The 55,168-nt window shown below is 43.9% G+C and carries 65 protein-coding genes and 2 riboswitches (1 of these 67 cut by a window edge); of the genes, 48 read left to right on the top strand and 17 right to left on the bottom strand.

Going from position 1 to position 55,168, the window contains the following annotated elements:
- The 3 genes from fumC to Q1J64_RS02320 form a co-directional block, all read left to right on the top strand.
- A protein-coding gene (gene fumC, locus Q1J64_RS02330; protein ID WP_301107487.1) for a class II fumarate hydratase crosses the window boundary here: on the top strand, positions 1-429 show its end. Its footprint begins 957 nt before the window's first position; the window shows 429 of its 1,386 coding nt (coding positions 958-1,386); its start codon lies beyond the left edge, outside the window; its stop codon occupies positions 427-429.
- An 84-nt stretch (positions 430-513) separates the two neighbouring features.
- On the top strand, positions 514-1,038 hold the full coding sequence (locus tag Q1J64_RS02325; protein WP_301107486.1) for a PCYCGC motif-containing (lipo)protein: 525 nt from the start codon (positions 514-516) through the stop codon (positions 1,036-1,038).
- Between the two features lie 76 nt (positions 1,039-1,114).
- Positions 1,115-1,543, top strand: coding sequence for a hypothetical protein (locus Q1J64_RS02320; RefSeq protein WP_301107485.1), 429 nt, complete (start codon positions 1,115-1,117; stop codon positions 1,541-1,543).
- Between the two features lie 65 nt (positions 1,544-1,608).
- Here Q1J64_RS02320 and queC read toward each other — a convergent pair whose 3' ends face one another.
- Entirely contained in the window at positions 1,609-2,262 is a 654-nt protein-coding gene (gene queC, locus Q1J64_RS02315) for a 7-cyano-7-deazaguanine synthase QueC (RefSeq protein WP_301107484.1), read from the bottom strand.
- 6 nt (positions 2,263-2,268) lie between these two features.
- Positions 2,269-2,313, bottom strand: a riboswitch (PreQ1 riboswitch).
- Positions 2,314-2,421: 108 nt separating this feature from the next.
- Between queC and Q1J64_RS02310 the strand changes: the two genes are divergently transcribed.
- Both Q1J64_RS02310 and Q1J64_RS02305 read left to right on the top strand, forming a co-directional pair.
- Complete coding sequence (locus Q1J64_RS02310; RefSeq protein WP_301107483.1) at positions 2,422-3,414, top strand: GNAT family N-acetyltransferase; 993 nt, start codon at positions 2,422-2,424, stop codon at positions 3,412-3,414.
- Positions 3,411-4,085, top strand: a complete 675-nt coding sequence (locus tag Q1J64_RS02305; RefSeq protein WP_301107482.1) for a Dph6-related ATP pyrophosphatase — start codon at positions 3,411-3,413, stop codon at positions 4,083-4,085. Before Q1J64_RS02310 ends, Q1J64_RS02305 begins: the two co-directional genes overlap by 4 nt.
- Before the next feature lie 20 nt (positions 4,086-4,105).
- On the opposite strand, the gene Q1J64_RS02300 is transcribed toward Q1J64_RS02305, so the two are convergent.
- The 3 genes from Q1J64_RS02300 to Q1J64_RS02290 all read right to left on the bottom strand — a co-directional run bounded on the left by Q1J64_RS02300 (position 4,106) and on the right by Q1J64_RS02290 (position 6,822).
- Positions 4,106-5,287, bottom strand: a complete 1,182-nt coding sequence (locus Q1J64_RS02300; protein ID WP_301107481.1) for a YhgE/Pip domain-containing protein — start codon at positions 5,285-5,287, stop codon at positions 4,106-4,108.
- A gap of 56 nt (positions 5,288-5,343) precedes the next feature.
- Entirely contained in the window at positions 5,344-5,925 is a 582-nt protein-coding gene (locus Q1J64_RS02295) for a TetR/AcrR family transcriptional regulator (RefSeq protein ID WP_301107480.1), read from the bottom strand.
- A 123-nt stretch (positions 5,926-6,048) separates the two neighbouring features.
- Complete coding sequence (locus Q1J64_RS02290) at positions 6,049-6,822, bottom strand: arylamine N-acetyltransferase family protein (protein WP_301107479.1); 774 nt, start codon at positions 6,820-6,822, stop codon at positions 6,049-6,051.
- Positions 6,823-6,986: 164 nt separating this feature from the next.
- Here Q1J64_RS02290 and Q1J64_RS02285 point away from each other — a divergent pair, with 164 nt between their 5' ends.
- The 10 genes from Q1J64_RS02285 (at position 6,987) to deoC (ending at position 18,050) form a co-directional block, all read left to right on the top strand.
- Entirely contained in the window at positions 6,987-7,898 is a 912-nt protein-coding gene (locus tag Q1J64_RS02285; protein ID WP_301107478.1) for an ABC transporter ATP-binding protein, read from the top strand.
- Positions 7,898-9,472 carry an ABC transporter permease gene (locus tag Q1J64_RS02280; RefSeq protein ID WP_301107477.1) on the top strand — a complete coding sequence of 525 codons (1,575 nt, stop codon included), beginning with the start codon at positions 7,898-7,900 and terminating at the stop codon, positions 9,470-9,472. The genes Q1J64_RS02285 and Q1J64_RS02280 overlap by 1 nt, the downstream gene beginning before the upstream one ends.
- A 312-nt stretch (positions 9,473-9,784) precedes the next feature.
- A complete protein-coding gene (locus Q1J64_RS02275; protein ID WP_301107476.1) occupies positions 9,785-11,023 on the top strand; it encodes an S-layer homology domain-containing protein in 1,239 nt (412 codons plus the stop codon).
- 490 nt (positions 11,024-11,513) lie between these two features.
- A complete protein-coding gene (locus tag Q1J64_RS02270; RefSeq protein ID WP_301107475.1) occupies positions 11,514-12,539 on the top strand; it encodes a LacI family DNA-binding transcriptional regulator in 1,026 nt (341 codons plus the stop codon).
- A gap of 22 nt (positions 12,540-12,561) precedes the next feature.
- Positions 12,562-12,960: a D-ribose pyranase gene (gene rbsD, locus Q1J64_RS02265; protein WP_301107474.1), complete on the top strand. Its 399-nt coding sequence runs from the start codon at positions 12,562-12,564 to the stop codon at positions 12,958-12,960.
- A 20-nt stretch (positions 12,961-12,980) separates the two neighbouring features.
- Entirely contained in the window at positions 12,981-14,477 is a 1,497-nt protein-coding gene (locus Q1J64_RS02260; RefSeq protein ID WP_301107473.1) for a sugar ABC transporter ATP-binding protein, read from the top strand.
- Positions 14,470-15,462 (top strand): ABC transporter permease, encoded by a 993-nt coding sequence (locus tag Q1J64_RS02255; protein WP_301107472.1) that lies wholly within the window; start codon positions 14,470-14,472, stop codon positions 15,460-15,462. The genes Q1J64_RS02260 and Q1J64_RS02255 overlap by 8 nt, the downstream gene beginning before the upstream one ends.
- A gap of 12 nt (positions 15,463-15,474) precedes the next feature.
- On the top strand, positions 15,475-16,434 hold the full coding sequence (locus Q1J64_RS02250; protein WP_301107471.1) for a substrate-binding domain-containing protein: 960 nt from the start codon (positions 15,475-15,477) through the stop codon (positions 16,432-16,434).
- Positions 16,435-16,444: 10 nt separating this feature from the next.
- On the top strand, positions 16,445-17,374 hold the full coding sequence (gene rbsK, locus Q1J64_RS02245; RefSeq protein ID WP_301107470.1) for a ribokinase: 930 nt from the start codon (positions 16,445-16,447) through the stop codon (positions 17,372-17,374).
- A 1-nt stretch (position 17,375) separates the two neighbouring features.
- Complete coding sequence (gene deoC, locus Q1J64_RS02240) at positions 17,376-18,050, top strand: deoxyribose-phosphate aldolase (RefSeq protein ID WP_301107469.1); 675 nt, start codon at positions 17,376-17,378, stop codon at positions 18,048-18,050.
- Between the two features lie 80 nt (positions 18,051-18,130).
- On the opposite strand, the gene Q1J64_RS02235 is transcribed toward deoC, so the two are convergent.
- Entirely contained in the window at positions 18,131-18,544 is a 414-nt protein-coding gene (locus Q1J64_RS02235) for a DUF1284 domain-containing protein (protein ID WP_301107468.1), read from the bottom strand.
- Between the two features lie 116 nt (positions 18,545-18,660).
- A complete protein-coding gene (locus tag Q1J64_RS02230; RefSeq protein WP_301107467.1) occupies positions 18,661-19,305 on the bottom strand; it encodes a GntR family transcriptional regulator in 645 nt (214 codons plus the stop codon).
- A gap of 137 nt (positions 19,306-19,442) precedes the next feature.
- Here Q1J64_RS02230 and Q1J64_RS02225 point away from each other — a divergent pair, with 137 nt between their 5' ends.
- The 6 genes from Q1J64_RS02225 to Q1J64_RS02200 all read left to right on the top strand — a co-directional run bounded on the left by Q1J64_RS02225 (position 19,443) and on the right by Q1J64_RS02200 (position 24,288).
- Positions 19,443-20,621 carry a CaiB/BaiF CoA transferase family protein gene (locus Q1J64_RS02225; protein ID WP_301107466.1) on the top strand — a complete coding sequence of 393 codons (1,179 nt, stop codon included), beginning with the start codon at positions 19,443-19,445 and terminating at the stop codon, positions 20,619-20,621.
- Between the two features lie 12 nt (positions 20,622-20,633).
- Positions 20,634-21,497 (top strand): HpcH/HpaI aldolase/citrate lyase family protein, encoded by an 864-nt coding sequence (locus Q1J64_RS02220; protein ID WP_301107465.1) that lies wholly within the window; start codon positions 20,634-20,636, stop codon positions 21,495-21,497.
- The gene (locus tag Q1J64_RS02215) at positions 21,497-22,807 is read left to right on the top strand and encodes a 2-hydroxycarboxylate transporter family protein (RefSeq protein WP_301107464.1); all 1,311 of its coding nucleotides are present in this window, start codon (positions 21,497-21,499) and stop codon (positions 22,805-22,807) included. The genes Q1J64_RS02220 and Q1J64_RS02215 overlap by 1 nt, the downstream gene beginning before the upstream one ends.
- A 62-nt stretch (positions 22,808-22,869) precedes the next feature.
- Positions 22,870-23,136 (top strand): hypothetical protein, encoded by a 267-nt coding sequence (locus Q1J64_RS02210; protein WP_301107463.1) that lies wholly within the window; start codon positions 22,870-22,872, stop codon positions 23,134-23,136.
- A gap of 107 nt (positions 23,137-23,243) precedes the next feature.
- Positions 23,244-23,531 (top strand): TIGR04104 family putative zinc finger protein, encoded by a 288-nt coding sequence (locus tag Q1J64_RS02205; protein ID WP_301107462.1) that lies wholly within the window; start codon positions 23,244-23,246, stop codon positions 23,529-23,531.
- 22 nt (positions 23,532-23,553) lie between these two features.
- Positions 23,554-24,288, top strand: coding sequence for a hypothetical protein (locus tag Q1J64_RS02200; RefSeq protein WP_301107461.1), 735 nt, complete (start codon positions 23,554-23,556; stop codon positions 24,286-24,288).
- Here the strand turns inward: Q1J64_RS02200 and Q1J64_RS02195 are convergent.
- Positions 24,263-25,177, bottom strand: a complete 915-nt coding sequence (locus Q1J64_RS02195) for an MBL fold metallo-hydrolase (RefSeq protein ID WP_301107589.1) — start codon at positions 25,175-25,177, stop codon at positions 24,263-24,265. The two genes, Q1J64_RS02200 and Q1J64_RS02195, sit on opposite strands and share 26 nt — an antisense overlap.
- Positions 25,178-25,502: 325 nt before the next feature.
- Here Q1J64_RS02195 and Q1J64_RS02190 point away from each other — a divergent pair, with 325 nt between their 5' ends.
- The 13 genes from Q1J64_RS02190 to Q1J64_RS02130 all read left to right on the top strand — a co-directional run bounded on the left by Q1J64_RS02190 (position 25,503) and on the right by Q1J64_RS02130 (position 32,824).
- Positions 25,503-25,877 (top strand): hypothetical protein, encoded by a 375-nt coding sequence (locus tag Q1J64_RS02190; RefSeq protein ID WP_301107460.1) that lies wholly within the window; start codon positions 25,503-25,505, stop codon positions 25,875-25,877.
- Positions 25,878-26,366: 489 nt separating this feature from the next.
- Positions 26,367-26,864 (top strand): DUF4871 domain-containing protein, encoded by a 498-nt coding sequence (locus tag Q1J64_RS02185; RefSeq protein ID WP_367183378.1) that lies wholly within the window; start codon positions 26,367-26,369, stop codon positions 26,862-26,864.
- 115 nt (positions 26,865-26,979) lie between these two features.
- Positions 26,980-27,774, top strand: a complete 795-nt coding sequence (locus Q1J64_RS02180) for an alpha/beta fold hydrolase (RefSeq protein WP_301107459.1) — start codon at positions 26,980-26,982, stop codon at positions 27,772-27,774.
- Between the two features lie 92 nt (positions 27,775-27,866).
- Positions 27,867-28,430, top strand: a complete 564-nt coding sequence (locus Q1J64_RS02175; RefSeq protein WP_301107458.1) for a DUF6434 domain-containing protein — start codon at positions 27,867-27,869, stop codon at positions 28,428-28,430.
- A gap of 84 nt (positions 28,431-28,514) precedes the next feature.
- Positions 28,515-28,916 carry a DUF4362 domain-containing protein gene (locus Q1J64_RS02170; RefSeq protein WP_301107457.1) on the top strand — a complete coding sequence of 134 codons (402 nt, stop codon included), beginning with the start codon at positions 28,515-28,517 and terminating at the stop codon, positions 28,914-28,916.
- Between the two features lie 144 nt (positions 28,917-29,060).
- Positions 29,061-29,537, top strand: a complete 477-nt coding sequence (locus Q1J64_RS02165) for a hypothetical protein (protein ID WP_301107456.1) — start codon at positions 29,061-29,063, stop codon at positions 29,535-29,537.
- Positions 29,538-29,661: 124 nt separating this feature from the next.
- Entirely contained in the window at positions 29,662-30,012 is a 351-nt protein-coding gene (locus Q1J64_RS02160; RefSeq protein ID WP_301107455.1) for a DUF2200 domain-containing protein, read from the top strand.
- 90 nt (positions 30,013-30,102) lie between these two features.
- On the top strand, positions 30,103-30,312 hold the full coding sequence (locus Q1J64_RS02155) for a hypothetical protein (RefSeq protein WP_301107454.1): 210 nt from the start codon (positions 30,103-30,105) through the stop codon (positions 30,310-30,312).
- A gap of 82 nt (positions 30,313-30,394) precedes the next feature.
- The gene (locus Q1J64_RS02150) at positions 30,395-30,589 is read left to right on the top strand and encodes a hypothetical protein (protein ID WP_301107453.1); all 195 of its coding nucleotides are present in this window, start codon (positions 30,395-30,397) and stop codon (positions 30,587-30,589) included.
- Positions 30,590-30,648: 59 nt separating this feature from the next.
- Positions 30,649-31,095: a hypothetical protein gene (locus Q1J64_RS02145; RefSeq protein ID WP_301107452.1), complete on the top strand. Its 447-nt coding sequence runs from the start codon at positions 30,649-30,651 to the stop codon at positions 31,093-31,095.
- Between the two features lie 23 nt (positions 31,096-31,118).
- Entirely contained in the window at positions 31,119-31,328 is a 210-nt protein-coding gene (locus tag Q1J64_RS02140; protein WP_301107451.1) for a hypothetical protein, read from the top strand.
- A 96-nt stretch (positions 31,329-31,424) separates the two neighbouring features.
- Positions 31,425-32,270, top strand: coding sequence for a GNAT family N-acetyltransferase (locus tag Q1J64_RS02135; protein ID WP_301107450.1), 846 nt, complete (start codon positions 31,425-31,427; stop codon positions 32,268-32,270).
- Positions 32,271-32,386: 116 nt separating this feature from the next.
- Positions 32,387-32,824 carry a PH domain-containing protein gene (locus tag Q1J64_RS02130; RefSeq protein WP_301107449.1) on the top strand — a complete coding sequence of 146 codons (438 nt, stop codon included), beginning with the start codon at positions 32,387-32,389 and terminating at the stop codon, positions 32,822-32,824.
- Positions 32,825-32,893: 69 nt separating this feature from the next.
- Here the strand turns inward: Q1J64_RS02130 and Q1J64_RS02125 are convergent, their stop codons facing one another.
- Positions 32,894-33,910 carry an aromatic acid exporter family protein gene (locus Q1J64_RS02125; protein WP_301107448.1) on the bottom strand — a complete coding sequence of 339 codons (1,017 nt, stop codon included), beginning with the start codon at positions 33,908-33,910 and terminating at the stop codon, positions 32,894-32,896.
- Positions 33,911-34,581: 671 nt separating this feature from the next.
- Between Q1J64_RS02125 and Q1J64_RS02120 the strand changes: the two genes are divergently transcribed.
- The 4 genes from Q1J64_RS02120 (at position 34,582) to Q1J64_RS02105 (ending at position 37,365) form a co-directional block, all read left to right on the top strand.
- A complete protein-coding gene (locus tag Q1J64_RS02120) occupies positions 34,582-35,568 on the top strand; it encodes an Rpn family recombination-promoting nuclease/putative transposase (RefSeq protein WP_301107447.1) in 987 nt (328 codons plus the stop codon).
- Between the two features lie 21 nt (positions 35,569-35,589).
- Positions 35,590-35,808, top strand: coding sequence for a protein YxiS (gene yxiS / locus Q1J64_RS02115; protein WP_498051613.1), 219 nt, complete (start codon positions 35,590-35,592; stop codon positions 35,806-35,808).
- A 54-nt stretch (positions 35,809-35,862) separates the two neighbouring features.
- On the top strand, positions 35,863-36,375 hold the full coding sequence (locus Q1J64_RS02110; RefSeq protein WP_301107445.1) for a hypothetical protein: 513 nt from the start codon (positions 35,863-35,865) through the stop codon (positions 36,373-36,375).
- 120 nt (positions 36,376-36,495) lie between these two features.
- Entirely contained in the window at positions 36,496-37,365 is an 870-nt protein-coding gene (locus Q1J64_RS02105; RefSeq protein ID WP_301107444.1) for a hypothetical protein, read from the top strand.
- 90 nt (positions 37,366-37,455) lie between these two features.
- Here the strand turns inward: Q1J64_RS02105 and Q1J64_RS02100 are convergent, their stop codons facing one another.
- Both Q1J64_RS02100 and Q1J64_RS02095 read right to left on the bottom strand, forming a co-directional pair.
- Positions 37,456-38,409, bottom strand: a complete 954-nt coding sequence (locus Q1J64_RS02100; RefSeq protein ID WP_301107443.1) for a calcium/sodium antiporter — start codon at positions 38,407-38,409, stop codon at positions 37,456-37,458.
- A gap of 447 nt (positions 38,410-38,856) precedes the next feature.
- The gene (locus Q1J64_RS02095) at positions 38,857-39,336 is read right to left on the bottom strand and encodes a hypothetical protein (protein ID WP_301107442.1); all 480 of its coding nucleotides are present in this window, start codon (positions 39,334-39,336) and stop codon (positions 38,857-38,859) included.
- 138 nt (positions 39,337-39,474) lie between these two features.
- Here Q1J64_RS02095 and Q1J64_RS02090 point away from each other — a divergent pair, with 138 nt between their 5' ends.
- The 4 genes from Q1J64_RS02090 to Q1J64_RS02075 all read left to right on the top strand — a co-directional run bounded on the left by Q1J64_RS02090 (position 39,475) and on the right by Q1J64_RS02075 (position 42,840).
- Positions 39,475-39,780: a histidine phosphatase family protein gene (locus tag Q1J64_RS02090; protein WP_483315939.1), complete on the top strand. Its 306-nt coding sequence runs from the start codon at positions 39,475-39,477 to the stop codon at positions 39,778-39,780.
- The gene (locus Q1J64_RS02085; RefSeq protein ID WP_301107441.1) at positions 39,777-40,229 is read left to right on the top strand and encodes a GNAT family N-acetyltransferase; all 453 of its coding nucleotides are present in this window, start codon (positions 39,777-39,779) and stop codon (positions 40,227-40,229) included. The genes Q1J64_RS02090 and Q1J64_RS02085 overlap by 4 nt, the downstream gene beginning before the upstream one ends.
- A gap of 227 nt (positions 40,230-40,456) precedes the next feature.
- Positions 40,457-41,362, top strand: coding sequence for a D-alanyl-D-alanine carboxypeptidase family protein (locus tag Q1J64_RS02080; RefSeq protein ID WP_301107440.1), 906 nt, complete (start codon positions 40,457-40,459; stop codon positions 41,360-41,362).
- A gap of 482 nt (positions 41,363-41,844) precedes the next feature.
- The gene (locus tag Q1J64_RS02075; RefSeq protein WP_301107439.1) at positions 41,845-42,840 is read left to right on the top strand and encodes a DUF3592 domain-containing protein; all 996 of its coding nucleotides are present in this window, start codon (positions 41,845-41,847) and stop codon (positions 42,838-42,840) included.
- 61 nt (positions 42,841-42,901) lie between these two features.
- Here Q1J64_RS02075 and Q1J64_RS02070 read toward each other — a convergent pair whose 3' ends face one another.
- Complete coding sequence (locus tag Q1J64_RS02070; protein WP_301107438.1) at positions 42,902-44,647, bottom strand: PDDEXK-like family protein; 1,746 nt, start codon at positions 44,645-44,647, stop codon at positions 42,902-42,904.
- Positions 44,648-44,907: 260 nt separating this feature from the next.
- On the opposite strand from Q1J64_RS02070, the gene Q1J64_RS02065 reads away from it, so the two are divergent.
- Genes Q1J64_RS02065 through Q1J64_RS02045 form a run of 5 tightly spaced genes read left to right on the top strand, consistent with a single transcriptional unit; the run spans position 44,908 to position 49,486 of the window.
- Positions 44,908-46,029, top strand: coding sequence for a betaine/proline/choline family ABC transporter ATP-binding protein (locus Q1J64_RS02065; RefSeq protein WP_301107437.1), 1,122 nt, complete (start codon positions 44,908-44,910; stop codon positions 46,027-46,029).
- Positions 46,030-46,686 carry an ABC transporter permease gene (locus Q1J64_RS02060; protein WP_301107436.1) on the top strand — a complete coding sequence of 219 codons (657 nt, stop codon included), beginning with the start codon at positions 46,030-46,032 and terminating at the stop codon, positions 46,684-46,686.
- Entirely contained in the window at positions 46,686-47,603 is a 918-nt protein-coding gene (locus Q1J64_RS02055) for an ABC transporter substrate-binding protein (RefSeq protein WP_301107435.1), read from the top strand. The genes Q1J64_RS02060 and Q1J64_RS02055 overlap by 1 nt, the downstream gene beginning before the upstream one ends.
- 11 nt (positions 47,604-47,614) lie before the next feature.
- Positions 47,615-48,256: an ABC transporter permease gene (locus Q1J64_RS02050; RefSeq protein WP_301107434.1), complete on the top strand. Its 642-nt coding sequence runs from the start codon at positions 47,615-47,617 to the stop codon at positions 48,254-48,256.
- 15 nt (positions 48,257-48,271) lie between these two features.
- A complete protein-coding gene (locus tag Q1J64_RS02045) occupies positions 48,272-49,486 on the top strand; it encodes a M20 family metallopeptidase (RefSeq protein ID WP_301107433.1) in 1,215 nt (404 codons plus the stop codon).
- A gap of 232 nt (positions 49,487-49,718) precedes the next feature.
- Here Q1J64_RS02045 and Q1J64_RS02040 read toward each other — a convergent pair whose 3' ends face one another.
- From Q1J64_RS02040 to thiO, 6 genes are all read right to left on the bottom strand, one after another.
- Positions 49,719-50,333, bottom strand: coding sequence for a CPBP family intramembrane glutamic endopeptidase (locus Q1J64_RS02040; RefSeq protein WP_301107432.1), 615 nt, complete (start codon positions 50,331-50,333; stop codon positions 49,719-49,721).
- 18 nt (positions 50,334-50,351) lie between these two features.
- Positions 50,352-50,723 carry a hypothetical protein gene (locus Q1J64_RS02035; protein WP_301107431.1) on the bottom strand — a complete coding sequence of 124 codons (372 nt, stop codon included), beginning with the start codon at positions 50,721-50,723 and terminating at the stop codon, positions 50,352-50,354.
- Positions 50,716-51,117, bottom strand: a complete 402-nt coding sequence (locus tag Q1J64_RS02030; RefSeq protein ID WP_301107430.1) for a VOC family protein — start codon at positions 51,115-51,117, stop codon at positions 50,716-50,718. Before Q1J64_RS02030 ends, Q1J64_RS02035 begins: the two co-directional genes overlap by 8 nt.
- Positions 51,118-51,313: 196 nt before the next feature.
- Positions 51,314-52,066 (bottom strand): cytochrome c oxidase assembly protein, encoded by a 753-nt coding sequence (locus Q1J64_RS02025; RefSeq protein WP_301107429.1) that lies wholly within the window; start codon positions 52,064-52,066, stop codon positions 51,314-51,316.
- 36 nt (positions 52,067-52,102) lie between these two features.
- Positions 52,103-52,630 carry a DUF2243 domain-containing protein gene (locus Q1J64_RS02020; RefSeq protein WP_301107428.1) on the bottom strand — a complete coding sequence of 176 codons (528 nt, stop codon included), beginning with the start codon at positions 52,628-52,630 and terminating at the stop codon, positions 52,103-52,105.
- Between the two features lie 141 nt (positions 52,631-52,771).
- Positions 52,772-53,920 carry a glycine oxidase ThiO gene (thiO, locus tag Q1J64_RS02015; RefSeq protein WP_301107427.1) on the bottom strand — a complete coding sequence of 383 codons (1,149 nt, stop codon included), beginning with the start codon at positions 53,918-53,920 and terminating at the stop codon, positions 52,772-52,774.
- Positions 53,921-54,048: 128 nt separating this feature from the next.
- A riboswitch (TPP riboswitch) is annotated at positions 54,049-54,159 on the bottom strand.
- 251 nt (positions 54,160-54,410) lie between these two features.
- Between thiO and Q1J64_RS02010 the strand changes: the two genes are divergently transcribed.
- The gene (locus Q1J64_RS02010; protein ID WP_301107426.1) at positions 54,411-55,052 is read left to right on the top strand and encodes a metal-dependent hydrolase; all 642 of its coding nucleotides are present in this window, start codon (positions 54,411-54,413) and stop codon (positions 55,050-55,052) included.
- Positions 55,053-55,168: the final 116 nt, after the last annotated feature.

The raw sequence follows: 55,168 nt of genomic DNA, 5'->3' as shown, positions 1-55,168 counted from the left end.
CCGGGTAAAGTGAACCCTACGCAGAGTGAAGCATTGACGATGGTCGTTGCGCAAGTCATGGGTAACGACACGACAATCGGCTTCGCAGCAAGCCAGGGGAACTTTGAGTTGAACGTCTTCAAGCCGGTTATCATCTATAACTTCTTGCAATCTGCGAAATTGCTTGCAGACGGCATGATCAGCTTCAATGATAATTGTGCAGTCGGAATTGAACCGAACCGTGAAGAAATCGACAACAAGGTGAAAAATTCCTTGATGCTCGTAACAGCTTTGAACCCGTATATCGGCTATGAAAACGCGGCTAAAATCGCGAAGAAAGCACATAAAGAAGGCACTACGCTGAAAGAAGCAGCACTTTCTACCGGTTTATTGACAGAAGAGCAGTTTGACGAATATGTCGATCCAAGCAAGATGACAGGCAATAACTAATTGTCACGAAATTGTACGCTCGTTTCCCGTGCCGACCTTGTATACTGAAGACATTACGTCTATACAAAAGGAGCTAGAATATACATGAAAAAGAAATACCTTGCAGGACTGGCTGCGCTGACATTGGCGCTTGCAGCATGCGGAAACGGCGCAATAGAGAAGCCGGCTGAATCGGATCAGTCAGATGTTCGGGCTGAAACCGAGCATGGACACATCGAGCATTTGGCAAACGGTGACTTGCAGGAAATCACTGCGTCTGCTGATGTTTTGCCATCTTTCTTAGATGATAAGCCGGAAGATATGCGTCTGGTCTATCAGGTGGCGGGCAAGGCGACGGAAGTTCTTCAGTACATGCCATGCTATTGCGGCTGCGGCGAAAGTGCGGGCCACGAGAGCAACATGAACTGCTTCCTTGATGAAGTGCGCGAAGACGGCTCAGTTGTCTGGGACGACCACGGCACACGTTGCCAAGTTTGTCTAGAGATTGCTGTGAAATCCGTGCAAATGAAGCAGGATGGCAAGTCTATGAAGGAAATCCGTGATGCAATTGATACGGAGTACGGCCAGGGCGGCTATGCGAAGCCGACAGATACACCAATGCCTGCTTAATAGAAGAAATATATACTGCAGATCTGCTCAAGTGAGTGGGTCTGCAGTTTTAAATTAGGAATGGAGCTGACTTCCAATGAAACACGTACTGAAAGATTGTTCTCATGAATTCAGCGAAACAGCTGTTGTTCATGAAGTCTTTGCACTTGGTGAACCTGAAGGAACTTTGTTTGAAATTGAATTTAGATTGACGTTTTCGTATGGGTTTCTAGAATATGGCCACAACTTTGTCTGGTTGAATGAGGATATCGAGACATTACTTGTGCAGCTGAATGAAATTGGCGAAGAAGCATCAGGAAATCTCAGTGCGCTGTCACCTGGTGTCTCATTCTCTTATGAACGATATGAACATGAACCAGATACCTACTTTTTCAGTGTCTTCATGGACGCAGGATATATTAATTCTTATATGGGAACGGATTCAGGTCTGGGGATTACCTTAAGGACAACCTTAGAAGAAATCAAGGAGTGGTTTGAAAATTTCATCCAAAAAAAGGAGGGATGAACGATATCGCTCCCTTTTTTAAATGGCGCCCGAGAAGTTTCTCGAGCGCCAATCCATCAAGCATCTTATACCATTCGTCTCTTCAAATACTCTTCTAATCCCTGACTCCTTAGCTTACAAGCTGGACATACCCCGCAACCTTCAGCCTGGATACCGTTATAGCAAGTCAGTGTGCGCTGCTGAATGAAATCAAACGCATCGAGTTGGTCGGACAATTCCCAGACGCCTGCTTTATCCAGCCACATCAATGGGGTATGGGTGACAAATTCTGCGTCCATCGCTAAATTCAATGTCACATTTAATGATTTGACAAATGTATCACGGCAATCGGGGTACCCACTGAAATCCGTTTCGCTGACACCTGTTACTAGATGGCGTGCTCCAATTGCCTGCGCGTAGACGGCCGCGAATGAAAAGAACAGATGATTGCGTCCTGGAACGAATGTAGACGGCATGCCGCCAGCTTCTTCTGTAATTTCTATATTGTCCCGCGTTAACGCATTTGCGGATAGTTGATTGATCAACGTCATGTCCAAAACTTTGAATGAAACACCCAGTTCTTCTGCAATCTGGCGTGCGCATTCGATTTCTGCATGATGACGTTGGCCGTAATCAAATGTCACGGTTGCGACTTCCTTAAATTGTTTCAATGCCCAAAATAGGCAAGTGGTGCTGTCTTGGCCACCGCTGAAAACGACGACTGCTTTTTCTTGTTTCATACGTATTCACTCCTAGTTTTTTTTGAGAGGGATTTTTCGAACCTCTTTCTTCCGCAACCATCATACCATAGGAGCAATAACGAGAAGGTCCGTTCGTTTCATTGGAAATAAAGAGGGGTATGATATAATTTACTTACAATGAAGCAGGAGGGGATTCGGTTGATTCGTTTTGTTCAATTTGAAGATCAATACATACCGCAGATGGCGTCGCTGCTTGCGGCGAGACACCAGGATGAACGTCAGCGTTTTCCGTTTTTGCAGGAACGGTTTGAAGAGCAGGATCAAGCAGAAGAACATTTGCGGGAGGAGATGGCCAAGCCTTATGCAAGCGGACTTGTGACGCTTCGTGACGATGAGGTCATCGGGTATCTGCTGTATGAATATCGTGAAGACGCGACGCGGGGCCGTACGGTGTATATTGGCTATCCGTCGTTCGTTATTCATGAGGACGAGCATCCGCGGTTGGCGCGTCTGATGTATACCGAGGCAGGAGCGGAATGGGTCCGCAACGGATATTTCGAGCATGTGGTGGATGTTCCGGTCGGCCATGATGAATTAATATTTGAGCTTCTCGAGCAGTCGTTTCATTTCGAGAAGCGTTTTGCGGCACTTTCATTGGAAAGTTATCGGGCGCAGCCGGGTGAGAACAGTCTTGTGACGATGAAGGAATTGGCGGCTGAAGAGCAGTCGATGCTTGATCATATGGCGTCATGGAACAGCATGCATCAGGCAAAAGCACCTGCGTGGAGGCCGATTACACAGGAAGCGCTGAATCATGAGCGTTCTGTGATGAAGTCATACCAAGGCAAAGAAGGAACGAAAAGCTGGGTGGCAGAGCAGGACGGCGTGCCTGTTGCGTTTCATCTGTATACGCCTGCAGATGACAGACATGCGATGACGACGCCGGGTAAAGCAGCGGCGCTCATCCAGGCAGCAACGAATATCGACATGCGCGGACAGGGAATCGGGAAATCGATTGCCAATCACAGCTTCACGCAAATGAAAAAAGCGGGCTATGAATACATCATGACAGACTGGTATACAGCTAACCATCTGGCATCTTATTTCTGGCCGAAGCTCGGATTCCGCTGCTATATGATTCGTATGGCGCGCACGGTAGATGCCCGAATCGCATGGGCGGACGGACAATGAGCGGGGGAAAGTTCGTCTCATCCTGGAGCGGTGGAAAAGATTCTGCGCTTGCTGCTTACAGAGCGATAAAAGCCGGCAATACGCCGGCTATGTTGTGGACGATGTTCGAGAAAGACCAGAGTCATTCCAAATCACATGCGCTGCCGCTAGAAATTGTTCAGGCGCAGGCCCAGGAAATCGGCGTCCCGTTAATGATCCGAAAAGCAGACTGGGCGGGTTATGAGACACAGTTCATAGATGCCATGCGTGTGTGCAAAGCACATGGAATTCCGCAGGCTGTTTTCGGAGATATCGATCTAGAAGACCATTTGCTTTGGGTGCAGTCGATGTGTGCGAAAGTCGGTATAGAGGCAGTGCATCCTTTATGGGAAGAGCCTCGGCGCAAGCTGTTGGAGGAGTTCATTGCGGAAGGCTTCGAAGCGTATATTGTCGTAGTCAACACAAAGATGATGCCGGCTGAATTTATTGGACGGCGCTTTACGGTCGAATTAATGGATGAACTCGAAGCGCTTCATATCGACAGCTGTGGGGAATCGGGCGAGTTCCATACGGTCGTTGTGGATGGGCCGATTTTTAAGGAACGGATTCCTGTCGTGATGGGCGAGACAATTGAAAAAGATGGGTATGTATTTTTAAGATGTGCATTGGGAAAAGACACGGCTGCGGAATAAACGCGGCCGTGTTTTTTGCTTTATAGTTTTTCCGTAATCGAATGATTCTTTTTAAAAGCCACCGCAACTACAGCCAGGCTGAATGCTGTCAGAGTGATGATCAGCAGCGGCCATAAGTTTTCTGCTACAGCTTCTTCAGTACCTCCGAATACGATGGCGAAATAACCGTCTGCGCCGTATGTGGCGGGCAGGAAAACAGCCATCTTTCGGTAGCCTTCTGCTAATAATTCACGGGAAACGAGTACCCCTGAAGTCACGAGCTGCAGCGACAGAGCAAGAATATTGAAGACCATCCCCAGATCGCCGAATAAAAAAACGAAAACTTGCGCGAATGTCAGGAAACTGAGAAACAGCATGCTTTGAAACAGATAGATCATTCCGAATGATTCCTGTCCGTCGATGCCGAATAGTTTCATCAGGCTGATGGTCAGCAGGGGCAGCAGCAGTGCTACCGCCAGATTAATGATCTGCCTGCCGAAGAACAAGCTCCATTTCGGGCAGCCTGACTGAATGGAAGCAGCTGCTTCATTTATTTGCATAATCATGACCATTGCGCCGGCGAATGAGCTGATGATGACCATTAACGGTATAAGATTTGCGGAGAATTCCTTCACATCATTTGTTTTATGAACCACTGTTTCCATTGGTTCGGAATGAAGGAAGCCGACAGCAGCTGTGATCTCCTCTTCAATCAATGCGGCAAAGGGGGGATCAAGCGGAAGCCGTCTTGCAGCTTGTGTAATCCCGTCAGTTACCGCTGTTTTCTGCAGAGAGAAAAGTTGGTGATTCAGCTCCCTGCTTACTTCCTGTGCGACTTGCTGCATCATGGTTTTGGTGGAAGAGGCGTTTGCTTGGTTGATCCAATACGCTGCAGAAGGTGTTTCTCCTGATTGGAGAGAGGCGGAAAAATCTGCAGGAATGTGAATGATCATATGGACGGTGCGCTTGTTCAGATCTTCGGCAGCCTGTTCGAATCCGCTATATTCCTTAATTGGAAAAGGCACTGATTCAGTCAGTTGTGATGTTAGTTTTGTTGCCTGTATATCTTCATTCACCAAAGCGATGGACAGGTTTTCTGTACGCTCTTCTACGCCATGATAGGCCGTCAGCCAGACAGAGAAGAAAATTACTTGGAATAAAATAGCGGCGGAAATCCCCAAATACGTTTGTTTCACCTGTAAAAGTTTTTTTAAAGCATTCATTTTTTTAACCTCCTTTAGTATGTAAGTACTTACTTGCATAATAGGTAAATTTTTTTCTAGGGAGTTAAGCCCCTAGAAAAAATGGAGACGCTGGTGGTCAATATACTGTGAATATCTGCATTTGACACGTTTGTTCCCAGCCGGACATGGGAAATGAAGTGACCGAAATTCAAGGCAATGAATGAAAGTGCCACTTCCTCTTCGTTCAAGCCGGTCGTTTTTCCTCTGTTTTTCATTTCAATAAAATATTGAACCAGATGCTCTTTGAGTGAGCGGGGTACCCGGGCCAGTTCTTCGTCAATTTCAGGGAATGTACCTGCTTCTTTAAAGGCGATGAGTACTAACTCTTTGATGGGTAGCATGGACTCGAAGTATTTCATCGAAAAATGAAGCAGGTCTTTCTCCAGTTCGTAGTGCAGATCAAACTTCAGAACATCCTGGAAAACAGGTATGTAGGAAAACTGGTCAACAATCGCTTTCAGAATGCCTCGTTTGTTTCCGAAATGCCGAAAAACAGTGACTTCATTGACCTCGGCAAGTTCAGCTATCGAGCGTGTCGTGGCGGAAGCATATCCTTTTTCACTAATTAAGCGGACTGCCGCATCCAAAATACGTTCGGATGTATTACGTGTTGTCATGATCAGACACCTCCCTATGCATGTAAGTGGTTACTTGCATGATAACATGGGAAATTAAAAAAGACAACAGAGGTTTATAGGCGGCGTTTACGTGCCATAAACCTCCAGCATCAAATATGTGAGTCACAGATAGATAGTCTTGGCAGCCTCATAAACAGCAGGTGCGGCATGAAGCCGTATATGCTCCAGCATTTCTGCAGTTTCCGAAAATCGTACCGTCTCAATTCTGCCATCAGTCCATTTGCGGTTGAAGCGCTCTTCGTTGATGGAGAATGTGCCGTCTTCCAGGGTTTTCGCGACCAGCAGCGTTTTGTTGAATGGGGAATCCGGATGTGTATGAATCAGTTTTTTAATACGGTTCAAATCATCCCATCCGACTGTGTCTGGCTCGAACGCATAACGCAGCGCCCATCCGTCCTCGGTTTTACGTTCACAGACGATTGAGCCACGGTCGGTTTTCTCTGTCCGCAGCCGGTAACTGTCGGCAGGGGAACTGACCACTTCACCATCCAGTGCGATCGGGGCCATCGACAGATTGTTGCCGGAACCGCTGTCCAATAAATGGAGCGTTCCTTTATAGTCGAAAAAATTCACCGTATGCGTGCGGTCCAGAATCCATCCATTTGCGTCTGCTACGGTGGCAGCGGCAAATGAAACGTCAAATCCTAATTCCCTCAACACAATATGCAGCAGGCCGTTGAGTTCATAGCACACGCCGCCGCGTCCCCGTTTCACCATTTTATCCAGCAAAAATTCTTCCGTAATCGGCTCTTCATTGTTCAGCAGGACATCCAGATTTTCGAACTCGAATAGCCGCGCGAACAGTGTCTGTACTTGACTGATCTTCTCAAGAGGGGAGCCTGTGAGATCCAGCTGATCAATAATCCGTTGAGGCATGAATCATTCATCCTTTCTTCCAATATGTTTCCTTTCATCATAGCAGATGTATTTGAGGAAACGCGCGAAAGTTGAGATTCGTTTGGACATACGCTGCTGTTCTCGCAATATGCTAAACTGAAGTTAACAAATAACTCAGACTTAAAGTGAAGGAGGGAATGCGGGTGAATGTGATCGAGATAAAGGGACTGACAAAAGTCTTCGGTAGGCATCATGCATTGGATGGACTGAATCTGGAGGTGAAACCCGGGGAAGTGTTTGGTTTCATTGGTCCGAACGGGGCGGGTAAGTCGACGGCGATCCGGGTGCTGCTCGGGATGCTGCGTGCGACTAACGGCAACGCGACCATTTTCGGTAAAGATGTATGGAGGGATGCGGTGGAGATCCATCGCCGGATTGCTTATGTGCCGGGGGATGTGAATCTGTGGCCGCAGCTGACGGGCGGTGAAGTGCTCGATTTATTTGCGGGTCTTCAGGGGCAGGCCAATAAACAGCGCCGTGATGAATTGCTTGTACGTTTTCAGCTGGATCCGACGAAGAAGTGCCGGACCTATTCAAAAGGAAACCGGCAGAAAGTGGCGCTGGTGGCGGCATTTGCATCAGATGCAGAGCTGTTTTTGCTGGATGAACCGACTTCCGGTCTGGATCCGCTGATGGAGCAGGTCTTTCAACAGTGCGTGGCGGAAGTGAAGGCGCAGGGCAAGAGTGTCCTGTTGTCGAGTCATATTTTATCAGAAGTCGAGAAGTTGTGTGATCGTGTCGGCATTATTCGGCAGGGCCGTTTGATTGAATGCGGCACATTAAGTGAGCTTCGGCATTTGACCCGCACACACTTGAATGTTGAGACAAGAGAGCCGTTAGTTTCGCTTGCAACTTGGGAAGGTGTGCATGACGCAGAGCAGACGGACAACGGCTGGACTTTTCATTTGGATTCGGAGGAACTGGATCCGACAATGCGGAAGTTAAGTGAGTACGGCATTTTGAAGTTGGAGAGTGCGCCGCCGACGTTGGAAGACTTATTTATGCGGCATTACGACACGCAGAATGAAGTTTCCGCGGAAAGTGGGGAACGCTGATGGCGGTAAAAGGCAGCCTGCGCTTATCCCGCTTCATTTTGAGGCAGGACCGGATGCGTTTTTTGTGGTGGCTTTTAGGGATAACGGTGATGACACTGCTTGTACCGGTTTCATTTGCTGAATTGTATCCGACGCAGCAAGGTCGTGACGTGATGGCAGAAACGATGCGAAATCCCGCCATGACGGCGCTCGTCGGACCGGGAAATCTGGATGATTATACACTCGGCGCGATGGTGTCGCATCAGATGCTGCTGTTTACAGGTGTTGCTGTTGCGGTGATGAATATTTTATTGATGGTCCGTCATACACGTGCGGAAGAAGAGGAAGGACAGACGGAATTGCTGCGCGCTTTGCCTGTTGACCGTGGATCTCAATTGATGGCCGCAATGATGGTGCTGTTCGGAATGAATGTACTGCTGGCAGTGCTCGTTAGTACAGGACTTTCAAGTCTTTCATTAGAAAGTATGGATGTATGGGGATCAATTTGGTACGGTACCGCGCTTGGAGCTGTGGGGTTATTTTTTGCAGGAGTTACGGCGGTTTGTGCGCAGTTGTCCGAGAGTGGGCGGGGAGCGGCGGGGCTTTCATTTGCAGTGATGATTGCCGCTTATTTGCTGCAGGCAATGGGTCTGGCATGGTTTACTCCGTTCGGATGGCTGACGTCTGTTCAACCATACAGCGACAATGACGGCTGGGCGGTGCTGTTGCTCGTGATTGGAAGTCTGCTGCTCGCAGGAACTGCTTTTATACTGCATGACAAACGGGATTTGGGTTCGGGCTTTTTGCCGTCACGAAAAGGGCGTGCGCATGCCTCCGTTTTCCTGCAGAACCCGTTCGGACTGGCGTGGAGATTGCAGCGGACTGTGTTTATTTCCTGGGCGGTGGGCATGCTGGTTCTAGGCTTGTCATATGGTTCGATTCTTGGGGATCTGGAATCGTTTTTTGAAGGAAATGAACTGCTTTCGAATATGCTCATTAGCGACTCTGACAGCTCATTGGCTGCTCAATTTCTGCCGATGCTGATGGCGGTGCTTGCTTTCATCAGTACGATACCGGCACTGCTTGCGATGCATAAACTCGCTGCGGAAGAACGGAAGTCCCGTTTGGATTTATTGCTGGGAAGAGCAGTTTCACGAATCAAGCTGATGGCTTCATTTGCAGTGCTGGCAGCGGTCAACGCATTCGTCATGCTGACGCTTGCTGCGGTCGGTCTTTGGGGGGGAAGTGCGGCTGTTATGGAAAAACCGTTCACTTTTGACACCGTAATCACGGCTAGCTTGGTTCATTTTCCGGCAGTTGCGGTCATGATTGCCATCAGTGTATGTCTAATCGGCATCTCTCAAAAAGCAACCGGCTTTGTCTGGATATATCTGCTTTACAGCTTTATAACGCTTTATTTAGGCGGTCTGTTTCAGCTGCCTGACTGGATGGAAAAACTGTCTCCCTTCGGCTATGTTTCTAAACTTCCGATTGAGGAAATGAATTGGCTGGCTTCAGGCGGATTGTTTGTCACAGCTGCAGTCTTATTACTATTAGGTTTGCATCAATATCGCAAGCGGGATGTGGAAGGATAGTGACATCCGCTGTTTCAATTGATGGTAGAAGATTCTGAACTCACCTATTGACCTATATACATTTGTTCCATAAATTGCTAAAATAGTGGCAACTAGTGTAAGTTGAATTAAACTTTTTATATAAAAAGGGGTACTATGTCAGACCTACTCAGTTGATTGGAGTGCAAGGCGGCGACTCTGGGATCAGCCCGCCGCGGGCCCTCCTGAACGCGTCCGCCTGGAACGGAAATCAACGGTACTAGATAACCTCCGAAATGTAGGTTTTAAAATTCAATTTATATAGTATAGCCAAACATTATGAGGAGGGAAAATATGAAGAAAACTGTACAGATCGCAGTATGGACAGCCTTGTTATTGCTATTATCCTTCGTTACTGCAGAGTCCAATCAAGTGTCTGCCAAAGAATTCAAAGATGTACGGAAGAGTCATCCGAACTATGAAGCTATCCAGTCGATGCAAAAGGCAGGCTATATCAACGGCTATCCAGACGGGACATTCCGCCCGAATGAAAAGATCAGCCGCAAGCACGTGGCGAAACTATTGAATGAAGCACTGAAGCTGAAAAATCCGGCTTCCAAAGCAGTTTATTCGGATGTGCCGAAAAATCATCCGTATTACACACCGATCATGAAGTTATCGCAGGCGGGGATTGTGAGCGGATCAAACGGCAAGTTTAATCCGGATGCGCCAATTACACGGATTCAGATGGCGAAAGTACTGGATCTGGCGTTTGAATTTAACATGACGACTCAGCGTGCATTTGAAGATGTATACAGCAGTCACTGGGGATATACACATGCGAATGCGCTGTATTCAAGCGGTGTAGCAAAAGGGGACAAGGGGAAGTATCTGCCTAATGCACCAGTAACGCGTGCACATTATGCAGAGTTTTTGAATCGCTCAATCAAGTCGGTTCAATCACGTCCGAACACAACAGCGGTAACGAAAGATAAAGCATGGGACCTGTCTAACCGTCTTCCGCACCAGATTGAAATGGCTCTAGTTGAAGGAAAGAGTAAAAAACAATCGTTTAATAAGATCCGTCCCAAATTGCTTTCATTCGCGACAAAGGAATTCACAGATGATCTTCTGAAAGAATATTATCCAAACGTCTGCACAGAGTGTGATTCATTCCTGTTCCCGACGCTTTATTTTGAACCGAATATCCGTTTCGATTTCAAGCAGCCAACACCTGAAACACTGCATGTCCAGACGATAGAGCTTTGGGACGGTTTGGCACAAGGTGGATTTGTTGATTATACTTTTAAGAAAAAGTCAGGCAAGTGGAAGCTCGACGGCTATACGTATAAAACGGTCGGAACTAAGAATTTCCAATTGACGTCCGAGGAAGCCAAAAAAATTCTAACAGAGTCTTATATGAGCTATGGTGCCCGTTACGTCAATGTCTCATATGTATCTCAACAGTCAGCAAAAGGTACGGATTATTTCACAAAAAAACCGTACACATACACCGTCTATAAATTTACGGTAGAAACAGATAAAGGCCGTGAGAGTGCGGCAGTCCATTCTGCTAATGGGATGGTTGAATAAATAAAACGAAAATGCAGGCTGGTTATATACAGCCTGTTTTTTCTTTTTCTGAATGAAAAAAGGTACTTCTTAGCTTGGCGGAAGTACCCAGAATTATATGGTAGATAATTCTGAATCATGAAATTCTATAACTTTGTCTTCAGGTATCTGACAGCTTCTTCATATAACTCTTCTATATAGGGGGACCGGCGATACCTGATCATCTGTAGGAAAATGTGCTATATCGACTTTTACTTTAAAAAAGCCAATAAAAATAAAGTATAAAGTGTTTCTAGTACATATAGAGTAGACGAGTAGAGACTAAGTAGGGTTAAGAGAAAAAGTATTGTGAATATTTAAATATGGTGTTAAGATAAGTGGAAATAAATCTAAACGTTTACATTTAGGTATTTAAAAGGTTGATTTGGCTACTATATAGTACATAATTTTTGAAAATATTCTTAATAAGAATCTAAACGTTTACATTTGAGTGTAGTGGGAGCTGTATTATATGAAAAGTGATTCAAAACCAACTATTCAAGACGTGGCAAAGCATGCGGATGTTTCAATAGCCACTGTCTCTAGAGTAATCAATAATCAAAGTGGTGTTCGGGAAGTTACAGAGAAACGAATTTTGAATGCGATTAAGGAATTAGGATATGTTCGAAGTGCTGTTGCAAGAAGCATGAAGAAAAAAGAAACAAAAATGATTGGGATCATCATACCTGATATCAGCAACCCGTTTTTCCCAAAGGTGGTCTCTGGAATTGAACAGCAGGCTAGAAAAAAAGGTTATTACACCATGTTAAGTAATACGAGTGAATCTCCTATTGTGGAAAAAGAAATTATAAACATGTTAGTAGAAAGAGGAGTGGACGGTATAGTCATTACGACTGCAGATGAAAACGGAGAGCAGTTTCAAATATTACAGGACCAAGGGATTCCTGTTGTTGCGCTAGATCGAAGTATCAACCAATTTGAGTTTGACACGGTTTTAATCGATAACATTGATGGGGCCTATCAGGCAGTCAAACGTTTAATTTTACAAGGGCATAGAGAGATTGCGATTATTTGCGGGCCGTTAAATACAACACCTGGAAGAGATCGTTATGCAGGTTATATGAAAGCACTTGCAGACTATGATATTCCGCTTAATGAGGAGTTTGTTGTTCAAGGCAGTTTCTCGGAAGAGGGCGGTTACGCTGCGACACTTTCATTGAGTCAGCTTGATGCAAAACCAACTGCTGTATTTTCATCAAATAACTTAATGTCTATTGGATGTATGAAAGCACTGCAGGATTCGGAATGGGAACTAGGAGAAGAACTAGCATTCATAGGCTTTGATGATATTGAGATTGCAACATTCACAAAACCAAAACTATCCGTTGTTTCAAGACCGATGAATACTTTAGGTGAATTGGCATTTCAATTATTGCATGAACGGATTCAAAGCAATGAAACCTTCTCACCGAGGAATTACTTATTAACTCCAGAGTTAATAATTAGAGAATCCTGCCGTGTGGCTAAAGATGACTAAATAATAGAAGGGGTTGTTTAGAATGAGAAAAGGGGTTATTTTACATCCGATTATTAATCAATTACTTACTGAAACAGGGCATACGGATACCATCGTAGTGACGGATGCAGGATTGCCGATTCCCATAGGGCTGCCACATCGAATTGACCTTGCCTTAAAAGAAGGCTTTCCAAGATTCCTTGATGTTCTGGACACGGTGTCAGCTGATCTAATCGTAGAGAAAATTATCTTGGCGGAAGAAGTCAAAGCTGTTAGTTCCGCAATGCATGATGAAATCATTAGACGGTTTCCTGACACTCTAGTTGAATATGTGCCTCACGCGCAATTTAAGGAGCAAACGAAAAATGCCCGTGGTGCAATACGATCTGGAGAATTCACACCTTACGCCAACGTAATCCTAGTGGCCGGTGTCGCTTACTGATAACGATAGGAGGTGTAAGTATGGGATCGAAAGCTTTAGAAATGATAGGTATAACAAAGGAGTTTCCCGGTGTTAAGGCACTTGACGATGTATCCATTCATGTGAATCGCTCAGAAATCTTAGCACTACTGGGTGAAAATGGAGCCGGTAAATCCACTTTGATGAAAGTCTTGGCGGGAGTTCATCAACCTAGTGAGGGGAAAATCAAAATTAATGGTCAAGAGGTATCAATTAATGGGCCGAAACATTCACAAGAATTAGGGATCAGTATTATCTATCAAGAATTTAATTTAGTGCCTCATATGAGTGTTGCGGAAAATATATTTTTAGGCAGAGAACCAAGGTTTACGACAGGTGTTATTGACCGTAAGCGTTTAAGAAGTGATACGGAGCAGTGGTTGGAAAAGGTTGGACTTTATTCCTTATCACCAAATGCGTTACTCTCTAGCTTATCCATTGCAGAGCAACAATTGGTGGAAATTGCGAAAGCGCTCTCATTTGAATCCAATATTATTATTATGGATGAGCCCACGGCAACTTTGAATGAAGAAGAGACTGAGAAGCTGCTACATATAATAAGAGGTTTAAGAAGCCAAGGTTTTGGTGTTATTTTCATTACACATCGTCTTGAAGAGGTGGAAAAAGTAGCGGATCGAATATCTGTTTTACGTGATGGAAAGTACGTAGGTAGCGAATTGCTACAAGATATAGATCGACATCAAATGGTTACTATGATGGTGGGGAGAGAGTTAACAGACTTATTTCCTGTGCCAAACAAGTCACAAGATGAATTGGCGTTAGTTGTAGAAAACTTATCCGTGAAGGATCGCTTAGTTGATATAAATTTCTCTGTGAAAAAGGGGGAAATCCTGGGAGTCGCTGGATTAATGGGCTCTGGTAAAACGCCTCTTTCAAAGGCATTATTTGGACTTTATCCAGATATGCAGGGAACAGTAAAGGTGGGAGGAAAAAAAGTAACTCAACCCCGCGAAGCGATTGACGCAGGTTTAGCGTTAGTCACGGACGACCGAAAAGATGAAGGACTAGTTTTAGGGATGTCTGTTTATGAAAATTTATTGCTCCCATCGTACAGAAAAATATCCTCGTTTGGTGTGTTGCAAAAAAGAAAGAAAGAGAAAATTGTGGATCGGTGGATAAAGGATCTAAAGATTAAAGTTCACCATTCCTCAGTTGAAGTTGGAACGCTAAGCGGGGGAAACCAACAAAAAGTAGTTCTAGGAAAGTGGCTTCAAATGGAACCAGATGTTTTGATTTTAAATGAACCGACAAGAGGAATTGATATCGGTGCAAAAGCTGAGATTTATCAAATTATGTGTAGTCTTGCAGAGCAAGGGATTGCAGTTATTCTTATTTCTTCTGATATGCCTGAGTTATTAGGTCTTAGTCATCGCATGTTGGTCATGAACGAAGGCGCTATTGCAGCCGAATTGGAAAAAGAAGACTTTAACCAAGAGAAAATATTCCAGTATGCAGCAGGAGGGGAAATACATGTCTAAGGTTGTATCCGTTAGTAAACAAGAACCTGAAAAAGTAAAGAACAAGATAGATTGGATAAACTTTTTAGAGAAATATCGGGTGGTATTAATCTTTCTCGTTCTATGCATTTTTGCCGGATTCTTATCAGATGCATTTTTCACAACAAGCAATATTATGAACGTACTGAGACAAGTTTCGATTATTGCAATTATCGCTACCGGCATGACGTTGGTTATTTTAATTGCAGGAATCGATTTATCAGTAGGGGCTGTCATGGCTTTTTCAGGTGCGATTTTAGCAGGTGTGTTGACGGCCGGATTGCCTTTATGGGTAGCCCTCGTTGCTTCTACTGCAGTGGGTTTATTATTTGGATTAATTAATGGTGTCATTGTTTCGAATTTCGGCGTTCCCTCCTTTATCGCTACTCTCGCTATTATGGTTATAGCTAGGGGCATGACGTTAGTTTATACAAAAGGATATCCGCTTGTAGTTAATAATGAAGCGTACCGTTTTATTGGAGGCGGAAAGATATTTGGCATCCCAGTCCCAATCATCATCATGTTTGTCGTTATAGGCGTGATGTTTTGGGTACTGAAATATACAAGCTTTGGCAGATATATTTACGCAATTGGTGGTAATGAAGAAGCTGCTAGACTTGCAGGGATTCAAGTACGCAGCATTAAAGTAGCTGTCTTCGGTATTGCAGGTTATCTATCAGCAGTGTCAGCAATGATTTATACATCAAGACTAATGTCGGCACAGCCAACAGCAGGTACGGGTATTGAATTGGATGCGATTGCTGCAGTAATTATTGGTGGTACAAGTTTAGCGGGAGGAAAAGGAGGCGTCATTGGTACATTAATTGGTGCTCTAATAATGGGAGTGCTTGATAATTTATTAAACTTAATGAACGTTTCACCGTTTTATCAGAACATAGCAAAAGGACTTGTTATTTTGATTGCTGTTTTAATCGACAGCAGATTCTCTAAACTAAAACGCTCATAAGGGGAGAAGACCATGAAAAAGATAGTAAGTTTACTGACCGTTGTAGTAATGATGGTACTATTAGTTGGTTGCAGTATGGATGATGACTCGTCGAGTACAGGGGGAAAAGAAAAAGCGCCTAATGATAAGTTAAAAGTAGGGCTGGCCATGAACACGCTAAATAATCCATTCTTTGTAGCCGTGAAAGAAGGAGCAGAAACACAAGCGAAAGAACAGGATGTTGACTTGATTGTAACAGATGCTCAAAATGATCCAGGTAAACAATTATCTGATATTGAAAACTTACTTCAACAAAATATTGATATTTTAGTTATTGACCCAGCTGACAGTGATGCTATTGCTCAAGCGGTGAAAAAAGCAAATGAAACTGGAATTCCTGTATTTACAGTGGATCGTCAATCCAATGGCGGAGAAGTAGTGACGCACATCGGATTTGATGCTATTAAATCAGGTAATCTAGCAGGGGATTTCTTGAAGGAAACACTAGAGGGAAAGGGTAATATAGTGGAAATACAAGGGATACTTGGAACAAATGTCGGGCAGCTCCGAAGTGAAGGCTTCAATGAAATTGTGGATGGAACACCAGAATTTCACGTCATTGCACGTCAATCAGCGAACTTTGATAGAGGTGACGCAATGAAAGTAATGGAAGATATTCTTCAGGCTAATAAAGAGATTGATGGAGTATATGCTGCAAATGATGAAATGGCGTTAGGAGCTTTAGCAGCAATTGAGGCAGCGGGACGAGTGGATGAGATTGTGTTGATTGGTTGTGATGCAATTGATCCATCCTTAGACGCTATCAGAGCCGGTAAAATGAATGCTACGATTGCTGAACCTCCATTCTTCTTAGGAAAAGAAGCAATTGATACAGCTATTAAAATCGCAGCTGGAGAACAAGTAGAAAAGGAAGTGATCTTGGACTCTAACTTGGTTACACCCGACAATGTGGATACAATCAAAACAAAGTAAAGGTGAGAATATGACAAATGTACTTGTGATTGGTAGTTATGTAACAGACTTAATGACTCTTACACCTAATTTACCGAAACCAGGAGAGACGGTTCTTGGTGGACCTTTTAAGATGGGGCCGGGCGGAAAAGGTGCAAATCAAGCTACTGCTGCCGCGCGTAGCGGTTCAAATGTAACGTACATGACAAAGTTAGGGACAGATTTGTTTGCGGAGCAAGCGTTGAAACATTTTAAGAACGAAGGCATGAATATTGATTACATTACACAAGATCCAGACGAAATTACTGGGACAGCACAAATCATTGTGGACCAGTTTAGTGAAAATTGTATTGCGGTTGCGCTTGGAGCTTGCGGGAAAATCACAAAAGATGATGTTTATTCAATGGAAGAAAAGTTTGAAAGTGCAGATATTGCCTTGGTTCAATATGAAACTAGTATGGAAGCAATTCAAACTGTTATCGAGCTGGCAACTAAGCATGATGTACCGTTAATTTTAAATCCGGCTCCTTACCGTGAATTTCCTTTTGAATTGCTGAAGCAAGTAACGTATATCACTCCCAATGAAATTGAAGCCTCGGAGCTGAGCGGTATTACTGTTATAGACGAGGAGTCAGCTGAAAAGGCAGCCAAGAAAATAGCTGAATTAGGCATTCCGACTGTAATCATCACAATGGGGAAGCAAGGAGTGTACTACTACGCAGGGGAGGGAACGGGAGCGTTCGTTCCATCTTTCAGTGTTGAGGCAGTGGATACTACTGGTGCAGGAGATGCATTTAGTGGTGGGCTAGCACATAGTTTAGCCGCAGGTATTTCGCTGAAGGACTCAATTCGTTATGCCAGTGCAGTAGCGGCTCTTTGTGTAACTAAATGGGGAACCGCACCTGCAATGCCGACCAAAGAGGAAGTAGAACAATTTTTAAATCAGAACGGAGTCGACTAAAATGACAGTAGTAAATGAATATATCGACCATACATTATTAAAGGCTGAGGCGACCAAAGAACAGGTTGAGAAACTATGTCGAGAAGCTACTGAGTATCATTTTGCGGCTGTTTGTGTCAATCCAGTATATGTAACACTCTGTACGGAACAATTAAAAGAGACAGAAGTGAATGTCTGTACAGTGATTGGCTTTCCTTTAGGAGCCAATAGAGTAGACGTGAAGAAATTCGAAGCAGAACGAGCGATAGCGGATGGAGCCCAAGAAATAGACTACGTCTTAAACATTAGTGCTGTGAAAAATCAGGATTTTGATTTAGTGGAAGATGAAATGAACGAGATGGCAGCTCTGAAAAGGAAATATCCTAATATAGTTTTAAAGTGTATATTTGAAATATGTTATTTAACTTCTGATGAGATCATAAAGCTTTCTACAATGGCCAAAGATACAGAGTTGGATTTCATAAAAACATCCACAGGCTTTGGTTCAGGCGGCGCTACGGAGGAAGCTGTGCAGATCATGGACAAGTACTCTGGCGATAAAATCAAGGTTAAGGCTTCGGGAGGTGTACGGACGTTAAAGCAATTTGAAACATATAAGAAGCTAGGTGTTTCAAGAATAGGTACGAGTAATGGTGTGGCTATTATGAATAACACATCAGGTTCACAAAACTATTGAATTGATATGAAATAGCAGTCCGGGCCAGCCAAGGTCTGTACTGCTATTTTTTCTTGGGGTGAATATCATAAGAAATCTGTTCAAACTTCCCTCAAACCCTTCAACTCCCTAACCAGCCCAATGCCCTCTTCACAAACTCCATAATCCCGCCAGGAACAAGTTTTACACACAACCGCAATATCCTCCGGCACAACGTGCGTCCGGATCCGTCGCTCCACTTCGCGCCATGGCAGCACATCGCTGTAAGTCAGGCCAAGCTTCTTCAATATTTCTGAATCACGTACGTAGATCCCTTTGTCTTCGCAGTGATAAGGCTGGTCGTCAGGGAATTTGGCGCACAGATCGTCGGTCCCCTGGATGACTTGGATCATCGTGTCGGGCTGTTCGCGCAAAATCGTGTGGACCTTCGTCATATTCTCCACGTATTCTTCCGAGTAGCCCATTCCGCGATAGCCAAGTAAGCAGAATATATGATGGCCGCGCAATTTAATCATCTGAAACCGCCTCTCTTTTGTGGTGCCTGTGTACGAAACAACTTAGAAATTATTCTGAATTCTTTTGGAATTGTGTGGCGCACAGGCACCACTCAGGGCACCACTCAAGGAACCATTCAATAGTTTTCCAGGAAGTCTCTCATGCTCCGTCGGATATGATTTTCTGTTGCTTCTCTTGCTTTGTCTGCATTGCCGGAAAGTATTGCGTCGACAATTAGTTTGTGCTCCTGCATGGATTTATTCATCTGTTCCCCGAGCATCTCGGCGAGGTGAGGGGGCAGGCCGTTCCACATTTGGTCAAGGAAGGACTGTAGGCGTTCGCTGTCGGAAGCTTTCCAGATGATGCGGTGGAAATGCTCGTTGGCGATGATATAATCTTTTGTTTGACCTTCAGCTACAGCTGTTTCAATATCCTGCTGTACTTCGCGGAGCTCGTCCTTGTCGAAGTCTTTTTGGCTTGCTCTTGCCGATGCTTCGCCTTCGAGCATGGCGCGGATGTCGTAGTGATCTTCGATATCTTTATGGGTAATTCCTTTAACAGTGACCCGACGTTTTTGATTAGTCGTCAGGAGACCTTCGCGCTCGAGAGCGTAGAAGGCTTCGCGGACGGGCATTCTAGAGACATTTAGTTTAGTAGCGATATCTTCCTGAATTAATTCTTCCCCGTCTTTTAAGTCACCGTTAAAGATCGCTTTCCGCAAAGTCGCGATGACTTGATCCCTCGTGGATAGTTTGGCAATCGGTTTCATTTGGACATGCACTCCATTCGTCTATTCTCTCCATTATATCGATTCTTTAAGGAAATTCTACAACAAAGAAAAATAGATTGACAACTTAAAAAAGTCACTATAATATTGATACAGTATTCTGTATCCAGAATCCAAAGGAGGAAGAATCCATGTTACCACTTGAGGGAATTACAGTTGTTTCATTGGAACAGGCTGTTGCAGCTCCGTTTGCTACTAGACAGCTGGCAGATCTCGGTGCCAGAGTCATTAAAATAGAACGCCCAGTCAGCGGCGATTTTGCACGACACTACGATACGACAGTTGACGGCATGTCCAGTCACTTTGTCTGGATCAATAGATCAAAAGAATCTTTGACACTGAACTTGAAGAGTGATGAAGGAAAAGAAATCCTACACAAGCTTTTATCAGAAGCAGATGTTTTCATACAGAATTTAGCGCCGGGTGCAGTTGATCGTTTAGGTTTCAGCCCGCAGTTGTTGAAAGAGAAATACGAAAAACTGGTTGTTTGCGGCATTTCAGGCTATGGTTCTTACGGGCCGTATGTCGATAAGAAAGCGTACGATCTGCTGATTCAATGTGAAGCAGGACTTGTGTCAATCACGGGAACAGAAGATACACCATCGAAAGCCGGCATGTCTGTAGCGGATATTGCGGCTGGAATGTATGCGTATACAGGAATTTTGACAGCAATCATTCAGCGCAGCCGGACAGGCAAAGGTTCTGTATTTGAAGTGTCTATGCTTGAAGCACTTGGGGAGTGGATGGGCTATCCGCTTTACTATTCACATTACGGAGGCACAGAACCGGCCAGATCGGGAGCAAGTCACGCAACAATCTTCCCGTACGGACCATTCCCTGCGAACGACGAAAAGTTTGTCTTCTTCTCCATACAGAATGACCGCGAATGGGCTTCATTCTCAGAAACAGTTATGAAGCGCCCGGATCTGATTACGGATGAAAAGTATAAGACCAATTCAGCCCGTGTGGAAAATAAAGAAGAACTGAAGCAAATCATTGAAGAAGGTTTCGCTGCCTACACTGCAGATGAATTAATCGAGCTGCTGGAAAAAACAAAGATTGCCAATGCGCGATTAAATTCGGTTGAAGAATTCGTTCAGCATCCGCAGTTGAAGGCCCGTAACCGCTGGCGTGACGTGGCAACGCCGAACGGCATGATTCAAGCATTGCTGCCACCTGCGACATTTGAAGATTTTGAACCTGTGATGGAAGCGATTCCGTCGGTCGGGGAACATACAGACAGCATCTTGCGCGAATTTGATTTTGATGAAGAATTCATTCAAAAATGTAAGGACACGAACACAATCTGAGGAGGGCTGACGATGTTAGTACGATCATTTCTATTTGTTCCAGGAAATAATGAAAAAGTGATTGCCAAAGCAGAGCAGTTGCCTGCCGATGTCATCATTTATGATTTGGAGGACGCCGTGGCACCCGATCAGAAAGCGGACGCACGGGAGAGAGTATGCAACGCTCTCTCAGCGACTGCAAAGTCTGTGATTGTGCGCGTCAATTCCATGGAAACACCATACTTTTTAGAAGATATCCACGCTATAGCAAATCTGAAAGCGGATACACTTACAGCAATCATGCTGCCCAAGACGAATCGTAATACAGATGTTGTAGCGCTGGACTTATTACTGAATTCATTGGGGGTACCGGCGAATGTTGGGATTCTGCCTTTGCTTGAAACAGCACTTGGTGTGCAGAATGCCTTTGAAATAGGAAGTTCTTCTGATCGTGTGAAGCGTCTGGCGTTCGGTTCTGTAGATTTCGGTTTAGATATCGGAGCCACGCTGACGGCGGAAGGAACGGAATTATTGTATGCACGTTCCAGAATTGTCCTGGCTTCCCGTGCTGCTGAACTGGAGAAACCGATTGATACGGTTTTCGTTGATTTCAGAGATACGGAAGGACTTGAAAAAGAGGCTTTGATGGTGAAGGGACTTGGTTTCGGCGGTAAGCTGGCCATTCATCCGATGCAAGTCGACTGCATCAACGCAATCTTTCAGCCGACCCAGGCTGAGAAGGATCAAGCTGCAGAAATCATGGCATATGTAGAAGAACACGGCGCTGCGGTGTTCCAATTAAACGGCAAGATGGTCGATGAGCCGATCATCAAGCGGGCAAGACAGATTTGCGAACTAGCAGAGATGCTGGATTCGAAACAACAGGGGGAAAACTGATGGCGATTGATGAGAATAAAACAACCATGGATTATAATGACAATCCATTATTGTCACGCAAGATCACGATTTTTAATTTACCGATCGGCTGGTTCTTAGGCTTTTCGGCCATTGCGATCGTAAGTATGTATATGGGCGTTCTGCCGCCGGGATTGATCGGTGCTTTGCTGATCATGATTGTACTCGGTGAGCTGCTCGGCTTTATCGGCGATCATACGCCAATTATTAAGACGTTCCTTGGAGGAGGCGCAATTGTCGCGATTTTCGGTTCGTCTTATCTGGTCTACTCGGGCTTAATGCCTGCCGGTACCGTTGAAAGCATTACAGAGTTTATGAAAGCTGGCGACTTCCTGAATTTTTATATTGCTGCATTGATTACAGGCAGTATTTTAGGAATGAATTCAAAAGTGCTTCTGCAGGCGGGTCTGCGCTATGCGTTTCCGTTGCTTGCGGGAATTGTGGGAGCTATTGTCTTGGCGGCTATTGTCGGGAAAATTGTCGGATTTTCTATCCAGGATTCAGTACTCGTTATGACACTGCCAATTATGGGTGGAGGTCTCGGAGCGGGAGCTGTGCCTATGGCGGAAGTGTATTCTGAGCTGCTTGGGAAAGATACCAGTTATTACATGTCATTGTTAATCCCTGCTCTTGCACTTGGTAACGTGTTCGCGATTATTTTAGCAGCAGGCTTGAATGTCTTGGGCAAAAAGTTTCCAAGTCTTACAGGCAACGGGCAACTGATTAAAGGATTCACTTATGAACAACCGGTGTTGAAAGCGGATTTCGGCAAGATGGGTGTTGGACTGCTCGTAGCGGCTTCCTTCTATATGGTTGGTACTATTCTTGGTCAGTTCATACCGATTCATCCATATGCTATTATGATTCTGACTGTAGCGATCGTGAAAGCAACCAATCTATTGCCTGCTTTCATTGAAGAAAGTGCAAGTCAGTGGTATCAATTTGTTGCAAAGAACTTTACGCTTGCTCTATTGATTGGGGTTGGGGTAGTTTACACAGACTTAGGTGCAATTCTTTCTGCTCTGAGTATCCAATATGTAGTGATCGTAATGGGTGTAGTTCTAGGTGCCATTATCGGTGCGGGTCTGGTCGGCAAACTTGTCGGTTTCTACCCGATTGAAGCAGCGATCACAGCAGGTCTTTGTATGGCCAATATGGGTGGAACAGGTGACGTAGCTGTTCTTTCTGCAGCCAAACGCATGGAGCTTATGCCGTTTGCCCAGATTTCATCCAGACTCGGCGGTGCCTTGATTATCCTGCTCGCTAGTTTACTGGTCAATATCTTCGTATAATAGACGAACAGACAGCAGTATGAACCTTTAGTGGTTGATGCTGCTGTTTTTTATGTCTGGAGGTGGCGGAGCTTTATACGTCGAACTCTGAGGACAGAGGTTCAAAACGTGAATGGATCGGTGAGTATGAGCTGTTTATCCAGAACACCGTCCCGCAGCAGACATCCAGCATTTGCGGGAAAGGCGGCAGCTTGTCTGCTGCAGACCGCAAATCGATCATGGACGAATTCGAGCTGCTCAAACTGCCACAGCAGGCGGGACTTGGAAATTTTGATTATGATTATGCCACGAAAGAAGAAATGGACAACATCAGATACCAGCTGTCCTAATTGAAAATCATCTTATCGTAGCAAAGTACTTCATTTTAGCTTATCATAGAGGAAAAGATTTCCTGTTCCTCAAGTGGAAGTATACAACAATGTGAGGTGGCTTTATTTTGAAAAAGTGTGAGAACTGCGGTAAGCAGTTTGACTGGAAGACGACTTTCACTTCTCTGTGGCGAAATTATACGCCGATAGCATGCAGTGAGTGCGGGACATTGCATAAAATCACCCCGCTTGGCCGGTTGACTTTTGTTTCAATGACCATGTTTCCGGCGGTGCTTTTTGGGAGTTCATTCTCAGATAATCCACAATATGCGTTGATACTGGCGGGTGCATGTTTTATTGTACTTATCGGTTCCATGTTGGCGCCGTTTGCTGTCAGGTATAGAAAAGCTTTGTAATTAGAATAAAGGGGAGTTACGGATGACAATGAAAAGAATAGCAGGCTGGTTTTTCTCACTAGTATTTGTAAGCAGTTTAGTAGTCGGCTGCTCAACCGACCCATCAGATCTTGTTAAAGTGAAAGGCGACGGCGTGACATTCAGCGAGTATTTTAAACCCTTCGACCATCTGGATGAAAGAGAGCACGTCAAATTCTATAAACCGATTCCGATTATTGAATCCGATCCGTCACTATCCGAAAAAATGAAAACCGCTGTAAAAACGATTGACCCGACTAAGCTGCCATTCCGAGCTGATGTGCAGAAAGTCTATCTGGTCACGTCCAAAGATCAGAATGGTAAAGTGAGAAATCAAGTGCAGGTAAGCTACTTTAGTGAAGATGAGTATGGACAGTCCGATGACTTTTTTATTATTTCTGTAACAGAAGCCGATAAAAACCCGCTTGAATCGTATGATATTACGGACAAAGTGGACTCTGTTGGCAACGTAATTAAAAAGGAACAGTTAACGGAAGATCTGTCTATCTACCAGCAAATCCTCACGACCGACAGTGCGTTATTGTATCGGTATTATGAAGAAACGGATAAAGGCATAGAGGTTGTAGGGACCGCTGCCAATGAATTCTACGCTTATTATGAAGGACATATTTATCACATAGGATACTCGATTGACAGAGAACAGAATGACGAGCAAATGCAGGAAAAGATGCTGCAGACGGTCCGTGAGTACATCACAGCCAGTACGTCTCCCCAATAAGCATTTTCTTTAATTGGGATGGATCCAGCTGTCGTCTGTTCCACTCTATATCCAGTCGTTCAATCGCTTCCGGGCCGGTGTCGTCAGCCAAATGATAGGCACCGTAATGCATCGGAATAAATGTCTTTCCACTTAGTTCAAGGAAAGCTTTCACAGCATCTTCCGGATTAATATGGTCCACTTTCATGAACCAATCGGGTTCGTAAGCTCCAATGGGCATCAGCACAGTTTGGATAGTGAATTTCGCAGCAATCTCTTGAAATCCGCGGAAGTAACCTGTGTCACCGACAAAATAGACGGAATGTTCCTTGCTTTCGATGATCCAGCCGCCCCAATGCGAAGTGTTCGTATCTGTCAGCGTCCGCTTCGTCCAGTGCTGTGCGGGTACGAAGGTGAATGTCAGATCATCAAGCAGGAAGGAATCGTACCATTCAGCTTCCACTACTTTTTTATAGCCGCGTCTTTTGAAAGCATTTTTCAAACCAGCGGGAACGAAATAGGTTGGCTTGCCTTTCAAGCGTCTTAGCGTGGGGAAATCCAAGTGATCATAATGACCATGCGAAATAAACACGATATCAATTTCCGGCAGTTCGTTTAGTTTGATGCCAGGTTCGGTTAAACGTTTCATAATCGGCATGCGGGACGCCCACACTGGATCGGTAATCATATTGATCCCGTTCATTTGAATCAAAAACGTCGAGTGTCCGATCCATGTGATGGAAGCTTCGGTTCTATTGGCGATTAGCCGGTTACTTTCTTTGTGAGGTGCCTGTTCTATTAACATACTGAGATCTTTTTGATTTTTTCTGCGTTCATTTTGCCAGCGTAGGAGATCAGGCAGGGAGTTGCCGCTGCTTACATGATCCAGGTTGGCGTAGCGCTTTTTCAGTGACATGAATGATCTTCCTTTCGCATTTCTTTGGAGGTGCCTGTGGAGGTGCCTGTGTGCCACACAAATCCAAAACTATTCTGAATAGTTTTCAAGTTGTTTTGCGCACAGGCACATCAGTCCATAGTAGTTTAATGGAAAATAAGCGTGAATTTCAAATAATGGAGACTTGCATTGAAAATACTTGAATATGAACCTGACGATTTTTGGTTTAAATTTGGCTTGCTATCTATTTATTCTACTAGGAGCTGAGGGTGCTGTTTGCGGAGGACTGTGGATGTCATAGTACTTTATTGCAATATAATTTCGGAAACGGGGTACTGGTATGATGCTGATTCAGGTTGTATATGTAGTGTTGATATGGGTTGTACCCATTCTTCTCGCTTGGCGTGCCGTTAGAAAAATGGATGAAGAGAAACGGCATGAAGTGATAAAAGAAATTAAAAGTCCTCTATTCTTTTTAGGAATTGCGCCTCTGTTTTTTGGGTTGCTGCTATTTCTAACTGGTTCAGTTTCAGCTACTGGAATAAAATTTTTGCAACATGTGGGAATGGGTCTATTTTTCTTTGGCTGGTGTGTTGTGTGGGTGGAGGAACTGTTGGATAAAAATAAAAGTACGGCAAAAGGTATTGGTATGATTGCGGTGGGGATAGTTGGTGTCGCCACTTATATTTATCTCTATAACTGTGATTGCGTTTAAGAATGACCAGTGCATTACTGTTTTTGTAACAAATTGCAGTGCGATACCTGAATAAATACGTGTACCGCGAATCACTTCTCCACAAATTTTCAATGATGATACTTACTCCAGACAACCTCGTGAATTAAAAAGTTATTTCACCAGATAGTCTCAAAACCCCTTCCGTATTCAGATAAATTTGAAACCTTGTTTTTCCTTTTTCGTATATAGAAGCAAGGGGTTTGAGATGGTCTCTTTCTTAAATTTCATAGTGATGAATCAGTCCGATTATTGTACTGATTCATGAATCAGGTCATGCATTTTTTTAAGGTATTCGATGTGAGAGTATGTGAGTTTTCAATTGGTAATGTAATGCCGAGTTGGTATTTTTTAATTAAGAAAGCTTATTTATTCAGGCAGTGTGGTTAACTATCTTTCATTTTCCATAATTTTTACACTGATACAATGCCTGATTTCATTTATTAAAAGTTCATTAAAGGGGGAGAGATTTTGAAGCTGAAATCTATGGTAGTTGTGTTCTTGAGTATAATTTTTCTAGTTGCAGGCTGCTCTACAAATGAAAACGTTACAAGCGAATTGACATTACCTGAAGATACACCAGAGTTTGTTAAAGAAAGTGATTTCGAGAAAATTGATTGGGATAAAAAAGCCGTGAAGCTGCAAGACAATATGATCGGGAATGAAAATAAATCAGGTGTTATTGGTGTGGATCAGCCAAGTTTAAGCGTGCAAAAGTGGATGTGGCACCTTTGGGGGATTGAGAATCCTAGTGCTACTCAGCTAACGGTCGTTGGTTTTCACAGAGAAACGGGTACTGTCCATCAGATCCTGACAACAGGTTGGACCATAGATCTGGCAGGAGAGAATAATGGAGCAGATGCACATGCACCTTCCAGTGTAAAGATTCCGATTGCTGGAGAATGGGCACTCTTGCTGTATACGAATGAGGTTTTATTTGATGAATTGGTTTATGAAATTACTGAATAGTACGTGTGCAATATAATTTCTTTACCAGCAAAAAGTTATGTAAGTTGAAATGACAGTGCGACCTTTCCTATACAACCAGACCACGTTTTTAATTGAAGAAAAGGAGGGAGAAGCAATGGAGAAGAAATTCATTCTTACGGAAAGTGGCTATTTATCTTATTGGTTTGGTGGCAAACAAAGCCCTGATGCAAAATGTCTGGTTTTTGTACATGGTATGACTGCTGATCATTCAATGTTTGATAAGCAAGTCGAATGTTTCCGTAACGAATATAAAATTATTATGTTAGATCTTCCTCTTCATGGAGAGTCTCGTAATTATATAAATTTTACACTTTCAAATATAGCTGATGTACTAGATGCTTTATTAGAGTTGGAAAATATAAGTGAAGTTACTGTAATTGGTCAGTCTTTAGGAGGCTATGTTTGTCAGGAGTTTGGAATTCGTTATCCTGAAAAAGTTAAAGGGTTTGTTGGCATAGACACAACTCCTTTTGGACATGATTATTACCCGAAATGGGAAAGAGCTATTTTATCCAAAATCAGTTTTTTATCGTCGTTAATTCCTTATAAAACGTTAATCAAAAGCATTTCTAAAGGTGCCACTAGAACGGATTATGCTTATGCAAATATGTATTCTTCCGTTTCTAAACTTAGTAAAAAGGAAATCATCAACATCATGGACGTCTCCTATAACGAGTTGCTGAAGAGAACGAAAACAGCTGAATTCACCTTTCCTGTTTTATTAGTAATTGGGGAGAATGATCATACAGGGAATGTGAAGAAATATAATTATAAGTGGTCAGCTCGGAGTGGGCATCCGGTAGCCGTGATAAGTGATGCTGCTCATAATTCGAATGTTGACAACTACAATGAATTTAATCGTGTATTGGCGGGTTTTTTAAGTATGTAAGGGTGCCTGTGCGCCACACAACTCGTAAATTATTCAGAATTGTTTCGAAGTTGTGTGGCGCACAGGCACTTCGAATAGGGGGAGGGGATAAAATGAGACCAGAATTAGATAAAGAATTAAAAGCGAATGAATTTAGAGACTTTTATTGGTTGAAAGAAGAATTACAAATTTTTTGCAGAGAACATGGTATGAGTGCGTCTGGTTCTAAAAGTGAAATCACAGAGAGAATTGCTATATTTCTTGAAACAGGAAAAACACAAAAACCAATGAGGAAAAGAAGTCCTTCGTCACAAGAAATGAAATTGGAAGAGTTACGTTTAGATACGGTGATTACAGAATACCATCGTTGTAGTCAGGTAGTTAGGGTATTCTTTCAATCTGTAATTCCAAAATTTCATTTCTCAACCTATATTCAAGACTATTTTAAGGGAAATGTAGGGAAGACATATCGGGATGTTGTGGATGCATGGTATGAGGAAGAGGAAAGAAAAAAAGACCCATCCTATAAAACACAAATAGGTTCACAATTTGAATACAATCAATTTACCAGAGATTATTTTGCGGATCCCAAAAACATGAATAAAAACAGAGAAGACTTAATTGAAGCCTGGAATATTGTTAAATCTTTACCGGGTAGTAATAAATATAATGGATAATTTTATTTGCAACACTTTATTCTGTATCACTGGTATGTGCATGTGCAATACACAAATTTCCCGCTTTTGAGGAGGATAAAGCTATTGAGAAAAGTATTTCCTCTACTATTGTTTGCCGTTATTTTGACCGCTTGTAACCGAGTAAAAGATAGCGATATTGTATTTGAGCAAGAAGAAATTACAAGTAACTTAGATAAACTTGAAGAGTTTATCAAAAATGTTGAAAATGAAAATGAAGATAAAATTCGTATTGTACGAAGAACTATTGAAGGCGATCCGATTTTTGATACTCTTGATTATAACGGTGAAAGTATTACTTACACGCACGATGATTCACATGATAAATTTGGTGGTTCTGATAAAGGAACAGAAAGTGGAACTTGCGAGAATCTGGAAAGTAAAACTAGTGAAAGAGGAATGAAATATTACTTAACTGAATGTTCTTCTGAAACCGGAAAGCATTTTGATTTTGAAATTCCAGAGTAAGTAAGCGGGGTTGATTGGAAGTGGGATCCTCATGGGGATCATGACAATACTTCTTGGCTTACTGCTTTAAATACCTGAAAGACATTCAACATGTAATGATTGTTCATGGTTTCAAATGTAGAAATGGAAAAGGTGGTAACTTTGATGAAGAAATTTGTAATAATTTTACTGATGGCAAGTGCGTTATTTTTATCAGCCTGCAGTGAAGACAGCGAAACAAACTATTTCCTGTCAAAAGATGAGGCGTTGGAAAATCTTATTCAAAGTGAAGGGATTGAAGGCAATATCGACTTGATCACAACAATGAACGAAGAAGAACTATTAGTGATTGAACATGATAAAAATACGTATTCTGCCGGTGAATTACTGAAAGATAAAAAAGGCTACGTTGCCCAAAGAATTTCAGCAACGGTTGTGATGGAGCTCGGCGGAAGCTGGGAATTGGAGACGAAATCCAAGCACAAATATACCATTTATTTTGAAAAAGAGCAGGAAAATCAATACTACTACCAATTATCGAATGAAGATTATTACGTGTCGCTTGCAGAAGGACATCAGATAAGTGATCCTGCACCGAGTTTTACGGATTCGATAAAAGAGATCCGGGCGGTGACAAAGTAAAGAAGATATATGCAGATTGTAGGCGTGCCTGTGTGCTACACAATTTGGAAACTATTCTGAAGTGTTTCGAAGTTGTCTGGTACACAGGCACCTGAGTTTTTCATGCAGAAAGGTTGAGTATCCAATGACCAAACATAAAATTTATTCGATGAGTTTTGCGAAAGTCTATCCTCTTTATGTGGCGAAGGCGGAGCGGAAAGAGCGTACGAAAGCAGAAGTGGATGAAATCATTTATTGGCTGACAGGTTATAATGAAGAAGAGCTGGAAGTGCATTTGGAAAAGCAGACAGATTTTGAGACGTTTTTGGCGGAGGCTCCGCAGCTTAATCCGTCCCGGGAATTGATTAAGGGCGTTGTCTGTGGCGTCCGGGTGGAAGATATCGAGGAGTCCGTCATGCAGGAAATTCGTTATTTGGATAAGCTGATTGATGAGCTGGCCAAAGGAAAGAAGATGGAGAAAATTTTGCGGGAGTGAGAGTGCCTGTGTACCACACAACTTGAAGGCTATTCTGAATTGTTTTTGATTTGTGTGGCACACAGGAACTTTAAAGAAAGGGTGCTGAAAATGAGTTTATCCGAAAATAAATATGTTACAGGTGTTGTAATGATTGGAGTTACACTATTGCTAGTTGTTTCTCTTTTAATCGCGGGTACCAGTTATTTTAATACGAAGGAAATCAGTGCATTGAGTTCACAATGTCATGAAAACGGCGGTGAAGAGACAATCGAAATCTTTAATAATCTTACAAGTGAATATTCATTTGAGTGCAGGTGATTAGATAGTGGTTGTTCTAGAAACAGGGCCAAATTGTTGGGGAAGCCGATAATAAATAAAAGTACATTGAAAGGAGATTATAATGAAAAAAATTAGAGCCATTTTTATTGGTGATGTCCGGTTTGATCAATGTCCGGTTTTTGAATTGAATAACGAAACGAACTACTTTGAAATGATCATTGACAAAGAGTGTAAATATGAAAAAGTTGTTGTCGAAGAAGATGATGACTTTTTGATCTTTGAAATAGAAAAAGATGTTGCAACCATGTTGAATTGAGTGGCACACAGGCACGCGTAATGAGAGTGCGAGTTACAGACAGAAATGGGGGTCAGTGGATGGAATACTGGGAGTTAACAGAAAATCCGCAGGACGAAGTGTATTCGCAGTTGATCCAGATCCTTTTCGATTACTCAGATAAGTTCTATTTCATCACAAGAAAGGAACTTACATACAACCAGGAAGTACTGGCTCAGTTCGCTCCTTATGTTCTGGAATCTTATAAAACCAAGACGTGGGCGAATACCATGACAAAGGGTCCTGCGGCTACAGTTTTTGTTATGGAGATAAATGAGACAACATGCAATTTAGTAAAACACTATGCGCATTCGTTATATGATTGGGTGGCTCCGGGATTGCCCGAAGATCTGACTTTCATAAAGAATGGCTTTGCATGGTTTAGTTGTACGACACACGAGGAATTCGGCGGCTTTTCTATTCGCTCCTCGTATTACAGGGAGTTGATTTGTGCGGTGGAAGGTTTGAACATACAGAGATCCGAATAAATTCTGACAGAAAGCGGTGCTGCATGAAATTTTTCAAGAAGATGAATGACAAAGAATCGAGCAACTGGAGAAGTGCCACCATACTTGGTTTTTATACATATATGCTCGTTTCTGCGTGTAATTATTTTTATTACATTCTGTCAGAGCGTATTCTGATTTCTCCGCCGCTCGTTTTTGGCAGCGGGCTGCTAGCAGCGGTTGTCTATGAATTTATATTGAACCGGAAAAGTTAGGGTGCCTGTGTACCAAACAATTCGGAAGCTATTCTGAATTGTTTGCGATTTGCGTGCTGCGCAGGCACCATCAAAATTTAGATTGGAGACAGATCAATGGAATTCGTAACGTATACAGATCCACAGCAATTTTCACTAAAAGCAAAGCCAATCCTGACAAAGCACGAAGATACATTCAGTCTGTTCTACGGCATAATGGAAGCGATCAAAGCAGGGCAGTATGACAATCCATTCATGGCGGTCATGGAAGATGAAGGGGAAGTGGCCGCGCTACTGCAGATGACGCCTCCTTATCCACTGAATATTATCGTCAACAATACGGAAAAAGCAGATGAAATATTGGAGCAAGTGGTTCAGCAACTCGCCGAACAATCCATCTCGTTTCCTTCGGTGATCAGCAAAAAGGAATGGGCGATTTCATTCGCAGAGAAGTGGAAGAAGGCAACGGGCAGCGCGTTTGAAGTGAAAATTGATGAAGGAGTCTACCGGCTCGATGCGGTTAATCCGGAGCTGGAAGACAGTCCAGGGAACTGGCGTGTGGCAACGAAGAGAGACGTACTGCAGATCGCTGCATGGCTGATGCTATTCGAGAAAGAAGCTGGCTTGCCGCTTACTCCGAAGGACGAGGTGCGGGAGGAAGTTGCCTCATTCATCGGCAGACAAGAAGTGTTCGTCTGGGAGAATGAAGGAAAAGTCGTGTCAATGATGAAGAAGGCACGTCCGACTGAGTGCGGTGTGACGGTTTCGATGGTTTTCACACCGAGACATGAGCGCAGGAAAGGCTACGGCAGGACAATGGTCGCGAAAGTCTCCGCTGAACTACTGAAGGAGTTTGAATTCTGCGTGCTGTTTACGGACCTAGCAAATGCTACGGCGAATAAGATCTATCAGGAGATCGGTTATGTGCAGATTGCGGATTTTGCGGTGGTTGAGGTGGGCTGAAATAGTGGTCAAGACTGCTTAGTGGTTGAAATGGTGCCTGTGTGCCACACGATTCGGAAACTATTCTGAATTGTTCTGAAGTTGTTTGGCGCACAGGCACGAGAAAAAAGGGAAGGGTGAGGAGGATTTTATTCGCATCGAAAAAGGACGGCGTGTACTTTGCGGCAGTTTGGATCACGGTGGCGATTATCGCGGTGAGTATCGGGCTTGAGAGTAAATTTAATTTGGCGTCTGTTCTGTGGCTGCTGTTCGGCTTGCTGTTGATAGGATTTCTGTTGTGGATCTGGTTCGGCACGACTTATCATGTCGGAGAAGAGACCCTCACTATCCGCAACGGCCCGCTCGTGTACCGGGTTCTGATTGCAGACATTCGCAGGGTGCGCAAAGTGAAGAGCGTGTTGGCGACGCCCGCGCTGTCCGTGGACAGATTGGCGTTGGAATATGGGAAATACCGGGATATCCAAATCTCACCGAAGAATGAGACGCAATTTGTCAGAATGCTAGCATCCCGAAATCCGCGTATTGAAGTGGAAGCAAAACTATTGGGTTCTTAAGCAGCCGAACCGTTTTGAAAAGTCGAGGTTCCAGACTTTTTGAAGCGGTTTTTTCATTTTCCCGGACACCTATTCAACATGATAAAACTGATCCACCAAATTATAAATTGCCACCAGTTCATACAGGATGATTAGCTCGGGAGGGAATTGTGTTGGATGGATTTCATTATTTTTCGTCAGTTCTTCATTGTCTTCCCAGAAAAGATCCGTGATGTTTTTTAGTTGCTGCTGATGCTTGACTGAATCATAATCCCTCGAAGATTTCAGGTCGTCTGCCAGTTCGGTTACGGCCTGCATAATAAGATCCCGTTCCGCCGTCGTCCAGGAAATGGTGGACAGGGGCATTTGCAGCAGCGTGCCGACGTGGTATTCCAGTTTATGCAGGAAAACTAACTGCTTTTCGGCCATGTGCAGCGCTTCTTTATTGCCACCGGCCAACAGATGCAGTTTCGATTCGTCACGCTGGAAATAGATTAGAGTTTCCGTCTTTCTGATTTCATTTGTGAGCTGATCCAGGATCGCCTGCTCTGTCCCGTGGTTTGCGTTACTGTCGTACAGTATGGTCCGGAATGTCTGCTCGAGCATTCCGCCGGCCCGCTCGCCGATTCGCTGGATATTCTCCGCGATTGCCTTGCTGTAATTGGGTGGAAAGACGAGCATGTTAACCGCCGTGGACACCAGCAATCCCGTCGTTGTCGTTCCGAGCCGAATGAAAAATGCGATCAAGTAATTGCTGTGGATGACTTCCACCATGGCGACTGCCGTCAATGTGGCAACTAGCAGGCCTGCGTGAAGTTTCAGCCGGTAACAGACGAGGATCGTGCAGACCGCGGCCAGTGTATAGGTGATTGGGGAATTCCCGAAAAGTGCGATGAAAAATACAGCGAATGCAGAACCGATGGCAGAGGCAGGAAATCGGACGATCCCTTTTTTGATGGAATCACTGACAGTCGGCTCGATCGTGACAATCGCTGTGATGACTGCAAATACAGGAGGCCAGTTAAACCACTCGCAGATAACGGCCGTTAAAAATATAGCCAGTCCTGTTTTTATTATTCGGCTGCCGTGAAATTGAAACGATCGCATTTGGTTTTCTCCTCCTCTTCCTTCCTGTCGGGTGCCTGTGTGCTGCGCAAATTAGACACTATTCTGAATTGTTCTGGATTTGTGTGACGCACAGGCACGTCCTCGTCCAAATAAAAAATGACCCACCGTGGTCCGCATTGTGAAGAGGCGTGGTGGGTACTGATGCTGTAAATATAGCATGTTGGAATTAGGCTGTAAAGCGGTCACGTATGGTGGCAACTGGGGTGGTACTACGGGAATCTAAGCTCTCCTCTCTTAATGGAGACGGGAGCTTTATATATTGGAGGAAAAATGAATGTTTTTTCCTTTTTTCATCTCCAATAATTTCAGGAAAGCCTCCTCATTGGCTGTCTGGGCTTGCAGTATTTAATGCATACTCCTTTCGTCTGGACACTCGTTAGAACCGTAGCCGCCGAATCGTAAAATGGCTCGAACTATAATCCGGCATGCCCGAAAACCCCCAAATAAATGTGCAAATTTCATTTTTTCTATTAAAACCCATACCAAAAACAAGTTTTATGAATTCCTTGCCTGATAGCTAAGCACTTTTTGACATTCAACATGCAATTTTATCGTTTTGACGATTGAATGCCTTCCCGCCTACAATCAGATCAACATGCCGTTAGAATAGTCAGTTTATTCTTTTGGTGGTAGAATAAAAGGAATTAGAGGTGGCAGGGAACATAGAAATCACGTCAAGGATCGTGAAGCGAATCCCTCTAGATCGATTAATGGATTTGAAAGTGGATTATGCATTTAAGCAGCTGTTCGGCAATGAACCGAACCAGGAAATCACGATCGTGTTTTTGAATGCTGTGCTGAAAAGGACGGGACAGGACCGAATTACCGGTATTTCTTTTACCAATCTGGAAGCAGGCGGAGAATATGCGGAAGACAAACAGTCACGCCTGGATTTATTGGTCGTTACGGAGAAGGGCGAGTGGATCAATGTAGAGATCCAGTTTAATAATCAATATGATATGGTGGCGCGCTCCCTTTTTTATTGGGCATCTGTCTACCGTAATCAGATGCGGAAGAAGATGGCGTACAGGGAGTTGAACCCTGTCATTACAGTGAATTTGATGAATTTTAATTTGTTTCATCAGACAGACAGTTTCCATACGACCTTTTGTCTATATGAGCAGGAAAAGCGTTTCCGGCTGACCGATATGATGGAAATGCATTTTGTGGAGATGCCGAAATTGATCCGGGCTTGGAAAGAAGGGAAATTGGATCCTCGGGATGATGTGCTGGCGAGGTGGCTGCTGTTACTTGGTATAGTCGATCAGCGGAACGGGGAAATCTACGACGATATTTTGAAAGAACTGGAGGAGATCGCTATGAAAGATGAGTCGCTTCATCAGGCGTTCGAAAGCTGGGAGTCGCTCAGCAGATCGCCTGAAGAAATCTATGCGTATGAATCCAGGCTAAAACGGATCCTGGATGAAGAAGCCGTGGTTCGGGAGGCGGAGCTTCGGGGGGAAGAAAGAGGAGAGAAAAGAGGAGAAAAGAAAGGAGCAGAGAAAGGAGAGAAAAGAACTCTGAGGAAAATGGCTCGTTACATGCTCAGCAATGGAATTGAGGCGGAAAAGGTTGCTGAAGAAACAGGGTTGAAACTTCAAGAGGTGCTGGAGATTCAGGCGGAAACGCACAACTGAAGCAAGAGGGAGTCTAATGGAATCGGTGAACTAGAACGTGCGGATCAGCCGCCGAGTCAAGTGCTGATGGAGGAGATCGCGGACGATGATGGGTTCGATAAGCTGCCTATCGGTGATGACACAATGCTCGTGGTGCTTCAGATGTTCGGTAACGACGATCTGGCGTTCATCGTAGTGAATGAAACGGAAGAAATAAGACGGCCGGCAGGAGAAATTCGATGCAGGCCGTCTTATTTTTGAACGACTGTGCCCCTTCCTCTATACTGAATACATGAACTAGAGAGGGGCAATCACATGGGAAAGACACTGAACCAACTGGCCGGCTGGCTGGAGATGAATGTGACTTTTACAGAATCTGAATTCGATTTCTCGGAAAACGGGGAATCTTTCTACATAATGGAAGAAGGTGCGGATGAAGCGTTTGCGGTCTGCACGGTTGATGCCGAAGACCGCCTGATGCATTTCGAGTATCTTGATCCGGATGAATACGGCACGAGCGGATCCAAGCCGGGGGATATGCCGGCTGTCGCGGAGGCGTTCATCCGTGAATTTCATCCGGACGGGCTGAAGACGTACCGGCTGCAGTCGGTGATTGATCTGGATGATCCCTATTTGGTGGGGTACGGCATACAGGACGAGCGTTACGGGCTGGATCTGCCTGGCATCGGTTTCTCCCTGACGATCACGGCGGCAGGCAAAGTCGTGCAGTTCAGTTTCGATGAAGGGCCTGCCGACGTGCGCTATCCGGAGCACGTCATTTCAGAGGAAGAAGCGAAAGAAGCTTATATGGAGCGCACCGATTTCTAACTGGAGATCCAGAAGACCGATACGGAATTGTTCCGCAACGGCGATGATACATACCGGCTCGTGTGGTCGATGAAGGAAGCGGCGGTTGACATCCCGGCTGACGGCAGCGAACCGGACAGCGTGGCGGAGGGCAGGGAGTATGAGCCGCTCCCAGCCCATTTGCCTGCGGACACTCCTCTCCGCCGGATGATTGGCATCGCGGAGCAGCATGTGAAGATCGGCGAGCAACAGGATGATGGAGTGCAAGTTGAAAAGTGGCAGCATCCTTCATTGGAAACGCCGGATGAAATCGACTTCAGTGAAGCGTATTCACCGAATATGGTCACGATCCATTACGACAGCGCGAACCGGCCGGTCTATGTCTGTAACGGCGAAGAGTGGACGGGTGAGGAAGATGAGCTGGACGGGGAAATACTTCTGCGGCATGCGCTTGATTACCTGTACAGACTGTTCCCGGATGCGCCGCAGCATTTCTGGATGGTGAAGCCGGACGTTGATGAAGAGTGGGAGGAACTGGAGGAGTTCGTCGAGGAGCTGATGGACGAGCTGGATGAATTAAATGAAGAAGGATGTCCAGATGAGGACGAAGAGTGGATTGATGGGCCCGATGAATCGGAAGAAGAGGATGCGCAGGAATTCTTTTTCCAGTTTCATTTGAACGGTGTGCCGGTCGAAGGTCATACGGTACTTGTCTCGGTCGGTCGTTACTCCGGTCGGATCATCACCTCCACCATGGAACCGACAGAAGAACTTCCGCCGGCAGACACGCGAACTGTCCCCGTGCTGACGAAACAGCAGGCTAGGGAGAAGTTGGTGCAGCAGATGAAGATGAAACTCGAGATGATGATGGAGTTCGATGAAGAGGGAAAGACGTTTTACAAACTGACGTATCTGCCATCATTCCCGGAAACGGACGGCCATGTGCGCATGATCGATGCGGAGAATGGCAAGGCGTATTATATGGATATGGGCGGGTCGATATTTTATTAAGGGTGCCTGTGTGCCAAACAAACGTGAAAGTTCAAACATTCACGTTTGTTTGAACAGTCATGAATGTTTTCCACACAGGCACCGCTGCCCTTAATTCCGTAAAATGATATAAACCAAATACACTACGTACAAAACGGCGAGCACGAGTCCTTCGCGCTTTCCGATTTTGAAGCCGGTTCTTGAAAAGATCAGTAATAACACAGTCAGAATGATCATAAAGATGACGTCAATAACGACCTCGCCGCTTACTGCCAATGGAGAAATGGCTGACGAGGCGCCTAGTACAAATAAGATATTGAAGATATTACTCCCCACAATATTCCCGAGCGCTATTTCACTTTCTTTTTTCAATGCAGCTGTAATAGAAGTGACCAGTTCAGGAAGTGATGTACCAATCGCGATAATCGTCAGCCCGACCAGCGTTTCGCTCATGCCGAGAGAATAGGCAATTTCCGTGCCGTTCGTTACCACCAGATTCCCGCCGAATATGATGGCAGCCAGCCCGAGCAGCGTGACGGCAATATTCTTGCCCCAGCTGATATCCGTTTCCGGTGGCTTAATTTCCGCGTCTTTCCGGCTTTTCAGACCGGTCTCAATGACATAATACATAAAGATGGACAGGAACAGCAGGAAAATAAAACCGTCGCCGCGTGAAATAACATTGCTGCCGAATCCCTGCAGCACTACGTCACTCATCAGGATCAGCAAGGCTACGCTTGCGAGTAGCGTGAACGGAATTTGTTTTTTGATTGTCTCACTGTCCACTTTCAGCGGGTAAAGAAAAGCAGCCATTCCGACAACTAGCGTAATGTTGAAAATGTTGCTGCCGACCACGTTCCCTACCGCGACACCCGAACTGCCTTCGAGCGCTGCGATAATACTGACTGTTGCTTCCGGAGAACTGGTGCCGAAAGCGACGATGGTCAGGCCGATTAAGAGAGGCGGAACCCGGAGAAGTCTTGCGATATTGGAGGATCCGTTAACGAAAAAGTCCGCTCCTTTGATCAATAATGCAAATCCTACAAGTAATAAAATATATGCCATTGTTTTATTCGCTCCTGTTTCCTTCGAGTATTCTTCCTAGTATTTCAAGTCACGTTACATACATACCCATTATAACGGAATATAAAAAGGAATCACTTAGGTGAGGTGCCTGTGCGCCAAACAAACATGAAAGTTTGAACATTCACGTTTGTTTGAGTAATTACGAATATATATGATCAGGCGTTGTGATGAATCTAGGCACCTTGTTAATTCAAATTAAACAGATTTGAAATGATCTCGTCACTTCCCGGTGAAAACATAAACAGGATAATGAAATACATGCCACTCCTAGGATGATCAAGCTCCATTTTTTGTTTTTCATTATACCTGAGACTACTAGAAATAAACCTGCAAATAATAGTAAGAAATACCAAACTCCCATAACTTCACCTCGTTTCATATATGGCGGGCAATCATGAAAATATCATGGATGGACAGCGCGTTCGTTCAGTTCTTCATCAGATAATAATACTCATTTGACCTGTCTACCTGAAAAGTTAAATCATCATGTGCATGGAGTACGGAAGCAGGCGATGACCCGGTGCGGCTGCCGTCCGTAAAATGAATGCCGTATCCGTTATTCGCAGGATATCCATATACATAGCAGACCACTTTACCGTCCTTCATGAAAACTAGCTGATCCATACCTTCGCTCACTGTTTCACTGATTCTGTCCCACTTGTATCCGACAGTTTCGTAGATTTGATCCAGTGATGTATACGGATCAAAAGAATAGACGAGATCCCATTTAAACGGGGTGACATCGGCTAAATTCACAGATTCGGGGGAATCTCCAATGTTGACTACTTCTTGTTGCAGCAGCGCTTCATTTGATTTCCATAAATCTTTTTTGAATGCCCTGACTAATACAAAGGCGAGTAATACCACAATAAACAAGATCACGATTCTTTTCCGTGTCATACTCATAATTTGTCCTCTTTTCCAGATTTAATAAGTTCTATTATTTATATGTAAACGAATTTTGTTCGGGAAAGTTGCTTTGAAACGGTGCCTGTGCGTGAAACAAACGTGAGTGTTTAAACATTCACGTTTGTTTAAACTTTCATGAATGTTTGCTACACAGGCACCTTAACAAGGGAAAACCCTGCTGTTTCCTGGAAAGGCGGGGAATCCAATATTATGGCACAAAAACGTGCGGTGCCCGCGCTGTTTGAGGTGCTGGAAACATATAAAGGTAAGAACATTGTGATAGGAGCGCACGGCAATGTTATGGTGCTAATGATGAATTACTTTGATGAAACATACGATTTTGAGTTCTGGAAAGAGCTTGATATGCCGGATATCTATAAGTTGTTGTTTAAAGATACGGACTTGAAAGAAGTCAGCAGAGTGTGGGGTAGAACGATATGAAAATAAGAGAGTTGTATACAAATGAAAATCCACCGAATGAATTGTTATTATCGGCTGATCCTTCCCGGCATATTGTAGATGATTATATGAAAAGAGGAACATGTTTTGTCGCTGAAGATGGTGAAGCAATCATTGGCGTATTTGTCCTGCTGCCAACGAGACCTGGCACGGTGGAGCTTGTGAATATTGCGGTTGCAGAAGATAGACAGGGCGAAGGAATCGGGAAAAGGTTAGTGCTGGCGGCAATTGCCCATTCGAAGTCAAAAGGATATAAAACGCTGGAGATTGGGACGGGTAATTCGAGTATCGGGCAACTGGCGCTCTATCAGAAATGTGGTTTTCGAATAATCGGTGTCGACAGAGACTTTTTCATCAGGCATTATGCAGAGGGGATTTTTGAAAACGGTATGCAGTGCAGAGATATGATCCGGCTGTCGCAGGATTTGTAAGGGGGAAGGCTGAGCTAAGTGATCAGACGTTTAACCGCGCAAGAGATGCATTCGCTTCTATCATAGGGTGCCTGTGTAGCACACAACTCCAACACTATTCTGAATTGTTTATGGCGCAGACATACTAATTGTTAAGAAAATCTTCATACCTTTCCTGCGTATTTCTTCATTCATTTCTTCTATACTTATAATAAGAAGAAAAAGAAGTAAGGGAAGGTAGATCAGGTATGAGATGGTTGATGAGGTTTTTGAAGTTTGCAGTATTCCTAATTGTGGTATTATTTTTCTTCCTGCAGGCAGAGGGGAAAATAGACATTAATTTTAAGGAACTTTTTAACTTTTTCGATGAAGATGAATATACGAGCCAATTTATATACATGGCTGAACGGGGTACGGAAAAAGTGGCGTATGAAAAGAATTCGCAGTCAGAAGCATACCCGGCATCGCTCACTAAAATCATGACAACGATTGTTGCACTGGAACATATTGATGATCTGGCTACGGTTGCTCCTGTGAATCTAGACACCTATCGCGAAATGGTCGCGGCGAACGCTTCGATGGCTGGCTTTTACAGCGGAGAATCCGTGACCTATCGGGATCTTCTGTACGGTACTATCCTGAATTCAGGCGGTGAAGCGGCGAACTCGTTGGCGATCCATGCAGGAGGCAGTGTGGAAAACTTTGTGAAGATGATGAACGACAAAGCAGCCGAAATCGGAATGAAAAACACGCATTTTACGAATCCCGAAGGTCTTCATGATAAAAATCAATTCACCACCGCTGTCGACATGGCGAAACTGGTGGACTATGCACTCGACAACAACAATTTCAGAGCCATCTTCACTAAAAGGGAGTTTCAGACGACATTCACTGCGGATCATCCGCAAGGCGTTTTGCTGAAATCGACAGTGCTCACTTCATTGGATAATTCGAATCAAAACGGTTTTCAAATCATCGGTGGTAAATCAGGCACGACGTATGAAGCCGGGCAATGCTGGGCGACGCTCGGGATGATAGGGGACCGCGAATATATCACGATCGTCATGGGTGCGCCTCTGAAAAACATCAGTAATCCGGATTATGCACAGAGGAAGGATACGCTAAAATTGTTTGCGGAAGCAGGCAAGAAATAAACGGAAAAATACTGCTTACATCTAAAGATATCTGGTCAACGCATCATTCGGAAATGTTTCGAATGAATGCGTTGACCAGATATTTTTTATTTGAACGTCCGGTTTCAATAAACAAGGAAACTTCATTTTTGTACATGAAAATAGATTTTGCGTTAGATAGCAAAGCTTAAGAAGCACTGGAAGGATGAGAGGTTAGATCCCTAGATGTCAAAACAGTGATGAAAGCAACAGGGTTGACGATAGAGCGTATCCGAAATATGAAAGCAGAATTAGGTTTATAACCAGTAAAAATATATCCCGGCCTGAATAAACTCCTGCAAATCCTCAACCATCTTCATAGGTCAGAGGATTTTTTGTGATGATCCTAACTATAAAATTTTGTGGTAATCCAAGACTATTTTGAAAACTAGCTATTTTGGTATCTGTTAATTTGTCGCTGTTTCCGATAAGGTGTTGTCAGACATGATATTGGGAGTGAAAATATGGAAACTGTAAAAGAATTGGCGTTGGTGGCGGTTGGTACGTTACTACTTGGTCTGGTGACATGGGCACTGGCGGCATCTTATATAGAAGAATACGACCTGTTTTCAACTGAGCCGTCGAATGCATTCGTCGCTGAAAAGACCGCGGCAAAAGGTTTGTTCACGGCTCCTGACTATTACGTGTGGACGGAATTGCCCGATGGGGAAGGTACGCGCAGCCTCAACCGCGTTTCCAAAAGTCAAATAGAGGACATCGAAATAGGCGATACGTTCAGCGGATATTCAGCAGGGTCTTCTGGCTTTTCCACAGTGCGTGATATCGTGGCCGACAGCTTTTTCCACCTGACCGCTATTTTTTTCCTCGTTCTCCTTACTTTCGGCTGCTTCGTTGGAATTATCTTTTACATACCCACAATAAACCGTCTGGAGAAAAAGAAATCTCCCAAACGGCAGGCGAAACAGAAGCGCAAACGAAGAAAGAAAGGCAAAAGAAAGAGAGATGGAAAAAGAACAGGCTGGCGAATTGCAGTCGCTATAGGCCTGATCTTTCTGGTGATTTCGGGGCGTTTCGTCATGAATTTGATTCGCAAAGTACTGCCTTTCGGTAAAACAGAGACGGAAGCACTGATTATAGACATGTCAGAGGATATCTCTTACACCAGACGTGGAGAATCGTTCTATGAGCTGATTGTTTCCTTCAGAGACCAGGCGGGACAAATCGTTCAGGTTATGCGAGAAGTGACGAGTAATACGTATGGTCAATACGAGATCGGGGACACCCTACCGATCGCATACCGCAACGCGGACCCCTACGATATTTTTGTCCGCGGCACATCCTTAATTGACGTCGTCCACACGTCTTCTTATTATGAGTTTTTTATGTATCTCTCCTTGCTCACGGTTTCTTTATTTGTCGGATGGGCGTTTGTGAAGAAACTCAGGAAGGGAAAAGAAGTTCAGCAGGAGCCGGAGAAGTTGAAAGGCAGGAAAAAATAGCAGTGGTGCCTGTGTGCGAAACAAACATGAATGTTTTACGCACAGGCACCATCAATAACGCCTATAATGATTTAACCGCACGATAAATCTTGTTTTTCAAACCTTGGTACGCTGGGCCGGTATACAGTGACTTCATAGAATCCATCACACGAACGGCATCTTTCCAATCCTCAACCTGAACCAGCTCAGAGAAGATTTTCGTATATTTACGACCTTCCTCGAATGCCAAAGCACGTATTACTATCCCTTCAGCTTCTAAAGTCTTCAGTAACTCCACTCGTTTAGCATGAGGTTCCACGGGGCCTACTTCCACAAATAAACGCAGTCCCTTAGAGGTCTTTTCGAACCATGCAATTAATGGATATCCAAGCCAGTATGTTTTCGTTACTGGAAAACTACCTGCAAGTTGTGTCCATTCAGTCTCTACGAAATTTGGTGTTCTTTTATGAGATGCATAATGAGCGGACTTACATTCGATGGATTTCATGAACGCTGTAAAAGAATCTTGCATGACGACAGCTGGGGAAGAAGGTTTCTGCGAGTTATCCACTGTGGATAAACCTAAAGCAGTTTTTATTTGTTCCGCCAGCTGTTGATAACTTTGTTCTTTGTATAAAGCCCCCATTGCAGAACGGATCGCTTCTTTCGTGTCCCAATTTACTGGTTCAATAAAAGAAGTATAGATACTCGTGTATTTCTTCCCTTCCTCAAAAGCAGAAGGACGTATCGGAATACCAGCTGCCTCAAGTGAACGCAGCAATGGCTCGCGCTTTTCCTGATGCAGCGGTCCTACCTCCACAGTTAGTTTCAAGCGTTCACCGATCCGTTCGAACCAAGCAATAAACCCTTCATTAAGCCACCAATTCTCCCGCAAATCTTCAGCTGAATAAACGCCATGCCAGTCACTTTCCACAAAGGAAGGTCGTTTGAAATGGACATTGGATAACTGTTCCGGCCATTCTTTTGTCTGAACAAATTCCTTGAATGCCTCAAGCATTAAGCTGTCTCCAACTCGTATGATGAAGTCGATGGTCTGCCTGTTCTCCAAATATAGATCAAATAAATATGGATCATCCACAGGTTTCTTCGCTGATGCTTGCAGACATTTTACCGCATCCTGATGATCACGGAAGACGGTCAGAGCCAGCTCATTCAGATCCTCATCATCTTCCAATATATCCGTTAAGATTTCATTGTAGTAGCAAAGGAAGTCGTAGATCTGCTGATTCATATACGATTTCTGTGTCTGCAGCAGGGTATCCAAGACATCCAATAAATCGTCGTAACCGAGCATCAAATAATCTTCATGCGTTGGCACTTCATTTTGCAGCGTCAAGAAAATCGGGACAATTTGATAAGCGGGATAGGTTGCTTTCGCGAACTCTATGTACTCTTCCAGCTGACCTTCAGACTCTGTCGAATGAAATTTATTTTCAATGAGAACCACTAGCTTATTCCTGGGCGAAACAGCAAGCAAGTCAATACGTTTGCCATTGTTCGTCTGGAGCTCCTTATACACTTCCAAATCCTGAAAATGCATACGCACAAAAGACTTCAAATCATAGTTGGACAGTTTATCTTCTTCCTCAGAATTTGCAGGATTCAAAAATGTCTTGGTCAATAACTTCCGAATGAAAAAGTCCCCTAATTGATGGTTTCCCTTTGCATCTAATAGCCATGCCAGGAAATTGGAGTGACGAATTTCGAACTGATCCACCGCCAATACCTTCAAAGGATTGAATCGATTAAAGTGGCGTTTGAGTTGTGTGAATGCTGATGAATCTTCTAACAAAGCTAGTAGTTGCATGGGTTGCCTCCTGATTGTTTTAGGTTATTATAGCAGAAATATGTCTTAAATTGATTTGTGTATAGATCGTTTAAAAGTGTATGTCCGCCGGGCAATTCTACATAATTTTCAAATCATATTATACACAGGCAATTTTACATGTTTTCTTAATATTCCTGTAAATTAGACAATAAATCTGTTAGTATAACTAAGTGTCTATAAATAAACTGAAGTAATTACATAGGAACAACTACCTTGTCTTCGAGAAAGTGAGAGGAAATATGATAGAACTGCAAAAAGTAAATAAAGTATATGAGGATGGGTCTCATGTACTGAAAGACATCGATCTGCTGTTTGAAAGCGGGAAAATAAACGTCTTAATTGGTCCAAGCGGTTGCGGTAAGACGACGACGATGAGGCTATTAAATCGCTTGACTGACCATACAGAAGGCGAAATTTTTATTGACGGCAAAAATATTGCTGGATTTAATCCAATTGAATTACGTAGGCAAATGGGTTATGTGATTCAAAGTATAGGGCTGTTTCCGCATATGAACATCTACGACAACGTAGCGACAGTGCCGCGGCTACTAAAATGGGATAAAAATAAAATAGACGAGCGGGTAACCGAATTGCTAGAGATGGTCAATTTAGATCCGGAGCAATTTAAAAAACGCTACCCATCTGAACTGAGCGGGGGGCAGCAGCAGAGAATCGGCGTGATTCGTGCGTTAGCTGCAGAACCATCCACCATATTAATGGATGAACCGTTTAGTGCATTGGATCCTATCAGCAGAGAGCAACTGCAGAATGAACTAGTTCGTTTGCAAAAGGACATTCAAAAAACCATCATCTTCGTTACGCATGATATGGATGAAGCAATTAAAATAGCAGATCAAATCATCTTAATGAAAGATGGAGAGATTGTGCAGCAGGGAACTCCGACAGAACTGTTGACGAATCCTGCCAATGACTTTGTCAGAGAGTTTATTGGCGAAGACCGACTGGAAAACTCTAAATCGATGCCTTTGCTTTCAAGTTTCATTGATCCGCTGGTGCAAGCTATCCGGCTTTCCGAATCAAGAGAATCGGTAATCGAAAGAATGCTAGAGCAGAAAAGCTTCACGTATCCTGTAGTGAATGTAAATAATAAATTGGTAGGACAACTCTCATTGGAGGCTTTACTGAGCGGGGATTTCACACGTTTGGAAGAAGCTGTAGATCCATCTGTTCGGGCGTTGTCGATTGATCAGTCTTTAGATGACATTTTTGAACACTTAGAGCAACAGGAAATGCAAAACATGCCGGTTGTTGATCAAGAGAACAATTTTTTAGGAATGATTGATATGAAGAACTTTATTCAGTCGTTTCGTTCTCTTTATGGGAAACGCGGTGAGATGTAAATGGGATTCATAGTAGATTATCTGGATTTTTGGAAGGAAAGATACATATCCATTTTAGAATATACCTATCAACACCTGATTATGTCTGTGATCAGTTTACTATTAGGGATACTTATCACTATTCCCCTGGCTATTTTATTAACCCGTTTTAAAAGCAACTTTTTAAAAGGTCTGGTATTTAATATCGCCAATGTATTCCAGACGATACCTACGATTGCTATGCTGGCGCTTATGATTCCGATTCTTGGGATTGGTATGAAACCAGCTGTTACGGCCATGTTTTTATACTCGCTCCTCCCTTTACTGCGCAATACATATACAGGCATAAAATCCATTGATCCAGGTGTTGTAGAATCAGCAAAAGGAATGGGCTATAGCGCATTTCAAAGTTTGGTTAAAATCGAACTTCCTTTGGCGATGCCTTATATTATGTCAGGTATTCGAGTGACGTCGGTTTACATTATCAGCTGGGTTACGATGGCTGCCGTAATTGGAGCCGGGGGGCTAGGCGGACTGATCATATCAGGGATTGGATTTAATAATAAGTACTTAATTTTTACAGGAACGATCTTGGCGATTATTTTAGCGGTGGGAACTGATTTAATTTTTGGCCGTATTGAAAAGTCTAGAAATAAAACTAGGAGGAAGACAATTTAATGAGAAAACTACTATTTGCAATTTCCACACTTGCACTTTTATTCGTTTTGACGGCATGTGGCGGGAAAGATAAAGAAACAGAAGCTGGCGGTACATATTTTGAAATGGGTACACAGGATTACACAGATCCTAAAATCATTGCGCACATGGTAAAAGAACTTGTCAAAGACCAAACGGACCATGAGGTAAATATTACGGAAAACATCCAAGCGAGTCCGTTAATTATTACCGCGATGGATAAAGGAGACTTTGATCTGGCTACTTTGTATTCAGGTGAAGTGTACAACAATCACTTCGATGATGACAAAGTAGAACATACAACGGACGCAAACAAAACACTTGCACAAGCGCAGGAGTTATTTAATGAAAAGTTTGATTTGAAATGGTTTGATTCATTAGGCTTTGAAAATAAATATACCATCGCTATTTCAGATGATTATGCGAAAGAAAAGAATATCGAAACCATGTCCGACTTGGGCGAATTAGCTCCGGAACTGACAATTGGCACTGACTCCGCATGGATCGAGCGCGGTGATGACGGCTACCGGGCGTTTCAGGAACATTACGGCTATTCATTTAAGAAGGCTGTAGGAATGGAAATTTCATTGATGTATGAAGGATTAAAAACTGGCGAACTTGATGCAATAACAGCTTACTCAGTAGATCCGGAAATTAAAGAGCTGAATTTGAAGGTGTTGGAAGATGATGAAGGATTTTTCCCGCCATCCACTGCATCGCTTGTCGCGAGAAATGATAAGTTGAAAGAGTATCCTGAACTAGAGGATATCATTAATTCAATGATTGATCTGATCAATGAAGAAGAAATGACGCAGTTAATTTATGAAGTGGATATCGAAAAGAAAGAACCGAAAGATGTAGCCAAGAACTTTTTAGTAGAAAAAGGTTTACTGAAATAAGGAGAATGTAAATGGAGTTTCTGACAGAGTTAATGCAGTATATAGTTGAAAATCAGTCTGAAATGCTATCCTTAACGGTTGAACACATTCTATTGGTTATGTATGGAGTTGCCTTAGCGTTTGTTGTCGGGGTTCCATTAGCAATTCTTGCTGTTAAAGTAGAACGTTTAGCACCGGTCATTTTGTCGACGGCAAATGTTCTGCAGAATGTTCCGAGTCTGGCGATGTTAGCCATCCTTATGCTGTACTTCGGTTTAGGGAATACCGCGGTTATTATTGGCTTGTTTTTCTATTCGTTACTTCCCATTATTCGCAATACATATGTGGGTTTACAAGAAGTGGATGGAAACCTGTTGGACGCGGGTAAAGGTGTGGGAATGAATTCATTTCAACTGTTGACTAAAGTTCAAATTCCTCTTTCCTTGCCATTTTTAGTCGCTGGACTAAGAGTTGCTGCCGTTATTGCGGTCGGTGTAGCTTCCATCGCTCCTTATGTTGGCGGTGGAGGGCTGGGTAAGGAAATTGTTTCGGGTATTGCTCAGCGATCAGATATAAAGATTTTGGCAGGCGCTATACCTGCTGCATTATTGGCGATCATCGCAGACTATATCCTTGGATTTATTGAAAAGTATGCAAAGAAGAGAACGACATAAAGAGGTGGACTAGATATGAAACAACAGTTATTTACTCGCCTGGAAGACGGTTATGAAGAAATGATCAAGCTGCGCCGTGATTTTCATATGTATCCTGAACTTTCATTTCAAGAAGTAAACACGGCAAAGAAAATAGCTGAATACCAGGAGAATCTAGGGTTGGAAGTACAGAGGAATGTAGGGGGACATGGTGTCGTTGCGACGCTCCGCGGAAAGTATCCCGGAAAGACCATTGCAGTACGAGCAGATTTTGACGCGCTTCCTATACAAGAAGAAAATGATGTGCCGTATAAATCGATGAATCCAGGCGTCATGCACGCGTGTGGGCATGACGCTCATACTGCCATTGCATTAGGTCTTTCAAAGGCACTTGTTGCAATGAAAGATGAGATCGCAGGAGATGTCGTATTTATTCATCAGCATGCAGAAGAGGAAGATCCGGGCGGGGCAAAGCCGATGATTGAAGCGGGTGCTCTGGACGGAGTGGATGTGATTTTTGCTACACATATGGAAAACTATATTCCTGTAGATCACTTATTGTACAGTGAGAATTTTATCCTGGGTGCATGCGATGATTTTACAATTGAAATTATCGGTTCTGGCGGACATGGTGCGTTTCCGCAAGACACGGTGGATGTCATTGCACTGGGTGCCCAGTTAATCAGCAATTTGCATCAAATCACCAGCAGAAAAGTGGATCCGCTAAAATCGGCTGTATTGTCTATCGGTTCGTTCCACGGGGGAGAGGCAGCAAACGTTATTCCCGAGAGAGCGATACTAAAAGGGACAATCAGAACCTTTGATGAAGATGTACGTCAAGGAATGTACGAATGGCTGAAAACTATCACATCCCATACTTGCCAGGCATTTGGGGCGACGCATGAATTGGATTACATGTTTGGCTATCCAGCTACAAAAAATGATCCGGTAATAACAAAACTGCTGGTGGACGCATCGAAAGAGGTTCTACCGGTTATGAACATACAGGAGATGCAGCCGAATATGGGGGCAGAAGACTTTTCTTACTTCCTCCAGAATGTACCGGGAACCTATTTTTTTACAGGCTCCGCGAATGAGGAAAAAGGCTTTATATATCCTTATCATCATCCGAAGTTTGACATAGACGAAAAAGCCTTATTAAACGGTGCAAAAGTAATTGTCTCCAGTATGGTTGACTACTGGAACACATATAACACTTTGTTGAAAGATACTGGATCACCAAACAACTAAAATGGATTTCTATTACCAAAATGCAAAAGCATGTAATGAACTTCAAGAAAAAATGAGCATCGATATAAAGTACCGTGTGCTAACGCAAGTAGAGCTTTAAGTTAATCTTGATTTCTCTTTTAAAGGCGCTGCCTGTGTACGAAACAATCGTGAAAGTTTCTAGTGCAGGCAGCGCTTCTAATACTAGATGATAAAAAGAGAAGTTTTTTTGAAAAAGCTGTCTTCTTAAAAATCAAGACTTATGATTAACACGAATCATATTGTATTTGAATAACATTGTGATTCCAAAGTTCATGATAAAATGCACTAAGAACGGGGCTAAAATATTGTTCGTTTTGAAGTAGACCCAGCCAAATACTAAACTCGGCACCGTGATGTTTAATAACATGATAGGCTTTTTGAAATACTGAACATGCAAGCCCAGGAATAACAAAGTAGTCATACCAATTGCAATCCACGCACTTTCCGTAAATACGAAAATCAGATTTTGAACAATCCCTCTAAACAGCAGCTCCTCAAATAACGCACTTACCAACATAAAGCTGAAGATCATGAAAATTGAATAGTCTTGAAATCCTTTATTGGTATCATCAATATTTTCCGGAGGGATACTTACGGTTAACAGTATTCCGAATACAATCAAACCCAATGAAGCACACACTATGCTTAGTGCCATTTTGATAGGCTGCTGGAATGACAGTAAACTGTCAATGGTCAGCACGTCATATACGATTAGACTAAATAAAATTGCCGCGCAAATGAAAGCAAATGATGTGAATACAAAAATAGCATTTCTCGGATTGAACTCTTTTTTTACTTTCTTTGTTCTTTCTGTTGTCTGTTTCATATTTCCCCCGTGATTTATTTACGTTAGGCGGTCTGCCAAAGATTCGATTGCGAATGTAAGTGCAGTCAGACGCCGTTCATTAACTGTTTTTTGAGGACTTCCTTCTTTTGCTTTTTCTATCTGTTTTTCAATGGAAGGCAAGATCCCTTGTAAAATATCTTTAGAAGCTTGGATATCTGCTTCATCATAATTAAAGGCTTCACCATCCCATAGGTTTTCAAGGCTTTCTAAGCCAATCTTTACAGCGCTGCGCCTCTTCGTGACAAGTGTGGTATTTGAGCCTTTTTCCGTCATGCTCTTATAAGCATTGGAAAGTTTACCGAACGTCGACGTCAGAGACTTAATGGATTGATCTTGGATTTCTTGGCTAACAGTCTTCCTGTCATTCATTCGGCAAGTCCAGCTGCCAGGATATGCCGAAACGATCCACCAGCCATCCGAATTTTTTGCTGAATCCATAATCACCGATCGGCATGAGTGCAGCACCTTTTTGCAGTAATTCATCGTAAAGCTTGTCAATTTCCTCTTCCGTATCACATGTCAAATAGATGGAGAAAGAAGGGGTGAATGAAAAATCGTGATCAATATGGCTGTCGATGCACATGAATTCCTGTCCCTTCAACGAAAAGACAGCTTGAATAACGGTACCTTCCTTGCCTGGTCCTTCTGAACCGTATCTTGCAATATGAGTGATTTTCGAATCCTCAATTAGTGTGGTGTAGAATTTCATGGCTTCTTCCGCCATACCGCCCTGGAACATCAAAAAAGGTTTTACATTCTTCATATAAATCTTCCTTTCCGTTATTTATTATTGGATTTGTGTAAACACCGCATTATCCCCCTAGATAAAACGGAAGTTTCTCCTTTATAATTTTTTCCCAGCCACCGTCCATAAATCCTTGAATAGCTGCGTGCGGCCGTATCAGTGCCTGTGTGCGAAACAAACGTAAAAGTTTAAACATTCATGTTTGTTCAAACAATCATGAATGTTTCTTGCACAGGCACCCTAAAGTACTTTCACGCCGGAACTGCTGCCTCGCGCGATTGGCCGACAGGTACCATCCCCTGAACAGCAATACGATAATCGCCAGATCCACTGCATCACCACCATAATACATCAACATGGCACCTGCACGGGCTTCCTCGACAGGTACCCCGTGCGGCGGATAGGCATAGAGAAATTTTGAAAGGATTCCGTGACCTGCCAGCGCCAGAATGAAAACGATTGTCCGATAGGTGTAGCTGAACCGCCGCGATAACGGATCGATAGCCAGCATGGAAACCGTGAACAAATAGCCTGCCGCGAACACTTGGGCATGGACGAGTATATGCAGCCAGAGATGATGATGCATCGCGGCAAATAATCCGGTCGTATACAGCATCCAAAGTCCGCCGATATTCAGCATAGCCGCGGTGACTGGATGAATATAAAAACCAGCAATCCGGCTCCTCAGCAACCGGCTCACCTGCCGCGCCCGCCGAACAGGAAGTGTCCGGAGTAAGAGCGTCACCGGAGCACCGAGTGCCAATAAAAGTGGACCGAGCATCCCGACAAATAAATGACCTGCCATATGCCAAGTGAAATTCTCATGCGCCAGTACAGCCAGTGGGCCGACCAGCGCACTGGCTGAAAAAAATTGTGCCCGATACCCAGAAAACGATGCGCATCCGCGGCCATTTCCGAAGACGCTTCTGCCGGTCGGAACGATAGACACTGAATAGATAAAGCGCAATCGCCAGCAATGCCGGAATCCCCAACAACCAATCAGTCACAACAAAAAATGACTCATGCCACATGTGGCTTCACCTGCCTTCACCTGCCTGATCCCCCGCGCATCCCGCTTCGCAGAATGTATCAGCAAAAGACCCGATGCAATCATGATAACCGCCGATCCGTTCCACACGAGATCGTAAGGAACGATATCGACATCGTAGCGGATTTGATGGATCCTCAAAACCTTATGCTGTATCGTCCCGTCATATAATTGAAATGCTCCGCCTCCGACCAGCTTGCCGCCCCAGAATATTTTATGCCATAGCGCATTCCGTCTGTAGAGATCTGCTGCTAAATACAAGCCGCCCACCGTCGCGAACCAGCTGAATGCATGGAACAGCCCGTCTGACACAAGTCCCATTGCCACCGTCGATTTATCGTAGAACTTATGCCAGTGCAGCAGCTGATGAAACACCGTCTCATCCATAAACGCCACAAACCCCAGGCCGAATAAAATTCCTGCCCAAAGATTCTTTTTCCTGAACTCCTTCCGTTTTTCCCAGTTCACATGCTTTTCCGTCATACGGAGCCCACCGCCTTTAATGAAATTAGTCCTAGTCTTTCCAAAGGTAAGGGCAGATAAACTGCATGGTCATTTAGTTAGGAGTCCAGAGCCTGAGTGGTGCCTGTGTGCAAAACAAACGTGAAAGTTCAAACAATCGTGTTAGTTCAAACATTCATGAATGTTTGCCGCACAGGAACCGGAAAACCGTGCTGGTGCAAAAGGGGCAAGCAATTTATGCGTCTCCTGACAGCCGGTTATGTACTTTTTCATCAGAATACCCGTAATGGGACTGAGCAAAATACCGTTCCGATAATGACCGGTACATATATGCAGACTGTCGATGAACGGGTGAGACCCCATGACAGGCAGATGGTCTGCGGCTTGAGGACGTACACCGGCCCACGTCCTGTGGATTATTCCGTCACTTAGCACAGGCAGTAGGCGGGAAGCCCTCTGTAATAAAGAAAGAATGCCGCCAGCCGTTACCGATGTATCAAAGGAACCGGGAATAGACGTTGCGCCGATCAGCATTTCCTTATTTCGTTTCGGTACAATATAACAGCCGTCTACCGCAAAAACCGTTTTGACCGGTGCAGGGCCTGCCAATCGAATCGACAAGCATTCACCTTTCACGGGAATGACGGGCAAGGAAAAAATGGTGTCAGCTAAGAGATGGCTGCTCCAGGCACCAGCTGCCATCGTCACTTGAGTTGCATGAAACGAACCGATTGAAGTGTCAATCCCTAATACCCGGTTTTGCTGAATGAGCAGGCGAAGAGCCTTTGTTTCTTCGTAGACATGGACACCGGCATTCATTGCTGCTTTCAAAAAGGCCTCAGCGAGCAGGGGTGCTTTTACTTGATGGTCTTTTTCCAGAAAAATAGCACCGGCAGTTTGGGATGTCATACAAGGTTCGACTTCTGGTACTTCCTCCGGTTCAAGCCATTGAATGGAAGGGTCCTTATCGGTTAAAAATTGATATTGCTGGCGTAACTCGCTCCATTCCTGTTCTGTCGCAGCTGTTTTGATCAGGCCGGCGGTTCGTAATTCAATGTCAATACCCGTACTGTACAGCAATTCATCACGAAGTTGAGGGAACATCGCCCGGCTTTCCAGTGCGATTTCTAACAACGGATTTTCCCGTTCAAACTCATTTTGCGCCCCCAGCATCCCTCCTGCTGCCATAGATGCCTGTCCTGCTCTGCCTGCATCAAATACGGCTACGCGTAAGCCTGCCTCTGCCAGACGATAGGCAATGGAACAACCTATTACGCCTCCACCAATTACAATATGATCATATACCTTCATTGTCTTCACTCCTACATGTTCAAGAAACTGATGTCGATGAACATCCGTCCTGGCCTGTAGGGAATAAAAAAATGCGCTTTCATAACAGAAAGCAGCATCTCATATGTACAGTCTATAACATACAATGGACTGTCACAGTGCCACTTCCCTCCGCCAGTATGAACTGGATCAGGTTCTAGGAGTCCCGAAGTCAATCACTTCAATCTCAGCTCTTTACAAAAGCACCTCCAGTGGATGAATATTCATTTTTTTACATTAACATATTGGATGGAATTTGTCTTACTTTAAAAAGATGGGTGCCTGTGTGCGAAACAAACGTGAAAGTTTAAACATTCATGTTTGTTCAAACAATCATGAATGTTTCTTGCACAGGCACCGTTAGCGAAAGGAATCATTTCTATTTCGCGCCACATCGTTTATACTGGAAAAGACGGAACGAATGTACGTTCTTCATTCGGCCGTACACTAGACAACCAGAGAGGTTTACATAATGAAAGGCACTTCACATCTACTTATCGGCACAGCCGCCGGTGCCGTTGCCGGATACGCCGTGCAGCCGGACATCCAGACCGCATTGATCGGCGCCGCAGTTGGCGGAATATCAGGCGTCGTTCCGGATCTTGACACGAACGGGCTTGCCAGCAACCGCATCACCCTCAGCAAGAAAGTGAGCAAATGGCTCATGGAAACAGCCGGCATCGTCATCCTGCTGACACTTGCCTATCAGGCTGTAACAACAGGATTGGGCCGAGAAATATACATATACGGAGCCATCGGTTTCCTGCTGCTCATCATCTCGCGTCTCATTACACAAAGGCATATGCTGACGATCAGCGGCATCCTGGTCCTACTGCTTGGTTTTGTCCTCGGGCAATCGCCGGGTATTTTGCTTGCGGGCAGCTATATCATATTTGCTTCCTTCTTGCCGCATCGGTCCTACACGCATTCCATTATCGGCGTGGTGTTTTATGCATTTATTTTAAAGAATCTGTATGCAGAGTGGCCTGTCAACGGCCTCATTGCCGCCGGGCTTACCGGTTATATCAGCCATCTGATTGCCGACATGAAGATTCTTCCTGTCAACCGCCGGGGTGTTAAATGGTTTTTGCCGCTGTGGAAACGTGAATTTTGAGGTGAATGAATGTAAAATATCTCTGAGCGTGCCTGTGTGCAAAATAACCTCTTTTCTTTAAATCAATCGTGTGCTTTGCCTGTTCCAGATCAGTTTCTTCATAATACAAGGCGCTG

The sequence above is a fragment of the Sporosarcina sp. genome (assembly GCF_029257255.1).
GTDB lineage: Bacteria > Bacillota > Bacilli > Bacillales_A > Planococcaceae > Sporosarcina.
This window is presented reverse-complemented; position numbering and strand designations above follow the sequence as displayed.

What these genes read in the sequence shown, in the direction of transcription:
- Q1J64_RS02165 (WP_301107456.1), top strand. Translation starts at nt 29,061, where the DNA reads ATGAAGAAATTTGTAATAATTTTACTGATGGCAAGTGCGTTATTTTTA.
- Q1J64_RS02030 (WP_301107430.1), bottom strand. Translation starts at nt 51,117, where the DNA reads ATGAAGAATGTAAAACCTTTTTTGATGTTCCAGGGCGGTATGGCGGAA.
- Q1J64_RS02175 (WP_301107458.1), top strand. Translation starts at nt 27,867, where the DNA reads ATGAGACCAGAATTAGATAAAGAATTAAAAGCGAATGAATTTAGAGAC.
- Q1J64_RS02110 (WP_301107445.1), top strand. Translation starts at nt 35,863, where the DNA reads ATGGGAAAGACACTGAACCAACTGGCCGGCTGGCTGGAGATGAATGTG.
- Q1J64_RS02220 (WP_301107465.1), top strand. Translation starts at nt 20,634, where the DNA reads ATGTTAGTACGATCATTTCTATTTGTTCCAGGAAATAATGAAAAAGTG.
- Q1J64_RS02275 (WP_301107476.1), top strand. Translation starts at nt 9,785, where the DNA reads ATGAAGAAAACTGTACAGATCGCAGTATGGACAGCCTTGTTATTGCTA.
- Q1J64_RS02325 (WP_301107486.1), top strand. Translation starts at nt 514, where the DNA reads ATGAAAAAGAAATACCTTGCAGGACTGGCTGCGCTGACATTGGCGCTT.
- queC (WP_301107484.1), bottom strand. Translation starts at nt 2,262, where the DNA reads ATGAAACAAGAAAAAGCAGTCGTCGTTTTCAGCGGTGGCCAAGACAGC.
- Q1J64_RS02055 (WP_301107435.1), top strand. Translation starts at nt 46,686, where the DNA reads ATGAGAAAACTACTATTTGCAATTTCCACACTTGCACTTTTATTCGTT.
- Q1J64_RS02250 (WP_301107471.1), top strand. Translation starts at nt 15,475, where the DNA reads ATGAAAAAGATAGTAAGTTTACTGACCGTTGTAGTAATGATGGTACTA.
- Q1J64_RS02085 (WP_301107441.1), top strand. Translation starts at nt 39,777, where the DNA reads ATGAAAATAAGAGAGTTGTATACAAATGAAAATCCACCGAATGAATTG.
- Q1J64_RS02145 (WP_301107452.1), top strand. Translation starts at nt 30,649, where the DNA reads ATGGAATACTGGGAGTTAACAGAAAATCCGCAGGACGAAGTGTATTCG.
- Q1J64_RS02190 (WP_301107460.1), top strand. Translation starts at nt 25,503, where the DNA reads ATGATGCTGATTCAGGTTGTATATGTAGTGTTGATATGGGTTGTACCC.
- Q1J64_RS02095 (WP_301107442.1), bottom strand. Translation starts at nt 39,336, where the DNA reads ATGAGTATGACACGGAAAAGAATCGTGATCTTGTTTATTGTGGTATTA.
- Q1J64_RS02020 (WP_301107428.1), bottom strand. Translation starts at nt 52,630, where the DNA reads ATGACGGAAAAGCATGTGAACTGGGAAAAACGGAAGGAGTTCAGGAAA.
- Q1J64_RS02320 (WP_301107485.1), top strand. Translation starts at nt 1,115, where the DNA reads ATGAAACACGTACTGAAAGATTGTTCTCATGAATTCAGCGAAACAGCT.
- Q1J64_RS02150 (WP_301107453.1), top strand. Translation starts at nt 30,395, where the DNA reads ATGAAAAAAATTAGAGCCATTTTTATTGGTGATGTCCGGTTTGATCAA.
- Q1J64_RS02050 (WP_301107434.1), top strand. Translation starts at nt 47,615, where the DNA reads ATGGAGTTTCTGACAGAGTTAATGCAGTATATAGTTGAAAATCAGTCT.
- rbsD (WP_301107474.1), top strand. Translation starts at nt 12,562, where the DNA reads ATGAGAAAAGGGGTTATTTTACATCCGATTATTAATCAATTACTTACT.
- Q1J64_RS02060 (WP_301107436.1), top strand. Translation starts at nt 46,030, where the DNA reads ATGGGATTCATAGTAGATTATCTGGATTTTTGGAAGGAAAGATACATA.
- Q1J64_RS02155 (WP_301107454.1), top strand. Translation starts at nt 30,103, where the DNA reads ATGAGTTTATCCGAAAATAAATATGTTACAGGTGTTGTAATGATTGGA.
- Q1J64_RS02075 (WP_301107439.1), top strand. Translation starts at nt 41,845, where the DNA reads ATGGAAACTGTAAAAGAATTGGCGTTGGTGGCGGTTGGTACGTTACTA.
- Q1J64_RS02045 (WP_301107433.1), top strand. Translation starts at nt 48,272, where the DNA reads ATGAAACAACAGTTATTTACTCGCCTGGAAGACGGTTATGAAGAAATG.
- Q1J64_RS02180 (WP_301107459.1), top strand. Translation starts at nt 26,980, where the DNA reads ATGGAGAAGAAATTCATTCTTACGGAAAGTGGCTATTTATCTTATTGG.
- Q1J64_RS02065 (WP_301107437.1), top strand. Translation starts at nt 44,908, where the DNA reads ATGATAGAACTGCAAAAAGTAAATAAAGTATATGAGGATGGGTCTCAT.
- Q1J64_RS02305 (WP_301107482.1), top strand. Translation starts at nt 3,411, where the DNA reads ATGAGCGGGGGAAAGTTCGTCTCATCCTGGAGCGGTGGAAAAGATTCT.
- Q1J64_RS02270 (WP_301107475.1), top strand. Translation starts at nt 11,514, where the DNA reads ATGAAAAGTGATTCAAAACCAACTATTCAAGACGTGGCAAAGCATGCG.
- Q1J64_RS02040 (WP_301107432.1), bottom strand. Translation starts at nt 50,333, where the DNA reads ATGAAACAGACAACAGAAAGAACAAAGAAAGTAAAAAAAGAGTTCAAT.
- Q1J64_RS02200 (WP_301107461.1), top strand. Translation starts at nt 23,554, where the DNA reads ATGACAATGAAAAGAATAGCAGGCTGGTTTTTCTCACTAGTATTTGTA.
- Q1J64_RS02125 (WP_301107448.1), bottom strand. Translation starts at nt 33,910, where the DNA reads ATGCGATCGTTTCAATTTCACGGCAGCCGAATAATAAAAACAGGACTG.
- Q1J64_RS02255 (WP_301107472.1), top strand. Translation starts at nt 14,470, where the DNA reads ATGTCTAAGGTTGTATCCGTTAGTAAACAAGAACCTGAAAAAGTAAAG.
- Q1J64_RS02260 (WP_301107473.1), top strand. Translation starts at nt 12,981, where the DNA reads ATGGGATCGAAAGCTTTAGAAATGATAGGTATAACAAAGGAGTTTCCC.
- Q1J64_RS02090 (WP_483315939.1), top strand. Translation starts at nt 39,475, where the DNA reads ATGAATGTTTGCTACACAGGCACCTTAACAAGGGAAAACCCTGCTGTT.
- Q1J64_RS02070 (WP_301107438.1), bottom strand. Translation starts at nt 44,647, where the DNA reads ATGCAACTACTAGCTTTGTTAGAAGATTCATCAGCATTCACACAACTC.
- thiO (WP_301107427.1), bottom strand. Translation starts at nt 53,920, where the DNA reads ATGAAGGTATATGATCATATTGTAATTGGTGGAGGCGTAATAGGTTGT.
- Q1J64_RS02235 (WP_301107468.1), bottom strand. Translation starts at nt 18,544, where the DNA reads ATGATTAAATTGCGCGGCCATCATATATTCTGCTTACTTGGCTATCGC.
- Q1J64_RS02100 (WP_301107443.1), bottom strand. Translation starts at nt 38,409, where the DNA reads ATGGCATATATTTTATTACTTGTAGGATTTGCATTATTGATCAAAGGA.
- Q1J64_RS02225 (WP_301107466.1), top strand. Translation starts at nt 19,443, where the DNA reads ATGTTACCACTTGAGGGAATTACAGTTGTTTCATTGGAACAGGCTGTT.
- Q1J64_RS02160 (WP_301107455.1), top strand. Translation starts at nt 29,662, where the DNA reads ATGACCAAACATAAAATTTATTCGATGAGTTTTGCGAAAGTCTATCCT.
- Q1J64_RS02280 (WP_301107477.1), top strand. Translation starts at nt 7,898, where the DNA reads ATGGCGGTAAAAGGCAGCCTGCGCTTATCCCGCTTCATTTTGAGGCAG.
- Q1J64_RS02135 (WP_301107450.1), top strand. Translation starts at nt 31,425, where the DNA reads ATGGAATTCGTAACGTATACAGATCCACAGCAATTTTCACTAAAAGCA.
- rbsK (WP_301107470.1), top strand. Translation starts at nt 16,445, where the DNA reads ATGACAAATGTACTTGTGATTGGTAGTTATGTAACAGACTTAATGACT.
- Q1J64_RS02295 (WP_301107480.1), bottom strand. Translation starts at nt 5,925, where the DNA reads ATGACAACACGTAATACATCCGAACGTATTTTGGATGCGGCAGTCCGC.
- Q1J64_RS02290 (WP_301107479.1), bottom strand. Translation starts at nt 6,822, where the DNA reads ATGCCTCAACGGATTATTGATCAGCTGGATCTCACAGGCTCCCCTCTT.
- deoC (WP_301107469.1), top strand. Translation starts at nt 17,376, where the DNA reads ATGACAGTAGTAAATGAATATATCGACCATACATTATTAAAGGCTGAG.
- Q1J64_RS02215 (WP_301107464.1), top strand. Translation starts at nt 21,497, where the DNA reads ATGGCGATTGATGAGAATAAAACAACCATGGATTATAATGACAATCCA.
- Q1J64_RS02300 (WP_301107481.1), bottom strand. Translation starts at nt 5,287, where the DNA reads ATGAATGCTTTAAAAAAACTTTTACAGGTGAAACAAACGTATTTGGGG.
- Q1J64_RS02035 (WP_301107431.1), bottom strand. Translation starts at nt 50,723, where the DNA reads ATGAATGACAGGAAGACTGTTAGCCAAGAAATCCAAGATCAATCCATT.
- Q1J64_RS02140 (WP_301107451.1), top strand. Translation starts at nt 31,119, where the DNA reads ATGAAATTTTTCAAGAAGATGAATGACAAAGAATCGAGCAACTGGAGA.
- Q1J64_RS02010 (WP_301107426.1), top strand. Translation starts at nt 54,411, where the DNA reads ATGAAAGGCACTTCACATCTACTTATCGGCACAGCCGCCGGTGCCGTT.
- Q1J64_RS02080 (WP_301107440.1), top strand. Translation starts at nt 40,457, where the DNA reads ATGAGATGGTTGATGAGGTTTTTGAAGTTTGCAGTATTCCTAATTGTG.